A 44,303-nucleotide genomic window follows, 5' to 3' on the forward strand; every position below is an offset into this window, starting at 1 on the left:
CTCCTCCGAAACCGGCATCCTGTCCATGCTCCCCGGGGGTGCCTCGCTCATGCCCGCGCTTGCCGATGAACTCGGTGCCGACTACCGCTACGTCGCGCTCACCCAATACCTGCGGTTATTGATCGTTTCCGTATCCCTTCCCGCCGTCGTGACCTTCCTCGATACGCCTGCAGGAAGGGGCGGTGACTTAAGGCTGGAGGCGGAAACCACCTGGTGGATCATCGCACTAGTGCTCGTTATCGCGCTGGTCGGCGAAAGCCTTGGCAAATTCCTGCACCTGCCCGCCGCTGCGGTCCTCGGCCCGCTGATCTTGACGGTGCTGGCCTCGTTCTTCCTGCCGGAGGGCCATACGTTAGAGCCGATCTATGCCTTTAAGGTCATCGCCTTTTTATCCATCGGTTGGGTCTGCGGCGGCGGGCTGTCTCTCCCATCGCTCAAGGCCTTTGCTAAGCAGCTTCCCGCGACGATTCTTTTTATCGCCGCGGTCCTCGGCCTGTGTGCGGCCACGGCGTGGCCGCTGATGCACTGGCTCAATATCAGCTACTTCGAGGCCTACCTAGCTACTAGCCCCGGCGCGCTAGAGACCGTGCTCGCGCTCTCCGCGGAAGGCGGGGCTGGCCCCGTGGTTATCGCGGTGCAGCTTACCCGCCTCATCGCGGTGCTGGTCATTGCGGGGTACCTGCCGCAGCTCATTAGGGCCGTCGGCAAGTTTGCTAAAAGGCGCTAGCCGGCGCGTTTAGTTATTTAGCACGGCCTCGCGCAGCACCGACATGGGCACCGAGCCAAGAGCCAAGGCCTCGGAGTGGAATTCGCGGGCGCTCATGTCCTGCTCCTCGGCGGCGGCGCGGGTTTCTTGCCACAGGCGCTGGCCCAAGGCATAGGACGGGGCCTGGCCCGGCCAACCCAGGTAGCGGTTGACCTCAAAGTTGAGGTTCGCATCATCCATGGCGGTGTTTTCGCGCATGTAGGTCTTCACGTGGGCCTTATCCCACGCGCCGGATACGGTGCAGTCCGGTAGCTTCTTGCCCAGGTGCAATCCGATGTCCACCACGACGCGGGCCGCGCGCAGGCGCTGGGCATCGAGCAGCCCCATCCGCACGCCAGGATCGTCCATGTAACCCAGCTCGGCCATGAGCTGCTCGGCGTATAGGGCCCAGCCCTCGCCGTGGCCGGAGTTCCAGGTCACCGCGCGGCGCCACAGGTTCAGATCCTCTTGTACCAGGGCAGAACCCAGCTGCAGGTGGTGGCCCGGTACGCCCTCATGGTGCACGGTGGTCAGCTCCTGCCAGGTGTGGAAGGTGTCTTGGCCCTCCGGCACGGACCACCACATGCGGCCCGGGCGCGAGAAGTCATCGCTCGGCGGGGTGTAGAAGATGCCACCGGTACCCGCTGGGTCGATGCGGCACTCGATCTCTTCGACTTCTTCCGGAATGTCGAATTCCTTGCCGTTGAGCTCGGCGATGACCGCATCGGCCTTGCTCTGTATCCACTCCACCAAGGCATCAGTACCGCGCAGGGTATAGCGCTCCTCGTGGTTCAGCTTGCGCATGGCAGAGCGCACCGAGCACTCCGGGCCATAAAGCTCGTGCGCGATCTTTTCCTGTTCCCCGCGCAGGTAGCGCACCTGGTCAAGGCCCCATTCATAGGCCTCGTCCAAGTCCACGGAATCGCCAACGAAAAGCTTGGAAAAGCGCTCGTAGCGCTCGCGGCCCACCGCGTCCTTATTAGAGGACTGCGGCTGCAGATCATTAGACAGCCAATCCGAGAACTCGCCAAAGGCCTCCTTGGCATTCTTCACCTCGGCGGAGTCGGGGGCGAGGCCGAGGCCCTCGAGCATGGAATCGGCATCGGCAAGCCGCTCGCACTGCACAATGACCTCAGAGATCTGGCGGTGCGGTGCCACCATGCCGTGGGAGGCCGCTTCCTTCAGGGACTCGCGGTAGCCATCGAGGGAGCCCTTGACCTTGGACAGACGGGAGCGAATGGCCTCGCGGTCCTCCTGGGTCTCCTGCGGCATAAGCAGCAGGGAATCCCGGATGGTCTGCACGGGCGAGGCAATATTATTAAGGCTGCGAATATCCTCGCCGTGGTGGTGCAAATCCAGATCTAAGCAGAGACGATCCCGCAAGACGGCGGCGGTGACATAATCCACGTCATCAAAGTCATCCTCATCATCGGATTCATCGGTGGTGTCATCCAAGGCATCCAGATCCGCAACCATATCGCGGGTGCGATCAGCGACAGCCTCAAAATAATCGGGGGAAAAATCCTGCAATTCGCCTTCAAAACCGTCAATGCCCCACGCGGTTGCATCTGTTGGGGATAGTTCGGCTAGGTCGTGAACGAAGTTATCGCACGAAGCGTCCAGTAGAGAGGGCTGGCGCTTAGCGGTCTGCTCAGAACTCATAAGAGGGAAGTCTAACCCTTTATCTTGTTGATAGGCCACCCAGCCCCACCCAAATGTTGCAAACTTGTTAGCTAATCGTTGTTCCACTTCGTGCCTGGGTAGTGCCACTGGGCAAAACCATCCAGCACGGCCGCGGGATTTTCCTCTATGAACAGCGCTTTTACAAAGCGGGGCAGGATGAAGCCCGCCTCGGCCATGGCGGCATACATGTCATAAAAGGGCTGCCAAAAGCCCTCCACGTCAACCAAGCCAACGGGCCCGCGAATGCTGCCCAGCTGTTGTTGGGTCAGTACCTCTGTTACTTCCTCCAACGTGCCCACGCCGCCGGGCAAACAGATAAAGGCGTCCGCCAGCTGCTCCATCCGGGTTTTCCGCTCGGCCATAGAATCCACTACCTCGAGGCGGGTCAAACCTGGATGGGAAATCTCTAAATCCACCAAGGATTGCGGCATGACGCCAGTGACGGTGCCGCCAGCCTGCAGGCAGGAATTGGCCACCTCGCGCATGAGGCCGATATTTCCGCCGCCATAGACCAAGTTCAGCCCGCGACGGGCAAGCTCGCCGCCCAAGTGTTGTGCCGCTGCGCTATAGGCGGGCGAATTGCCCACGGCAGAGCCGCAATAAACCGCTACTGATCTCATGCGCCCCAGCATAGGGAATTTTTGGCCTACCTCCACCTTTAGACCATTCGGTACATACACCTATGAATAGATTAGACAAAGCAGTCTGTGACACATATACTTTCTTTCATGATCAAACCTGGCCCCGTGTTCACCCGCCCCCGTACACCGGCTGCTAAGTGCCTTCACCTGGTGCGCCTGAACCCGATCATTACCCGTAGTGAGCTGGTAGAAGCCACCGGACTCTCCCAGCCCACCATTACCCGCGCTACCACCGCGCTCCTCAACGCAGGACTCATCCAAGAGCGCACCGACCTCACCCAATCCCAGGGCCGAGGCCGCCCTACGGTCCCCCTCGAGGCCGCGGATAATAACTGGGTGCTCGGCGGCATCGCCGTCGGCACCTCCGAGACCTATATCGGCCTCTATGACATCAAGGGCCGCACCATTTCGGAGGAAGAGATTGCCACTCCTGTCGCCCGCCTGACGGAGGAAGACTTTCTTGAACACATCATGGCCGGCATCAACCGCATGATGACGGGCCTGGATCGCCGCCTCGTGGCCTTGGGGATTACCACCTCGGGCACTGTGGACGAAGAGGGCCTGGTCACGGCGGATAATCTGGGATGGCACGGCGTGGATATCGCGGAGCGCTTGCGCTTCCAATTTAGCGTTCCCGTGGTGGTTACCTCCGCCATTTCCGCCATTTTGGGCTCGGAGACGCAGGCCGCCGAGATTGGTACGAACGAGCGCGTGCTCCTGCTCTTCGCGGATGATTCTTTAGGATCGGCGCTATCCGCCGATGACGAGGTAAATTCCATCATCCCACTGCCACAAACCCGCTCTGACCTACTGGGGCACGGCGCTTCCGAACACCTCTTGGCCACCCAGTCCATCCTGGAGGCCGTGCGCCGGCACGGCATCGAGGTCAACACCCTGCCCGAGGTCGCGACCATCGCCGAATCCAATTCAGCCGTGCGCGCCATTTTGGATGAGCGCGCCCGCCAGCTGGGCCAGATTACGGCGGAGATGGTCCGCGAATACTCGCCGAAAACCGTGGTCATTGCCGGCGGGGCCTTTACCGGCGATTCCCGCGCGCCCCAGCTTTTTGCCTCCACCGTCCGCGATTCCACCTCGGATGAACTGGAACTGCGCATGATCCCAAGCCACAAAGAAATCGTGCGCGCCGTCGCCCGTACCGTGGCTACCGATCAGCTATTGCGCGAACCATTGGAGCTGGGCCGCTCACTCCAGACCGCGTAAAACCTCGCGCGCGGAGTCGATCCCGGTAAACAGGTGGGCTTGCAACCCGCAATAAGTGGCGCCCTCGATGTAGTCGATGCGGTCATCGAAAAAATGCGTGTCCTTGGGCTGCGCCGCTAGCGCGTCTACCGCCACTCGGTAGGCCTCTGGGTGCGGCTTGGCCACCCCGATATCGCAGCTCAACGTTACCGCCGCGCACTCTGCCAACCACGGGTGCTGCGCGCGCACCTGTTTCGCCAAGGTCGTGGGGATATTGGATAAAATCCCCACGCTAAAGCCCTCCCCGATGAGCCCTCTGACCAGCGCTACCACCTCTGGGTCCGCCTCAAGCAGGTACTGGTTCTCGCAGGCCACGGCCCCAGCGCAGTCAATGGGCCCCATTCCCGCGCGGGCGGCTATCTCATTCCAGTAGTGACTATCACTAAAAATTCCGGCATCGTAATCCGGCCGGAAATAGTTATAGGCCTCCCAGAAGGCCTCCGGGTTCGCAGGCTCGAGGAAGCGCTCTAGTTCAGCGTGCGCTTCCGGCGTGGCGGGGCGCAGCAGCACGCCGTATAGATCAAACAGCAACTTCGGCATAATGCGTCCAGTTTATGCGCGCCTAGTAGCTTGGGTCTGCACGGCCACAATCCCTACCGCGGTGCCGGCGATAAAAATCACCAGCGCCAGCGTCGCCTGCGCCATCGGCAAAACGATGAGCACGGCCAGCGAAGCCAAAATCAGCATTCCACTCAGGGAATATAGGGAGCGGTTGACCAGCCCGCGCTTACCGATGACCCCACACGCCAGCATCACCACCCCCGCAAACGGGCTCAGCATAAGCGCTGCGGTGGTCAAAAAGATGCCGAGGGTGACGTGGCTTGAGATGACCGCAGCCCCAATGATGAGGCTTAATGCCAATACCGCCAGGGTGGCGGAGAGGGTTGTTTTGAGGTGTCCAGACATACGTCAATCCTCCCACAGCAGCGCAGTGCCATGGGAGGATTGATTTAAATCTTGATGTGTTTGTTATTCACAACTTAGGAGTTGCGGTTAGCCAAACGGGAATCGATGCGCAGCAGGCCAGCGCCATCGTTGCCCACCAGCTTGATCTGGTCGATGATCTCAGAAACGGTGTCCTCTTCCTCGATCTGCTCAGCCAAGAACCAGTCAATGAGCTGACGGGAGTCCAGGTCCTGGATGTCAAGGGCAACGCGGGCGATCTCGCGGATCTGCTCGGAGACCTTCTGCTCGTGTGCCAAGGAAGCCTCGAACGCATCCAGCGGGGTGGCAGCCTTGATGGAGCCAACCGGGATATCGTTGAGCTCTACGCGGTAGCCGCGTGCCAAGAGGTGATCCGCAAGCTTCTGTGCGTGAACGCGCTCTTCGCCAGCCTGAGCCATGAACCAATCGCGCATGCCCGGGAAGGACAGGTTGTCCATCTCGTAGGCCAGCTGGGTGTAGACCATAGCGGCGCCGTGCTCGTTAATGACCTGATTGTTTAGCAGGGTTTGCAGCTTCTCATCCATTGCTAAATCCTTTCTGTAGGAATCAATTAATTGGTTGTAGGCACTACAATACCCAAATAAAATCTCCCGTCTAGCAAGGCATGCTTAATCAAACCCGCACCTCAGGGGCATTTTTCAGATTGGATCACCTAAGTTAGTTAAGACAAAGCTGCTCCACGGCCCGAAGTTAATATCGCCTAATAGTTCGAGGTCATCGCCCTAAACGGCCAACCTCGCCGCGCTAGCCCACTCCATCCGACCCCCTGCAGCCAGTACGCCCCCGCATATCAGATTTGCAATGTGATATTAATCACCCAGTTGCCCACTCAGGCGTTCTAGGCGCTGCGCGCTCGCCCCATCGAGGCCCCGAAACTCCACCTCAATGCCGCGATCCGCGTACTTTTTCTGCACCGCATCCAGCGTCGCCACCGTCGAGGCATCCCAGACCTCGGCATCGGAAAGGTCCACCACCACGAAGTCCGTATCGAGCGTGTAATCGAAGGCGTAGACCAAATCATTCGAGGAGGCGAAGAAGAGCTGGCCATGCACCACGTAGGTATATCCATCTACCAACTCAACCTCCACGAGGTGTGCCACCCGGCGGGCAAAGCCAACCGATGCCGCCACCACGCCTAATACCACACCCACCGCGAGGTTATGCGTAGCCAGCGTGCCCGCGACCGTCAGCAGCATGACGAGGATTTCAGAAAGCGGCATCAACTTCAGCGTGCGCGGGCGGATGGAATGCCAATTCACCGTCGTCGCCGCCACGAGGATCATCACCGCGACCAGCGCGGCCATCGGAATGCGGCCTACGGCCTCGCCAAAAAGCAGGCACAGCACGAGGAGGAAGGCGCCGGCGAGGAACGTCGACAAGCGCGTGCGCGCCTGGGATACCTTGACGCCGATCATCGTCTGGCCAATCATCGCGCACACGCCCATACCGCCAATGGCTGCGGCCAATATATTGCCAATGCCCTGGCCAAAGGACTCGCGGGTCTTATCGGAATGGGTATCCGTGATGTCATCGACAAGCTTTGCCGTTAGCAGCGATTCCATCAGGCCCACCAGCGCCATCCCAAAGGCGTAGGGCGCAATTACCTGCAGGGTCTCCAGGTTCCACGGAATATCCGGAATGAAAAGGCCCGGCAGCGTCGTGGGCAGCTCGCCCTGGTCCGCCACATCCGGCACCTTCCACCCCGCCGCGACGGCGATGAGGCTTACCACCACGATGGTCACTAGCGGCGCCGGAATTACCTGGGTAAACCGCGGCAAAACGATCATGATGGCTAGGCCTATAGCCACCAGCACGTAGACCATCCAGGGGACATCGATAAGGTGCGGCAGCTGCGCGGTAAACATCATAATTCCCAGCGCATTGACGAATCCGGTCATCACCGAACGCGGGATAAAGCGCATGAGCTTGGCGATGCCCACCCACGCCAACAGCACCTGGATGATACCGGCCGCAAGCACCGCCGCCACCACGTAATCATGCCCATATTCGTGCGCGAGCGGGGCCACCACCAGGGCTACCGCGCCCGCCGCCGCGGAAATCATGGCGGGCCGCCCGCCGGTAAAGGCGATGGCCATCGCCATAATCACCGAAGAATACAGCCCCACCCGCGGGTCGAGGCCGGCGAGAATGGAAAAGCTTAAAACTTCCGGGATCAAAGCAAGCGCCACCGCCAGTCCGCCAAGGACCTCCTTGCGCAAACGCGCAGGTGAGGAAAATGCAAAGCGGAAACTGGCGATGACGCCGGTGGGTGCAGGCTGCTCGTTAATCACGCCTGCACATATTAGTAGCTACTACGAGCCTTCCTGAAAGGAGCCATCCGCCGTGATCACCGGCAGCACCGACCAGGCAAAGTTGATCCACTTATCCGTCTTCTTCCACGAATAATCCGGCTCAAAGATGGTCTTCGGCTTGGTATAGACCACAGCGGAACGCACCTCATCGGCGGTTTCTTCCAAAAAGTTCACCACTAGATCCAGGGTCTTGCCGGAATCGGCCACGTCATCAACGACGAGCACCTTCTTACCCTTAAGGGAATCCGTATCCAACTGCGGGGACAAGATGATCGGCTCATCCAAGGTCTGGCCAATATCGGTGTAGAACTCCACGTTGATAGCGCCCATGGCCTTGACCCCGATGGCATAACCAATGGCACCGGCTGGGATCAGTCCGCCGCGGGCAACACCCACGATCAAGTCAGGAAACCAACCGGATTCCACGATTTGCTCCGAAAGATTCCGGCTCGCTTCGCCGAAGACTTCCCAGGTGAGGTTCTCCCGGTCCGGGTGGATCCAATTCTCAGTCACGATTGCGCGGCTCCTTTTGCGTCATGGGCTTTCTTTGTAGTTTAACTAGCGATACCTACCAAGGGAAAGCAGCTACCGGAAAGGAACCTCTCCCAACGTGCGCCGCAGCTTGCGCGTGCGCAGGCGCTCCGGGTTTTCTGCCAACTGTTCCACCGCGCGCACCGCGCACATGACGTGGGCTTCCTTGGAGTTGGAATAAAACGCCTGGGCCTGCGCCGGCAGCTTCGGCACGGCGTGCAGTGGCAGATCCGATACGGATAGCAGCGTGCCATAGGGCACGCGGTAGCGGTACCCATTTGCCGCCAAGGCGCACGATTCCATGTCCACCGCCACCGCGGTAGAAGTGCGCAACCACTCCCACAGATCCCGGCTGGTGCGCCACTCCCAATCGCGGTCATCGGTCGATAGCACCGTGCCGGTGCGCATGAGCGAATTATCGCTGCCGTAGACCTCATCCACGGCCGCCTCCAGCATGCGCTGAACCTCTGGAATAGCCGGAATTGGCGTGGAAGAAACCACCTGCCGGTCCAAAATGTGGTCGTGGCGCTCGTAGGCATTGCCCAAGATCAGGTCACCGATGCGCATGCGCCCATCCATGCCGGCGCAGTGACCAATCATGATCCAGGCCTCCGGCCGCAGCACGGCCAAGCAGTCTGTAATGGTCTTCGCATTCGAAGGCCCCACCCCGATATTGATCATCGTGATTCCATCGCCACCTGCGGTAATGAGATCGAACCGGGGCATCTGAAAGCGCGAGGTCAGCGTCAGCCCATCCAGGTCGAGGTCCACCGCATCATTGGGGTGAATGGTCTCCCCATTGGGCAATACGAGCGCCGTATATCGCGAATCTTCCTTGGTCAGCTCGCGCAGGCCAAATTTCACGAATTCCGTGGTGTGCATCGCGTAATTGGTAAACAGGATGTATTTCTGCACCGTATCGACCTCGATGCCGGTGTAGTGCTCAATGCGCGCACAGGCAATATCGAAACGCTGCGCCCCGAAGTGAAAGAGCGGCTTTTCCCCGCCGTGAAAGGCGTCCCACTCGCCATCAATAATCGCATCGTTGACCTCATCCAAGGTCGGGCGCGGGATGGGACCGCGCTCCTGCGGCGCCGCCGGGGCATCCTTGATGTATTCCGGCGGGATGCGCTCATCCGATTGGCCGACGAAGATATCGCACGGATAGTTATTAGTCAGCCGCGTCAGCTGCTCGTGCAAGTACTCCCGGATGATGTGCGGCTTGGAGACGACCGCAGAATACTTGCCAGCCTCGTCCACATAGCCAAAGGGCTCGGAGCGGTCAATCGGCTGCCATTTACGAATCTCCACTGTCACCTTGGGATAGACCACGTGGCGATAATCATCGAGGGTGCCGGAGGCAAGGGCCTCGCGCCCCAACACACACGAGGTTTCATAATGTTCAATTAAGCGAGTCACCGCTTCATCTACGGAGTGGACATGCTGCAGATCGGTCATACCGGCGAGTTTAGCGGGGACCGAGCAGCACGGCAGCGGAGTCTTTTCTACCCTGAATCCTAAACGCCCACTTGGTATCGTTAGCTCTATGCCTGCCACTAATATTGGGGTGGAGCTTTTTGCCGCCACCCGTGAATTTCCCGTTGATCTTCCCATTCCCCCGCATGAGGATGAAGCACCCGCCGCCTGCTTCGACGACTAACCCTCCCGAGGCATAAACGAAGGCCCGCCGACTGCGCATCGGCGGGCCCTCTCCCCATGACTAATCTCTGGCACTTAGCGGCAAGGAGTGGAGCGCCCTACGCCGTAAGCACCGCCCGTGATTAGGCAAGCCTAAGTTTACAAAGATTGTGGCGTGAGGTCAAGGGCTTGCCCATAAATTTCTTCAACTTTTCCAAAGAGGCCATTTACCTGCATTAACGCGTATGATTGGAAGGCATGGCTGTCGAATCTCTTGCAGAGTTGAAAAGCATTATTTCTGAACAACTCCTCAAGTTCGGGCGCGTGAACGAGGAAGATACACCCGAAGAAAAAGATTCGCCTCGCCTTGGCATCGCCTCCCCGGCCGCGGCCAGTGCTTTGCAGGATGACGTTGCCGATGAGATCGTTGACCGCCTCAAGGCCGAAAAGGATAAGTCCAGTCCCGGCGATTCCGCCCTCGACGCCGATGCCGCTAGGACGCTCCCTCTCGGCGCACGCACGAAGCCGCGCGGCGTTTTCGAAGACGATTGGGGCGCCCGCCCGAGCGACGAGCGCCCCTGGCCGGTCATCCTGGTCCACGGCACCTGCGATACCAAGGGCGTCTGGCAGATTATGGGCAATATCTTGCGCCAAGACGGTTGGGCGGTCTTTGCCCCTGACTACGGTCACCGCGCCACGCAGACCATCCCGGAATCATCCCAGCAGCTTGGCGCGTATATCGATACCGTGCTCGCCGTCACCGGGGCAGAAAAGGTCATCTTAGTAGGCCACTCCCAGGGCGGACTGCTCGCGCGGTACTGGATGCGCATGGACGGCGGCGCCGAAAAGGTCATCCACCTCATGAGCATCAGCGCGCCTAATCATGGGACGACCCACGGGGGCATCGCCAGTCGCCTCATTCGCACCCAACGCCAAGAGGCGGTGATCCGCTCCATTATCGATGGCTGGTTTGGCCCCGCCGGCATGGACCAGGTGGTAGGCAGCGAGGTGCTTCGCGATGTCAACCGCGACGGCGACCTCGAATCCGGCGTGAGCTACACCTGCATCGCCACGCGTTCCGATGCCGTCGTCGTCCCGCCCGAGACCTGCTTCCTCGACCCCGAGGGCGCGCCCGAAGGTGCGGTGCGCAATATCTATATCCAAGATTTTGACCGCCACGCCGTGGTCATGCACGAAGATATGCCCATGGATAAGCGCGTGCACGCCATCGTGCGCACGCTGCTCAGGATGGTCGAGCACACGCCGCGATAATTAAATCTCCAGCTCATCGAGCAGGGCATCAAAGGCCGGGCCCACCTGCGTGCGCCACAGCGTATCCACCTTCTTGTCCCCGCGGCCAGGCCCACCGTTAATAACGGCCACGCGCTTGCCCTGCTTCTTTGCCTCAAGCACAAAGCGATATCCACTCATCACCGCCAGCGAAGAACCGGCCACCAGCAGCGAATTAGCCTCGTTCAAGAGCGCAAAGGCCGCATCCCGCCGCGTGGCTGGCACGGGCTCGCCAAAATACACCACGTCAGGCTTGAGCAACTCCGATCCGCAACGCTCGCAGCCAGCCATTCGAAACGCCGCGACGTCTTTCTCATCCAGCGTCACGTCACCATCCGGGTTAACTTGGTCCCTTTCCACCACTAGGCGCTCCAGGTAGCCCGGGTTCGCGGCAGCCAATCGCGCATCGAAGTGCCCGCGATCCTCATAGTGACCACACAACAGGCAGACCACGGTTTCCATATCGCCGTGCAGCGTGACCAGCCTGTCCGTACCCGCCCGTTTATGCAGACCATCCACGTTCTGGGTCACCACACCATTGACCAGCCCGGCGCGCTCCAACTCCACGAGCGCATAATGCGTGCGATTGGGTGCCGCGGAATCCATCACGCGCCAGCCCACGAAACTGCGCGCCCAATACCTATGGCTAGCGGCCGGGTCGTGGCGAAATTCCTGATACGTCATCGGCCGGTGCCTGCTCAGCGAGCCCCGCGGTCCGCGATAATCCGGCACCCCCGATTCCGTCGATACCCCCGCCCCGGTCAGTACCATCACCGGCCCTTCTCGCAGCTGCTTGGCGATGTCCCCCAAAGCCTGCCCCGCCTCCGTATGCGGAGCTGTCTCCTCCACGACGCGCGCAATCGATCGCAGCGCAGACTGATGTGCGTGGGCTACGGCGGGATCCATACCCACCAATCTAATCAAGCGATTGCGAGTTTTTACCAAATTTCGCAAGTAGGACGTACCAAATCTCTAAAGTAGAGCGCACAAAATTTCGCAAGTAGATTTACCTATCCCCAGCTCACGGGTATTTTTTAATAGGAAAAGGAGCCGCCTGCCTTGCGGCAGCGGCTCCTTATCTTGGTAGTGCTAGCTCTCTGGTAGCTGCTCTACGTATAACCACTCAGAATCTAGCTCCCCGTGGCGCGAGCACTTGGTATGCCAGCCATCGGGGCGCACCTGGGCCACCATGCGGCGGCCGCAGATCTGGCAGTAGCGCGGCACGTCGAGGCCGGCAGCTGCAGCAGGGTGCAGCGTGAAGACCTCTTCGATCGGCTTGCCGGTATTGGGGTGGAAAATTGGCTCGTCCCCGGCCAGGACGGCGGTTGCCAACTCAGAGTTCGGCTCGGACACTACAGAGCCTTGATCGGGAGATCGATGCGGCCCAGCATGTCCACATCCTTTTCGATTTCCTGACCCAGGGTGGTCAAGTAATTGCCGGCAATGATGGCGTTGATGCCGCCGAGCAGACCGCGCTCGGTGCCGTCATCGCCAAGCGAAAGCTCGCGGCCGCCAGCGAAGCGGAGGGTGGTGGAGGGCATCGCCAAGCGGAATGCAGCAACGGCGCGCAGGCCCTCACCCAGCGGAACCAGCGGGCGATCAGCGAATGGGGTGCCCGGGCGAGGGTCGAGGAAGTTCATCGGAACCTCGCACGGATCGATCTCTGCCAGCTGGGCTGCGAACTCGGCGCGCTGCTCCAGGGACTCGCCCATGCCGATGATGCCGCCACAGCAGACTTCCATGCCTACCTCGCGCACGTAGTCCAGGGTCTTCTTGCGCTCTTCCCAGGTGTGGGTGGTGACCACGTTGGGGAAGTAGGAGCGGGAGGTCTCCAGGTTGTGGTTGTAGCGCTGTGCGCCCATGTCCTTCAGGCGCTGTGCCTGCTCGCGGGTCAGGGTGCCCAGGGAGCAGGAAATCTCGATGTCAACGGCATCATTAATGGCGGCGATGGCCTCGCCCACCTGGTCCAGCAGGCGGTCATCCGGGGACTTCACCGCAGCGACGATGCAGAACTCGGTAGCGCCGGTCTTGGCGGTCTTCTGCGCCGCCTCCACCAGCTCAGGGATGTTCAGGCGCACTGCGCGCACTGGGGACTCGAAGAGGCCGGACTGGGAGCAGAAGTGGCAATCTTCTGGGCAACCACCAGTCTTGATGGAGATAATGCCTTCCACCGATACGTCCGGGCCGCACCACTTCAGGCGGGTCTGGTGGGCGATATCAGCAATTTCTTCCAGCTGGGAATCTGGAACCTGCAGTACTTGTAGTAGTTCTTCCTGGTTAAGGCCTTTGCCTTGCTCCAGAGCTTTCTCACGGGCGATGTCGATGATGCTCATGCAGTGAACCATACTTGAACGCCGTTCAACTTTGGCCAAAATCACAAAATTTTTTTCGCGGGATTACCCTAAGGGGCATGACGCTTTACAATGACACCCTCGAACTCCTCCAAGAACTCATCCGCAATGCTTGCGTGAACGACCTCACCCCGGATTCCGGCTTTGAGGTGCGCAATGCCGATACGCTAGAGAACTTTTTTGCCGGCGAAGACGTCTCCATCGAGCGCTTTGAATCCCACCCGGGCCGCGTCTCCATCGTGGTGACCGTCCCCGGCGATCCCGCCAAGGAACCACTCACTCTTATGGGGCATACCGATGTCGTGCCCGTCGACGAACCCAAGTGGACCAAGCCGCCCTTCGAGGCACTCATTGAAGACGGCAAGCTATACGGCCGCGGTTCCGTAGATATGCTCTTTATTACCGCCACCATGGCCGCCGTCACCCGCGAGGTAGCGCGCGCCGGCAACCCCGGCGGAACGCTTGCCTTCGTGGGCATGGCCGATGAAGAGGCCCGCGGTGGCCTGGGCGTGCGGTGGATGGCAGAAAACCACCCCGATGCCTTCTCCTGGAAGAACTGCCTCTCCGAGACCGGCGGTAGCCACCTGCCCGGCGCGGTGGGCTTCAACGTGGGAGAAAAGGGCGCTGGCCAGCGCCGCCTCCACGTCACTGGCGATGCCGGACACGGCTCGACGCCCTACGGCAAGGACTTTGCCATCATAAAGATTGGCGAGGTCGCCCGCCGCATCGCCGAGGCCGAGCCACCCACAGCCTCCAACGAGATCTGGGAGGGCTTCGTCCGCACCTTCAAGTTCGATCCTGAGACCGAAAAAGAGCTTATCGATGGCACCGGTGACTACACCAAGTTCGGCAACCTCGATGCCTACGCCCACGCCTTTAGCCACACCACCATCGCCGAGACCGTCCTGCGTGCCGGCGGGGCCATCAATGTGCTGCCTTCCCACGCCTACCTTGAGATGGATATCCGCCCCTTCCCTGGGCAAACCCAGGAAGACTTGGACGATTTCCTCCGCAGCGCACTGGGCGATCTTGCCGATGAGGTAGAAATCGAACACCTCATTACCGAAAACGCCACCCAGTCCTCCACCGATACCGAGCTCTGGCGCACCATTGAGGCCACCGCCAAAGAGTTCTTCCCCAATAAAGACGTCGTCCCCGTCCACGCCACCGGTGGTTCCGACCTCCGCTTCGCCCGCCGCAAGGGCGGCAATGCCTATGGCTTTGCGATGCACGCCGAGGGCCGCGATATGGCCAGCGCCAACTCGCAATTACACAGCCACGATGAGCACCTCTACCTCGAGGACCTAGATCTCACCGTGCGCGCCTACCACAGCTTGGTCAACCGCTTTTTGGGTCTGAACCAGTAGCACTCTCCCCTCGCTTTTACGCGGTGACCTGAAAATAGATCCCGGCATGCGCACTGCAGCCGGGATTAAACATATGCCCACACTTCGGGCATGCCTCGACAGAGGAATACAGCCGGTAATCCATCTCGAGGCCACAGGAACCGCAGAGGGCAGCGGGGGCATCGACAAGCATGGGCCCAAACTCATGATCCGTCAGCTCCGCATGGCACAGCGCGCACGCGAAGTACTCGCCGCAGGTCGCGCACTTATTGGCCACCACGTCGAGCGGGGAATGCCAATGCTTGCACCGGCCCTCCGCATCAATCGCGCCGCGAATCTTCATGGTTCTGCCACTCCTTCTTCTTCGCCTCCGACTTCTTTGCATTGCGCACCGCCATCACCCCAAAGGCAATGGCAATAACTATAGGCATCCACACCCTGCTGTAATCCATAAGGAAAACCACCCATTCCGGAGGTACAAAGTGCACCGCAAACTGCGGCGCGGGCAAGGTAATCTGCGGTGGCTCCGGCAGGTTCGGCAAATTTGGCAGCGGAAGGTAAATCTCTGGGAAATCTACATCTGGCAGCTCCCAATCCGGCAGCAAGCGCGAGAGGATGCGGCTAATAATAGGAGCCAAAACAATCATCGCGATGGCCCACCCGGACTTCCCCAGCCCACCGAGCAGTGGATACAGCACGCGCTTGAAGGGGCTTTCTTCCATTGCCCGGCGCCGCTTTTCACCCAAGGAGCCCGGCGGCGGATCAAAGGCCACGGCCTCCTCCCCATCGCGGTAGTAGACATCCTGTATCTCCCCGAAGGGCGTGGCTTGGATATCTACATAAGGCTTAGTCAGCGGCGCACTATTCTCACTGAATGAGAGATCGTTTTCCAGATTCTTCTGCAATGAATAACGGCCGCCACGCGGCTTGTCGTGCCGGCTGCGAACCTCGCCATTGACCACGATCTGCATGCGGGGTGCAGGATTCTTGCGCCAGAGCTGGATGCGGTGGATAAAGGGGGCATCGCCAAGCACCGGCGTAAATTCCTTCGGCTCCTTGGGCCATTCGCCCTGCTCAGCGAACTCGGCATCGTAGCCGCGCTCAACCTCGAGCAGGCCAGCCTCAGGGTGGTCCAACCGCCAGATTTCCATCAGCGCTTCCTCAACTTGGCGCCCAATTTGCTAGCACCCAACGCCAAAAGGACCACTACCGGCAGGTAAATCCATGTCCCCTCGTTGAAGTACATCTCCATGGCCGCGAAATAGGCGATGCCCGCAACCCAGAAGATGGTCCATGAGTAGCGGAATGTGGCGGCATCGATAAGAGCAATAAGCACGGTAAGCCCACCCATGATGCCGAGCAGCGTCGTTCCGGAAACCGCCTGGTAAATCGCCGGCGGGAGCACCAGGAAGTTAGCGATCATCGCCAAAGGCGCCCACCACTGCCACCACGCGCGGCCGGGTTCTTCCTGCGTTTCCTGCTCCTGGCTCATACCCTCCTCAAGCTAGCACATAATTTTGTTTTTTGAGCCGGTTATCCTGACGGAAGAATATGCATTCCTACCTGCGAAAACGCGTTAAAACAGGCGAATGTCCGGCGGGTGTTCTATAGTGTTTTTCGTACACACGTTCACAACACAAATTTAGGTTTTAAGCGCCATGGAAGATCCATACTTTTCCACGACCAACACCAAAGACCCCACTACACGCTTAGCTTTTGAGATGCGAAAATCTGAATACGAGTTCTGGACTGAACAGATCCCCGATCTCGATTCTGATTTCGAATTAGTCACCCAATCCCTTTACCGCACCACCGGAGTTAATCAGGGGCGAATCGGCCATATTCTGATGGCCCTGTATCGCCTAGAAGAGCTCCCGCAGCTGAAAGAGCTGCAGCACCAGCTTTACCACTTAGATTTAGACCGCCTCATTGCCATCAATAAATCCCTTAACCGCCTGGGCAACCCGGCCCCGGAGGTAGTCGCGCGCATCGATGAGCAGCTCACCGCCTACCTCACCCCCACCCGCGCCAACCAGGCCATGCGGACGCAAGCGCAGATTAAAAGGAAGATCAACGAGCTCATCAACCTCGAAGATGACACCCTTGCGGTCAAGAAGGGGCCGACCCAGCCGCGCTACACCATGGAGAATTGGGGAAACAATACCGCAGCAATGACGCTGAGCGCGGATCCCTCGGTGATGGCGTGCGTAGATAAGTGCATCAAGGAGACCGCGCTCAAGCTGGATTGCTCGCTTGCCGATGCCGCCATTTCCCTCCTCACCGGCAATACCGAAGCACCCCAGGTCATCCTGAATGCCTACAAGGCAACCGATGTCCCCAACTCCCCCGCATTCATTGAATCCGTTGGGTGGCTCGACCCGGCGCGCTCCAACGCCCTGCCCTACTCCAAGATCCGGGAACTGAACCCGGATAAAGAGGTAAAGGGATATGTCACCCCGCCGGATATGGCAGCCTACCTCGAAGGATTCGACGGCACCTGCCGCTACCCTGGCTGCAACCGCCCTGCCACGGTGTGCCAGAAGGATCACCGCATCAACCACGCGGATGGCGGGCCGACGACTCCCGCAAACCTTGCGTGCCTGTGCCAACACCACCACAACATAAAGACCGATGGCCGGGCCTTTTACGTCATGGATCCGCACACCCGGGACATTATTTGGTTCTTCGAGGACGGCACCTGGACCGTCACCGAGCCCTCCGGCCCGCTGGCGGAAAAGAATAAGAATTGGGTGCAGACTTTTGCACAAACCATGACCGCCCACCGCGCACGGGCCTACGAAGAGGCCCACGAAGCACAGGAAAAAGAAAAACAGCAACTAGGTGCGCGCATGGAAATCATTGCAAACGGTGTTTCAGGACTGGCCCTACTGTAAGCACCGAGGTTCCAATTCCGGATACGGCAAGTGCCGCTGCCGGGCCGATGGCACTTACGATAGGCGCCCCGATAATGTATCCGATAAGCATCGCAGAGCTATTTATCGATCCCATCGTAGAAAGGGCTTTGGGCTTCACCCCATCAGGTACGGTTCCCACCACGATGATTCGCAGTGCGGCCACCTGAATGGCATTGCATACTCCGCCAAGGAATGAAGTGCCCCGAGTTTTGTTCCTAGGCATTTGCCTTGATTTCTATTATTGCCTGTGGCGGGTTCTGCTTCCAAAACTCGGTTTCCACCTCGGCTGGGGTTCGGTATCCCAAGCTTTGGTGGAGCCTTACCTCGTTCCACCATGACACCCACTCGAACGTCGCAATTTCTACCTCGATAACATCATTCCACCTGCGAGTATGGATGAGTTCGTTCTTATGAGGGGCCGTTAACGTTTTCAGCCAGTGCATTGTCATATAAGTCACCACACTTCCGGTGGAAGCAGTGATCCCGTGTTGGGCAAGTCGCTGGTTGTAGACCACGCTGACATACTGCGATCCGTGATCCGAATGGTGAATGAGACCTGTTGTTTCCTCAGCACACACGATTGCCTGGTTGAGAGCTTGCAGCGGCAGTGCTTCGGTGCGCATCGAGTCTGATAACGCCCACCCAACGATCCGTCGGGAGTAAACGTCGGTGACAAACGCGGCATACACAAAGCCTTTCTTCGTGCGCACGTAGGTAATGTCGGCCACCCACAGCTTATTCGGGCCCCGGGCTTTAAATTCACGCTCGACCAAATCCGGGCGCAGATCCGGCACGTTGAGGTGTACGCGTTGTGATTGGTGATCCGCCTGTGCCTGTGCCAGAAACACCAGCCAGGCGCATCAGCCGAGCGGTTTGTTCACGACCGATATCGATTCCGTCACGGTGAAGCGCATGCCACATTTTCCGCACGCCGTAAACACCGTCATTATCCCGATGAACAGCACTAATGCGTTCAACCAACGCAGCATCGCGAAGTCGACGAGCACTTAACCCACGGGCCTTGGACTGGCGATACCCACGCGAGGTGATAAACCCACCAGCCCGGTTATTTTTCAACGTCTTACAAATGAACTCGACAGAGAAATAATTCCGGTATTCATCGATGAACCGGATCATAACCGAGGCTTGGGGCCTGGTCATGAGGCGAAAAAGCTGAGGCAGCCTTCAGCAGCTCATTAGTGTCGCGTAGCTGGTGATTTTCACGGCGTAGCCTCGCGTTTTCGGCGGCCACATTTTCAGGCACAGGTTCTGGGATGTTTCCCGCACGGCGGGCAGGCTTAAGTCCATTGACGAGCCGTGTGCCATGAAACCCCCAACTTTGGAGCTACTGCCTGGCACGCGGGGTGCATCGACATATTTTCCGCCACGATGCGATCTTCCACGAGACGGACCACACGATCCTTTGCATCCTGGTCAAATTTTCTCGGCACGTTCCAGATTTTCCCATCTACTCAAACGGAACAAAACCTGGGACACTTCACACCAACGCCGTGTCCACTACTCGGGGGACACCCCCGCCCACCTCGGCACTCAACCCTGCTGTGGGGGTTACTCGTAGCGAAGCGAGCTGAACATCCCGGTTTCCAGGTGATAGGCGTTATGGCAGTGAAATGCCCACTCACCGGGGTTGTCAGCGATCAGGTCGGCGATCATGGTTTCACCGTGGCGGAGAAGGACGGTGTCCTTGCGTAGCCCGCCGCTGCCGGGCAGCGCCCACGTGTGGCCGTGGATGTGCATGGGATGGGGCATCATGGTTCTGTTGCGCATGACCATCCGCAGGCGCTGGCCCTCCTGCACGGTCGCGGAGGAGGATTGGCCGTCGGTGAGAATGCTCCATTCATACGGCATCATCTGCCCGCCCAGGTCGATACTGACTTCTCGGTCTGGTGTGTCCTCGGGCAGGAGTGCACGGTCTGCTGGCTTCAGGGAGGACAGAAGCAGTCCGGTGGACGACAACTCGGGGAAGTCGACATCGGGGTGGGGGCCTGGCCGCCGGCGGTGCGGATGACGGCGAAGGCGCGGTCGTCCTTACCCACCGCCAAAGCCGTGAGCGGGAAGATGCCGTCGCCGAGGATGACCTCGACGTCGACACGCTCGCCCATCGACAGGTAGATCGATTCGGTCTCCCGAGGCTGGACGGGGAAGCCGTCGGTGTGGGTGACGGTCATGCGGTGACCACCGAGGGCCACCTTGAAGATGGTGTCACCGCCGGAGTTGATAAACCGCAGGCGGGCCTTGTCGCCCGGGCGAGCCTCGAAGGTCCGGTGAGCACGGGGGATACGTCCGTTGATGAGGTAGTGCGGATACATCACATCGCCAGCATCCCCGCCCAGTACCCGGTCCGGGGTGCCGTGCATCATCTGGCCGTGACCTCCCATTCCCTTCTTCCCGTTATGGTCGCCTGAACCCATTCCGGTGAGCTTGTCGAGCTCATCGTCGGGAGTGCCCTGAATGCCATCGACCCAGTCGTCGAGCACGATGGTCCACTCGACGTCCTGGTCCTCAGCGTCTTGCGGGTCACGGACGATCAGTGGGGCGTGGAGGCCGCGATCAAGCTGCAGGCCGGAGTGGGAATGGTAGAAGTAGGTGCCACTGTGGGGGACTTCAAAAACATAGGAGAAAGACTCGCCAGGTTCAATGGGGTCCTGGGTCATGCCGGGCACACCGTCGGCTGCGTTGTGGAGTGCGATACCATGCCAGTGGATGGAGGTGCTCTCAGGAAGTTCATTGGTGATATCGACCTGGAGGACGTCGCCGGCGGTGGCCTCAATGGCCGCATCCCCGGTGTCAGAGACGTACCCCCACGTCTTGGCTTCGATGCCGCCGATATCCAGAGAGAGGGGCCGGGCGGTCAGTGTCCGGCGCACCGTCGGCTCACCGAGCGCAGTGGGGGTGGGAGTGGGGCGAAGAGAGGAACCTGGTGCCGAGGCAGCGGGTCCAGGGTCGCTGGTGCAGGCGGCCACGGCCCCGGTGCCGGCGAGGACGAGCCCGCCGAGCAGAAACTGTCGTCGGGAAAATCCGTTCATCATGATTTAACCTTCCTTGGTGTTAGATTTCAGTGACACGGGAGACAGGCGCAGGTGAGGACCCTGCTGAGCCATCACGTCAGGTGCAGGTCTGTGACACAGGTGGCACCGTCGTCGGCGGTGGAAAACTCCGCGGTGCCGGTACGCCCCTGGTAGCTGACCTCAATCAGGCCGGTGGCATCATCGGGAAGCCAGAAGCCAATAAACCCGTTGTCGAAGGTGGTTGTCGCCTCGTCCACCAGCACCTCACCGGTCGCCTCATCGGTGATCGTGACCTGGATATCCTCATTGTCGAGTTCCCCCAGGCAGGTCGTGAGGCTGTGGTAGAAGCAGTCGTGGGTGGAGGTGAGATAGGGCGCGATCGAGACATACGTCTGATTGTCGGGAAGATCGACCACGACTTCCTGGTCATCGCTCGAGAGCAGCAGTTCATCGGCACGCACTGAAGCGATCAGATCCGTGGGACGCTCAGTGACCTTCTGCCGGTCGAGGTGATCAATGATCTCCACCGCGTCCATGGCGGCCAGGCCATGGGTAGTCAGGAATGTATCCCGGGACACCGTCCCGTCGGCGGTGGGTTCCGGGTCGGCGGCCGAACACCCCGTGAGGGCGAGGGCAAGGGCGGCGGCTGCGATCGCTGCTCGTTTCACGTCAATCTCCTTGGATCGTGGTAAGACCGTGAGAAGACACCGCCTCAAGGTCGATGTCATACCTTTATCTAGCACGGGTGCCTGACGGACTAGAAATCAAAAGCCCTGCTCACAGCCTTATAACAGGGCGAAAAGGGGGTGGATTCGGTGGGCTGGGTCACCACCGGGACACCACCCCACAGCCGTGGGCGATGTCCTTCTACCCGCCCCGGGTATGCGGTGCAGGCAGTGAAATCCCTGGTGGCGCCTGCTGAACCGACCAGGGGAGGCGATGCCGCCGGCCCGGGGTGGGGCACAAGGGTGACGGCAGTCGAAGGGTGATGTTTGAAGATTTGATGAAGATTGCCCCGCCGGGCACTGAGCGAGGGTGGTATTCCCCCCTGACCGGAGCAATACTGGGGCCTATGGCTGACCGCACACCGACCACCGCCACGCCCCCGGGGCGGGTGCTGGTCGTCGATGATGAACAACCCCTGGCTCAGATGGTGGCCTCCTACCTCATCAGGGCCGGCTTCGATACCCGCCAGGCTCACACCGGCACCCAGGCCGTGGACGAGGCTCGTCGCTTTTCCCCTGATGTTGTGGTGCTGGATCTGGGGCTGCCCGAACTCGACGGCCTGGAGGTGTGCCGACGGATCCGCACCTTCTCGGACTGCTACATCCTCATGCTCACCGCGCGTGGCAGCGAGGACGACAAGATCAGCGGTTTGACCTTGGGGGCGGATGACTACATCACCAAACCTTTTAGCATCCGGGAACTGGTGACCCGGGTGCATGCGGTGCTGCGCCGCCCGCGCACCAGCACCACCCCACCGCAGGTGACCACCCCCTTGATCGTTGGTGACCTCATCCTTGACCCCGTCGCCCATCAGGTGCGGGTGGGGGGAGACGACCGTGGAGCTCACCCGCACGGAGTTCGAGCTGCTGGTTGCCCTGGCCCTGCGCCCCAGCCAGGTGCTGACCCGCCACGACCTGGTCACCGAGGTCTGGGACACCACCTGGGTCGGTGATGAACGCATCGTCGATGTCCACATCGGCAACTTGCGTCGCAAGCTCGGCACCGACACCCGGGGCCGGGGGTTTATCGACACCGTGCGTGGCGTGGGCTACCGGGTGGGGCAACCATGAATCACGGACCCGGCCTGACCTTCCGCTTCCTGGCCGCCCAGGTGTTGGTCGTGGTTATTAGCCTGCTGGTGGCCGCGGCCGTGGCCACGACGGTGGGTCCGACCCTGTTCCATGATCATATGTTGATGACCGGCCAGGAGGACCCCTCGCTGGAGCTGTTCCATGCCGAGCAGGCCTACCGGGGCGCCAACCTGATCACCCTGGCCGTCGCCCTGCCCACCGCCTTGATCAGCGCCCTGCTGGCCAGCCTGTGGTTATCGCGTCGTCTGCGCACCCCCCTGCAGGATCTCACCCGCGCCGCTACCAGCCTGACGGCCGGCAACTCCCGTATCCGCGTGCCCGCCGGAAAAGCAGGCCCCGAGGTCACCACCCTGGCGCATGCCTTCAACACCATGGCCGATCGGCTGGAACACACCGAACAGGTCCGCCGCCAGATGCTCTCTGATCTGGCCCACGAAATGGGCACCCCCTTATCGGTGCTCACGGTCTACCTCGATGGTCTCCAGGACGGGGTCGTGGACTGGAATAATGCCACCCACACGATCATGGCTGACCAACTCACCCGCCTGACCCGGTTGATGGAAGACATCGACGATGTCTCCCGGGCCCAGGAACACCGGATCGATTTGGACCTGGCGGAGGAAGGGCTCGGGGATCTGCTCCATACCGCCGCTGCTGCCGCGGGGGAAGCTTATGCTGACAAAGGCGTCGATTTACAGATCGAGACCATTACACACACCGCCCGGGCGCTCGTGGACCGGCAACGCTTCGGCCAGGTGATGAGCAATCTCCTGTCGAACGCGCTACGACACACCCCGGCCGGCGGGCAGGTCCGGATCAGCGTCCACCGACAGGGGGCGTCCACCGCACTCATCCACGTCGCCGATGACGGCGAGGGCATCCCGCCTGACCAGCTCAGATACATCTTCGAACGCTTCTACCGGGGGGATGCCGCCCGCAGCCGGGACGACGGCGGGGCCGGTATCGGTCTGACCATCTCCAAGGCATTGATCGAGGCCCACGGCGGCACTCTCACCGCCACCTCCCCCGGACCCGGTCGCGGAGCGGTGTTTGCCCTCCGCCTCCCGCTGTCCCCTCCCGACAGTGAGGAGGCTGCTCGGTGACCACACCCTGCCCCGCATGAGAGCCGCGCCCTCCACCCATTGAAAATATACCCCTGGGGGGTATATGCTAGAGAGTGGCATCGCCGCATCCCACCGACTCGTAGGAGCTTTCCCATGATCACCTCCCCGCCCCGCCTCTTGCCGATGGCCTCCCACGGCTGCAGCTGTTGCGGACCTGCCTCACGTGCCGACACCGCCTCCACCCCTGCCACCAGCGACTCGTCAGCAGGAGGGTCCTCCCCTAGCTACCAGGTCACCGGCCTGACCTGCGGGCACTGCGCGAAAAGCGTGACCCAGGCCCTTCAGGCCCTCCCCCAGGTCGACGACGTCCAGATTGATCTCGCTGCTGGTGGAGTTTCCACCATCACGGTCACCGGTGCCGTACCTCCGGAGATGGTTCGCCGGGCCATCGAGGAGGTCGGCTACACCGTCTTATCCTGATCAGTTTTACCCATCATCTCGACCCCGACCGGGTTGAGCGAAAGGAACGTCATGAGCACTCCCCACCATTCGGGTGATCACCCCGCTCCGGAAACAGACCACACCCACCACCCGGATCATGCCAGCCACGAACACCACGCAGATGCCGACACCCACGGCCAGGCAATGCCCCACGATCACCCGCATTCCGCCCCGGACGAAGACCACCACGTTCATGGTCACAGCGAACACGCCGGACACAGCACCGCAATGTTTCGGGACCGCTTCTGGTGGTCGCTGATTTTGTCCATTCCCGTCGTTATTTTCAGCCCCATGGTCGCCCACCTGCTTGGCTACCACCTCCCGGCATTCCCCGGATCCACCTGGATCCCCCCGGTGCTGGGCACGATCATCTTCGTCTACGGCGGAACGCCTTTCCTCAAGGGCGCATGGAAAGAACTGAAATCTCGCCAACCCGGGATGATGCTCCTGATCGCCATGGCCATCACCGTGGCGTTTGTCGCCTCCTGGGTCACCACTCTGGAGCTGGGTGGTTTTGACCTGGACTTCTGGTGGGAGCTGGCCCTGCTGGTGACCATCATGCTGCTGGGCCACTGGCTGGAGATGCGCGCTCTCGGGGCCGCGTCCTCCGCGCTTGACGCGCTGGCTGCCCTGCTGCCGGATGAGGCCGAGAAAGTCATCGACGGGACCACCCGCACCGTGGCCATCTCCGAGCTGGTCGTCGACGACGTCGTTCTGGTGAGGGCCGGTGCCCGGGTGCCGGCCGACGGAACCATCCTCGACGGAGCCGCCGAATTCGATGAGGCGATGATCACCGGCGAATCCCGTCCCGTCTTCCGCGACACCGGTGACAAGGTGGTCGCCGGTACTGTGGCCACCGACAACACCGTCCGCATCCGGGTGGAGGCTACCGGCGGGGACACCGCCCTGGCTGGGATCCAACGCATGGTTGCCGACGCCCAGGAGTCCTCCTCCCGGGCCCAGGCCCTGGCGGATCGGGCGGCGGCGTTGTTGTTCTGGTTCGCGCTGATCTCCGCTCTGATCACCGCGGTGGTGTGGACCATCATCGGCAGCCCGGACGATGCCGTGGTGCGCACGGTTACGGTGCTGGTCATCGCTTGCCCGCATGCCCTGGGCCTAGCGATTCCGCTGGTCATTGCGATCTCCAGCGAGCGGGCCGCGAAATCCGGGGTGCTCATCAAGGACCGGATGGCGCTCGAGCGGATGCGCACCATCGACGTGGTGCTCTTCGACAAAACCGGCACCCTGACCGAGGGTGCGCACGCGGTCACCGGTGTCGCGGCAGCTGTCGGCGTCACCGAGGACGAGCTACTGGCCCTCGCCGCCGCTGCGGAGGCCGACAGCGAGCACCCCGTGGCCCGCGCCATCGTGGCGGCCGCGGCCGCCCATCCCGAGGCCTCCCGTCGGCAAATCCGTGCAACTGGTTTCAGCGCCGCCTCCGGCCGGGGAGTCCGGGCCACTGTCGATGGCGCTGAGATCCTCGTGGGCGGGCCGAACATGCTGCGCGAGTTCAACCTCACCACCCCGGCCGAGCTCACCGACACCACCAGTGCCTGGACCGGGCGTGGGGCCGGTGTGCTCCATATTGTCCGCGACGGTCAGATCATCGGTGCGGTGGCCGTCGAGGACAAGATCCGCCCCGAATCCCGCGCCGCTGTGAAAGCCCTGCAGGAACGCGGGGTGAAGGTCGCGATGATCACCGGCGACGCGCAACAGGTGGCCCAGGCGGTTGGTCAGGACCTAGGCATTGATGAGGTCTTCGCCGAGGTCCTGCCCCAGGACAAAGACACCAAGGTCACGCAGCTGCAGGACCGGGGTGTGAGCGTGGCCATGGTCGGTGACGGTGTCAATGACGCCCCCGCTCTGACCCGCGCGGACGTCGGTATCGCCATTGGTGCCGGCACGGATGTGGCCATGGAATCTGCCGGGGTGGTCCTAGTCAGTGATGACCCGCGGGCAGTGCTGTCGATGATTGAGCTGTCCCAGACCAGCTACCGCAAGATGATCCAGAACCTGATCTGGGCCTCTGGCTACAACATCCTCGCCGTGCCGCTGGCTGCCGGAGTGCTCGCCTCGATCGGGTTCGTGCTGTCCCCGGCCGTGGGCGCGATCTTGATGTCTGCCTCGACCATCGTGGTGGCCCTGAACGCCCAGCTGTTGCGCCGCATTGATCTGGAGCCGGCTCACCTGGCTCCGACCGACGGGAAGGAGGAACACAGTAGGTCGATATCCCCCGTAACCGTTACTGACTGACCTTGTCTCTCGACCCCTAACTCACACCACCTTTGAAAGGAACGCTCATGAAACGCAGCATTACCCTCGCCGCCTTGGTACTGACCTCCACCCTGGCGCTGACCGCCTGCAGCGACGCCACCGACAACTCCGACGATGCCGACACCACCAGCACCACGACGGCAACCGCAGAGACCAACGAGACCCACCAGGAAGACACCACCACTGCCGACGAAGAGCACGGCGGGCACGACCACCCTGCCGACGGCGGGGCACCGCCGGCAGGCATTGAAGAGGCCGAGGATCCCACGTACCCGGTGGGCACCGAGGTCATCCTCACCGCTGACCACATGCCCGGCATGGACGGGGCCACCGCCACCATTTCCGGGGCGTTTGACACCACGACCTATTCGGTCAGCTACACCCCCGCCGAGGGTGGGGCCCCGGTTACCGACCACCGCTGGGTCGTCCATGAGGAGCTCGTCGATCCGGGTCAGGCCCCCCTGCCCGACGGGGCGAGCGTTGTCCTGGATGCCGAGCACATGTCCGGCATGAAGGGTGCTGAGGCCACCATCGATTACTCCACCGAGGAGACGGTCTACATGGTTGATCTCACCGTCGACGGGATGACGATGACCAACCACAAGTGGGTCACCGAGAGCGAGATCCAACCCGCCGAATAGTCCACCCACCCTGAACCGCGAGACCAGACAAGGCACCCGCTCCAGAGTCGGTCATCAATCGCTGCCGACCATGCCGCAGCACACCAGCCACACACGGAACCTGCACGCCCACAGGGCCCACGCTGAGGTAGACCTTCTGTGTCACTGCTTCTCTTAGTCAGGGAAATATGCCCTGGAATGACCCTGGTGACAGGAGTTCATTCCAGGGCTTTGGGTGCTGTTGCAAAGTTGGGGCAGTAGGAAGGGCGACGTGAACTAATCACAGCCATGGGTATTTTCTCGGGTCGTCATTTCCCCCGTGACATTATTCTGTGGGCAGTGCGGTGGTACTGCCGCTACGGGGTGAGCTACCGCGATCTGGAGGAAATGATGACCGAGCGGGGCGTGCCGGTTGATCACACCAGGATCTACCGCTGGGTCCAGAAATACGCCCCTGAGCTGGACAAGCAAACACGGTGGTACCGGCAGGTACCTGACTGGCAGGCCAGTTCCTGGCGGGTGGATGAGACCTATATCCGGATCGGCGGCAGGTGGTGCTACCTCTATCGGGCGATCACCGCCGGTGGCCAGACCCTGGACTTTTACCTCTCTCCGAAGCAGAACGTGGCCGCAGCGAAACGTTTTCTGGCCAAGGCCGTCAGATCCAATGCGTCAGCCGGGTATCCCAGAGTGATCAACACCGATAAAGCATCCTCCCTAGCCAGGGCAATCGCCGAGTTGAAGTCAGGGGGAACCTGCCCGCCAACAGTGGAACACCGACAGGTGAAATACCTCAACAACATCCTAGAAGGCGACCATGGTCGACTGAAGCGGATCCTCGGGCCGAAAGGTACGTTTAAGAACCGGACATCTGCATATCGGACGTTGAAAGGGATGGAGGCGATGCACTCATTGCGGAAAGGGCAAGGCACGATGTTTGCCTACGGGCAACCGAACCCGGACGCGGTGATCGTCAACCAGGTCTTCGAGACGGCCTAACAACGCCCACACGCAGCGGCCGTCAGGGAATGAGAAACTGAGTCTTCGCTGCTCTCCGCCCAACTTTGCAACAGCACCAATCAAAAGGAGTCCAAATTGTGCAGCCACCCGACGATGACGTCTTCGGCCGCACCTTCGTAGTTGCCGACCCTGATGGAAACCTGTTCCGCGTCAGCCCAGTCGTTTAATTCTTAAATTGGGGTTCAACAACTAGGAAATCCTCCAACAGCCCAAGGAAAACATCTCAGTTGGAGGATTCCAATTGCCCCGAAGCGGGAGCTAAAGCCAGAACGTCAGATCAAAATAACAAGCAAAATGACTTGTTGACACCATCGAAAACAAGAGTTCAACAGAAGAGAGCGGGAGTTAGGATGTAAATTCCCACACTTGCAATCCTCAACCGCCAAAGTTCAGAAAAACAAAGAAACCGAAGGTCACGAACCCTTTCGAGTTTGTTACCTCCGGTCTCGCAGTTTGTTCAACTGCTCATTGTGCCCGGGGCGGGACTTGAACCCGCACGTCCTTATCGAACACTGGCACCTGAAGCCAGCGCGTCTGCCAATTCCGCCACCCGGGCAGGGTGTGGTTGTCAGTGCGACTAGATAAAGATAGCACAGGAAGCACGTGCAATTACAAATCAGCAGGAAAAGCGGATTATTTTGCGCATTTAATGGCGAAAAACTAGGAACTTTCGCGCCGCCGTCTACGTTTGAAAGGGGTATACAAACTATAATGGCTACTACTGATCACTACTGATCGCTGTATAGCGGAAAGGAGCAAAATTCGTGGCGTTTTTAGAAAGGCTGGCGAAGCTCGATTCCGCTATGCAACGCGGCCTTGATAACGGCATGGCTTTTGTCTTCGGCGGCAAGGTCGTTCCTGCAGAGATTGATGAGCTTTTGAAGCAAGAAGCCCAGGACAATCTCGGCCACGGGGACGATGACAAACTCTATAGTCCCAATGTCATGACTGTAGGTGTCTCCTCCAAGGATTTGGAGAACTTGTCGCAAGACCCCGATTTGCCTGCCGATTGCGCAGACCAATTATCTCGCTTTATCCGCAATAACGGATGGTCCCTCGCTGGTCCCGTCATTGTGCGGATAGCGGAGGAATCGGGCCTGCGCACGGGCCAGCTTCGTGTGTCCTCGTTTATAGATCACGAGCCCACAGAAGAGACCGGTTTCGAGGCGATTTTCCACGACTTTGATGGTCAGGAGGACCAGATGACCAACCCGCACGAAAATAATGCGGATGACGCAGCTACTACCGCTTTCATTGCGCAAGATGACCAACCCGCGCCGCAAACGCAGGGCCCCGCAGTCAATTTGATGTTGCAGGATGGCTCTTCCCGCGTCTACCACGTGCAGGAAGGGTCAAATATTATTGGCCGCAGCAATGATGCGGATTTGCGCCTGCCGGATACGGGCGTGTCCCGCCAGCACGCGGAAATCACGTGGAACGGTGAAGATGCCGTATTGGTGGATTTGCAGTCCACCAATGGCACCACGGTCAATGACACTCCTATTGATAACTGGCTGCTTGCCGATGGCGACGTGATCACCATGGGCCATTCCCACGTCGAGGTCCGCATTACGGGCCTTGATTCGCATAGTTACTAATTCACACTGAGGAAGGGAGGCCGCCATGGATGCAGTCATCATGCTGGCGCTTCGCATCGGCTTATTGGCTCTTTTGTGGGTATTTGTCCTGGTGGCCTTGAATGCCATGCGGCGGGATACCAATAAATCCGCAGGTGCTATGCCACAGTCGTCAAAAATGGGTGCGTCCCCGCGCAGTCACGCTGCGGTAAAGCAGCTTTCTATTGTGGAGGGCCCCTTGCAGGGATCCCACATGGATTTGGGCACGCTCGAGGAATGTACCTTGGGACGTGCCGCCGACTGTGATTTTGTCACTGGGGATGATTACTCCTCCGGCCATCATGCACGCCTATTTCGCCGCGGCAGCGAGTGGGTAGTGGAGGATTTGGAATCTCGCAACGGAACCCTCGTCAATGGTGTGCGCATCGACCAACCTGAGGTAGTCGGCGCGAACTCCGAAATTAAGCTAGGCCGCACTACCGTGAGGTTGAACGCATGACACTGAAGCTAAACTTTTTTGCCAAGTCGGACCGCGGGCTTATCCGCGGAAATAATGAGGACTCCGGATACGCCGGATCCCACCTGCTGATTTTGGCCGATGGCATGGGCGGACATGCCGCAGGTGAGGTCGCCTCCCAACTCATGGTCAACCACCTCGAAATCCTAGATCAGGATCCGGGTAAGGAGGACACGGAGGCACTCCTTGCAGCTGCTGCCGATGACGCCAATGAAGCCATCAGCGAGCACGTCACCGCCCACCCTGAGACCGAAGGTATGGGCACGACGCTGTCCACGATGCTGTTCAATGGCACCACCTTTGGTGTTTGCCATGTGGGCGATTCGCGCGCTTATTTGCTGCGCGATGGCAAGCTCGAGCAAATCACCAAGGACGATACCTATGTGCAGTCCTTGGTGGATAAGGGCGAGCTGGCTGCAGAAGATGTTTCTTCCCACCCACAAAAGTCCCTCATCTTGAAGGCCTATACCGGCCGTGCGGTGGAGCCGACGCTCTTCACGTTCGAAGCCAAGGCGGGAGACCGCATCCTGCTGTGCTCGGATGGGCTTTCGGACCCGGTTACGGCTTCCACGATTGAGACTGCCCTTGGCCAGGGAAGCATCGAACAAGCGGGCTCCACCCTCGTGGATCTCGCCATACGTTCGGGCGGACCGGACAATGTCACGGTCGTCATCGGTGAGGTTACGGAAGAAAAACCCGCCACCCACGAACCATTCCGCGTCGGTGCGTTGGCAGGTTCGGTAGAAGAACCCACGCACCCGGATTCTTCTGCATCACGCGCCGCCAAACTCACCCGTAAACCCCAGGTGATTCCGCCGGCCGTCATGGCCGATGAAGACAATGCGGCTAAGGACTCCGATGAAGAAGAGGCAGAGGACGAGCCTTCTCGACGAAAAGTCGGGTGGAAGGTCCTCATCGCGCTCATCATCATCTTGGCGCTCGTTATCGGCGCGGGGCTGTGGGTCAAGAACTTCTTGTCCAATAATTACTACGCCGAGACCAACGATGCCCAGGAAATCACCATCCTGAAGGGCGCGGATTATTCCGTATTTGGCAAGGATTTAAGCTCCACGCACCAATACGTGTGCATTAATGACAAGAACTCCTTGCTGTTTTCTGCACAGAAGTGCAAGGGAGACTTCACCCCGCTGAAGGTCTCTGACCTGCCCGAGTCTGAGCGCGGCGCGGTCAACCACATTTCCGCCGGTGATCTGAGCGAGGTTCAGGATCAGATTAATGACCTGGGTGAAAAGGCACTCAAGCCATGTATCACTGCGCCGAGCCAAAAAGATAATAAAGACACCAAGGAAAACAAACCTGGGGTCACTTGTAGGGAGGTGTAGCTGATGCAGAAGTTTTTTAGCCGAAGAATCGAACTCGGCCTCCTTATTCTCGCCGCGGCTGTCTTTGCCATTACCTTGGTCAGTTTGGAGCTGTCGCAAGATAATGCGCTCACGACGGACCTGATCTACCTCATCGGTGGATTCATTGGTGTCTTTACCATTGCCCACTTGGCAATGTGCTTCTTGGCGCCCTACGCGGACCAGATCATGTTGCCTATCGTTGCCATCCTTAATGGCATTGGGCTTATCGTTTTGGCCCGCCTGGATTTGGTCAATGATCGGGGTCTCGCGGTCCGCCAGGTCATGTGGACCGTCGTTGGCCTCGTGCTCTTTGTGCTGGTCCTGGCGGTTGTCAAGGACCATCGGTCACTCACCCGCTATTCCTATATCTTGGGCGCGGCTGGCCTCGTACTGTTGGCGCTGCCGTTGGTGTGGCCACAACCTGATGACGTTGAAGCTCGCATTTGGCTGAATTTCGGGCCCTTTTCCATCCAGCCGGGTGAGTTCTCCAAGATCATGCTGATCTTATTCTTTGCCATGCTGCTGACGCAGAAGCGGTCCCTCTTTACTGTGGCTGGGTATCGCTTCCTAGGGATTTCCCTGCCCCGCTTGCGCGACCTCGCCCCCATTCTCATCGTGTGGGCCATCGCCATCATCATCATGGGAATTTCCAATGACTTTGGTCCGGCGCTGCTGCTCTTCAGCACGGTGCTGGGCATGCTATTTATGGCTACCGGCCGGGTCAGTTGGCTATTTATCGGCCTCATCCTCGTCGGTATCGGCGGCTTTGGCATTTACCAAGTTTCTGAAAAGATCCAGCAGCGTTTCTCCAACTTCTTGGATCCGCTAGCAAATTATGATGTCACTGGCTTCCAACTGTCCCAGTCCCTCTTTGGCTTATCATCCGGCGGCATTTCCGGCAGCGGCTTGGGCCAAGGACACCCCGAATTGGTGCCGGTGGCACACTCAGATTTCATCCTCGCCGCCATCGGTGAGGAATTGGGGTTGATTGGTCTAGCTGCCGTTTTGATCCTCTTTGGCATGTTGGTGACCCGCGGATTCAATACCGCGTTGCGTACCCGCGATACGTACGGCAAACTGGTCGCTTCAGGCCTTTCTCTTACTTTGGCGGTACAGGTCTTCGTCGTCACCGGTGGCATTTCCGCCCTGCTGCCGATGACCGGCTTGACCACTCCTTTCATGTCCGCCGGTGGTTCCTCTCTCATGGCTAATTATGTACTGTTGGCGATTTTGCTGCGGATCTCTAACGCAGCTCGCCGACCCATGCAGGAGAACTCGAGCAATGCTCCGAGTGACACCTCCATGTTCCCGTCGGTTCAGGAGGCTTACCGATGAACAAATCCATCCGCCTAGTATCCCTATTTGCCATCATCTTGACCGCGGTTCTGTTGGTGAACCTGACGGTCATTCAGGCATTTTCGGACGATAAATACGCGCATAATGCTAAGAACTCGCGCGGGTTTATTGAGCTGCAGAACACCCCGCGCGGCCAGATCTATTCCGGGAATACGGTGCTGGCGCAATCCACGGAAAATCCTGATGAGACCTACTCCCGGTCTTATCCCATCGATTCGCCCGCTTTTGGCAATATCACTGGCTACTTGTCCAGCCAATTTGGTGCTTCGGAATTGGAATCTTCGCAAAATGAAATTCTCAATGGCACGGATGATTCCCTGTTCAAGCAGCATTGGCTCGATACCATCGCGAATAAGCCCACCAAGGGAGCCAATGTAGAAGTCACCATCGATCCGGCATTGCAGCAGGCCGCGTATGACCAGTTGGCGGGTCCCGGATACGAAGGTTCGGCTGTGGCCATCCAGCCGTCGACGGGCAAGATCTTGGCCATGGCCTCCAACCCAGGCTTTAACCCTAATTCACTGGTGGGCGAGTCCGCTGATGAGGCCTGGACAGGTTTGCAGGAACAGGCCGGTCAGCCACTGGTCAATCACGCAGCGGCGGATACCTTGCCACCGGGATCTATTTTCAAGATCATTACGACTGCAGCCGGATTGAATAATGGATACAACCCTTCGTCGAGCCTCACCGGTTCCAACGTGATTACCTTGCCGGATACCGTCACGGAGCTGACGAACTACGGCAATGAAAAGTGCAACGGTCAGGATTCCGTGACTCTGCAGACCGCCTTCGCACTCTCGTGTAATACCGCATTTGTGCAGATGTCTGAGCAGATCGGCGCGGATGAGCTGCGCAAGTACGCGGAGGCTTTCGGCATCGGCAAGAAGTACGACTTGGGTGTCTCTTCTTCCGCGGGTACCTTGGGTGACCTTCCGGATGGTGCGGCGACGGCGCAATCGGCCATCGGCCAGCGCGATGTCACCATGAGCGCGTTGCAGGCGGCAGTCATGGCCGGCACCGTGGCCAATAAGGGCACGCGCATGGAGCCTTACCTAGTCAATCGCATTACCGATGCCCAGATGAAGGAAATCCGCACTACGAAGCCCAAGAAGGCCGACGAGGCCGTCACGGAAGAGACTGCATCGACCATTAAGGACTTGATGTTTGCCTCCGAGCGTTCTTCGTGGGGCTACGACGGCAATGGCTTCGCATCCAAGACCGGTACCGCCGAGCACGGCGAAGGCTTGGCTCCGCACGTGTGGTACGTGGCCTTTGATCCGGACCGCGATATTGCCGTCGGGGTCGTCGTCAAGAACGGCGGTAACTTGGGCGAATCCGCAACGGGCGGCAGAGTCTCTGGCCCAATTGGTCGTGCCATCCTGAGCGCATACCAGGGGGAACAGTAATGAAGAATACCGAGAACAAAGACCATCTCCAGGAACTCATCGGCAGCGACTACGAACTGCAGTGGATCATTGGCCACGGTGGCATGTCCACGGTGTGGCTTGCCGATGACACTCGTAATGACCGCGAAGTAGCCATCAAGGTTTTGCGGCCGGAGTTTTCTGATAACCAGGAATTCCTCTCCCGCTTCCGCAATGAAGCGGAATCCGCTGAATCTATCCAGTCCGATAACGTGGTGGCCACGTATGACTACCGCGAGCTGGAAGATAATGGCCGCAAGTTCTGCTTCATGGCCTTGGAATACGTGCGGGGCGAATCCCTCGCGGATCTGCTCGCGCGCGAGAACACCTTGCAAGAAGAACTCGCGCTGGACGTGCTTGAGCAGGCGGGCCATGGCCTATCCATTATCCACCGGATGGGCTTGGTGCACCGCGATATTAAGCCCGGCAACCTGATGATTACCCAGAATGGGCAGGTAAAGATCACGGACTTTGGCATCGCCAAGGCGGCTGCCTCGGTACCGCTCACGCGCACCGGCATGGTGGTAGGTACCGCCCAGTACGTTTCGCCTGAGCAAGCGCAGGGCAAGGAGGTCACCCCTGCCTCGGATATCTATTCGCTCGGCGTCGTAGGCTACGAGATGCTCGGCGGCAAGCGCCCCTTTTCGGGCGATTCCTCCGTGTCCATTGCTCTTGCCCACATCAACCAAGAGCCTGAACCGCTGTCGACCACGATCAGTGCCCCGGCGCGCGAGCTCATCCGCATCGCTCTGCGCAAGGATCCCAATACCCGCTATGCCGATGGCAATGAGTTCACGGTCGCGGTATCCGATGTGCGCCTGGGCAAGCGCCCGCCGCAGCCCAAGTCCATTCCGCCCCACCAGCAGGCCCCAGAGCCTTCGCCTTCGGCGTCGACCGAGATGCTTGCCGATGTCGCCCAGCCCACCACCATTCATCCGGCGGCGGGGACGGCGGCGAGTGCTTCCGCGCCGCAACGCAAGGCAGCACCAGCTCCGGTCAATGATTCGAAGGGCGGGAAGTCTTTCCTCAAGGGTCTGGGTATCGTCGCGGCCATCGCCCTGCTTGCCGCGGCCGGCTACGCCATCATGAACCTCATGAGTAGCGAGGGTGGCGACAGCGAGCCTTCGTCTACCCAGGAAACTTCCGTGGTCACCGAATACCGGGATCCCACAACCACGCAGGTAGAAACCCTGGAAGAGGACGAAGGTACGAACGAGACGCCGCAAGAAGTGACGGTAACGGAGACAGAACCCACGGATCAGGAAGGCAATCAGGCGCCGCGTGATAATCGCCGGCAGCAGCAGACCCCGAACCAGCAGGCTCCGACGCGAAACCAGCAGCGTCCGAATGCTCCGACGCAGCAGCGTCAGCCCCAGCAGCGCCAGCCGCAGGAGACGCACGTCGAAAATACACCTGAGCAGAAAAACACAGTAAACTCACAGCCCGATGAACTTCCTGGGGATTTATCTGATTTATTAAGACAGGATGGTGACTAAGCCATGGTCAATGACCGGTACCGGCTCGGTGAGATCATCGGCTCCGGCGGCATGTCCGAGGTATTTGCCGCAGAAGACACCACTTTAGGCCGGCAAGTAGCGGTAAAAATGCTGCGCACGGAGATGGCTCGCGATATCAACTTCCGCGAGCGCTTCTACCGCGAGGCACAGAACTCAGGCAAATTAAACCATCCCAATATCGTGGCGGTGTATGACACCGGTGAGACCGAGATGGATGGCATGACCATCCCATATATCGTCATGGAAAGGGTCAACGGGGCCACGCTGCGCGATATTATTCGCGAAGATGGCCCGCTGCCCGCCCAAGAGGCGGCGGAAATCCTCAAGCCGGTTGCTGAGGCTCTGCAGGCATCCCATGAGGCGGGAATCATTCACCGCGATATCAAACCGGCGAATATCATGCTCACCAACACCGGCCAGGTGAAGGTGATGGACTTTGGCATCGCTCGTGCATTGGACGATTCAACTTCAGCGATGACCCAGACTTCTGCCGTTATCGGTACCGCTCAGTACCTCTCCCCGGAGCAGGCGCGCGGCAAACACGCCGATGCGCGTTCCGATGTCTATGCGCTGGGCTGCGTCATGTACGAGGTGCTCACCGGCCGCACCCCATTCGAAGGCGAAACCCCCTTTGCCGTGGCCTACCAGCACGTGCAGGAGGAACCGACCCCGCCTTCGGAGCTTATCGATGATCCCTCGTTGACCCCCACCCAGCGGGTCAATATCGATGCGGTGGTACTGACCGCGATGGCCAAGCACCCCGCGGACCGCTACCAGTCCGCCTGGGAGATGGCCGGCGATTTGGACCGCCTGCGGGGTGGCCAGGTCACCAATGCTGCTCGCATGCACGTAAACGAAGATGATGCCACGACGGCGATGCCCGCACCGGCCACTTCTACTGCCCCTGCGGCTGCGTCCCACCGGGCACCGATCGAATCGACGCGTCCTACCGAAGAGGACGAAAGCGGCGGCTGGATGAAGTGGCTCGCGCTGCTTCTCGTCGCGCTGTTGATCGCCATCTTGGGCTATTTTGCCTGGGATTTCTGGAGTAGCGACGATGACGATAACCGGAACGGTCGAAACCAAACCGAGGTGGCGGAGCACAATAGCGTCATCGTGCCGGAGGTAGAAAACCGCCCGCGCAATGAAGTGGTCAAGGAGCTCGAGGACTTGGGACTTCTCGTCACCGTGAACGAGGAAGCTAACCCCGATATCGATCGCAATAATGCGATTCGCATTAATCCGGCCCCTGGTTCGGAATTGCAGAAGAATGCCTCGGTGACCTTGACCGTTTCTTCCGGCAAGGAAATCATCGATGTCCCAGATATCACCGGCATGAACTTGGATCAGGCCGCGCAGGTTTTGGGAGAGGCAGGCTTGGAGCTGAACTCGGATATTTCTGAGCGCAATGATGAGGCCCCCGCCGGCGAGGTAATTCAGCAGAACCCCGCGGGTGGTACCCAATTGTCCAAGGGATCAAAGGTCCGGGTGACGGTGTCTAAGGGCATCGAAAAGAAGCGCGTTCCTGATGTCGCTGGCTTGAACGAGGAGGATGCGCGCAGCCGCCTCGAAGCCAATGACTTCGACGTCAATGTCCGGGAAGTCGATTCCTTAGAGCCGGAAGGCACCGTGCTTAACGTCTCCAACCAGGGCGCTCAGCTGGAAAAGGGCCAGACTGTCACCATTGAGGTATCCAATGGGATGCTCATGAAGGCACCAGAGATCATGCACAAGAACCAAGGACAAGCCGAGAATGCCCTGCGTCAGGCGGGCTGGGATGGCGAGCTGCGCGTGGGCGAGCCAATTCCCACCGGCGCGTTGGTCGATAGCAATAAGATCGGTTGGGCGTCCACTAATCCCGGCGATACCATCCGCAAGGATCAGGACGTGGAGGTTCGCATCTGGAAATTCGAAGCCTCGGCGCTCCTGCCGCAGCCATAGCTGCTGGTATCGTAATTCATCAGTAAGCACTGAGATAAGAACTGAAATCTAGAGAAGGTCTCTTATGCCAAAGTCAAAGATCACCCAGAGCTCTGCCACCCAGGTATCGAGCTCTTCTGGGGCAAACCGCACCCCGGTCAAAATCAACTCTGAAGGCACCCCGAAATGGTACGTGGCCATCATGCTTGGCCTGATGGTCATTGGCCTGCTGTGGCTCGTGGTCAATTACCTCGCCGGTGAATCCATCCCCTTCATGGCGGAGCTCAGCGGTTGGAACTACGGGATTGGCTTCGGCCTCGCCCTCATTGGCCTGCTCATGACCATGGGCTGGCGCTAGGCCGCTGGTCAAGTCTGTTTGAGTGGTGTTTCTGCCTTTCGTTGAAACAAGCAGTGTTATGGGCTCAGGGGGTCAGCACGTACCCGGTGCTCTAACTGGTTCACGCGACTTCCTTGGAGGTGTCAGCGTCAATGACGTTGACGGTGATCAACGCTTTGGTCTGTTCCAGGCTCGTTAGCGACATGTAGCGGTTTTGCTGAATCCAGTCATCATGTTGTTCAGCCAAGACCGCACAGACAAGGCGCACCACAGCGTCAAGATTGGGGAAGATGCCGACGACATCTGTACGTCACCAGATTTCACGATTGAGCCGTTCAGCGGGATTATTCGGCCAGTCTTTCTTCCACACTGATGCCAGCGCGTTTGTAAACGCCAATAGTTCGTCGAGGGCTTCTTCCAGGTAGTTAGCAACGTGTGGAACTTCTGCTGGCAAAACGCCACGACCTCTGTGGCTTGGGACCACACCGATTCCGAATCTTGCTGCTGGAGTACCGTATGAAACATCGCCGATAGGGTTGGCCACTGCGTCTTGGGCACCATCGACGATAGGTTTTTGGCGAAATGGGTTCGACATCGTTGCCAGGACGCATTCAGTAACACGTCACTAATCGCGTGCTGGATACCTAAATGGGCATCACTGGTAGTGAGGTAGACATCATCAAGTCCGCGGGTGGGCCAGGCTGGTTTTTAAGACCGGGCGGTTTGAGTGCCTTCCTGGGTTTGGTGCCATTGGTTGGCGTACTCAGTCGGCGGGATAAACCCTAGGCTCGAATGAGGATAATAGGTATTATAGCGCTTCGACCACAGTCGCAGGCAACGCGACGCATGGGCGGGGTCGTCGAACATCTCGTCCTCTCACAGCTCGTCGCGTAGCCGGTTGTGGAAGGACTCCACAAACCCGTTATGCCATGGCATCCCCAGTGGGATGAACGCCTCGACAGTGTCTTGCTTAGCAGCCCAACTAGCCAGCTCACGGCTGATGAACTCCGGGCCGTTATCCATACGTAACACCCGAGGCCTGCCACGCACAGCAGCTCACGTTCTACACAAAGCCTTTCTTCGTGCGCACGTAGGTAATGTCGGCCACCCACAGCTTATTCGGTCCTTGAGCTTTAAATTCACGCTCGACCAAATCTGGGCGCAAATCAGGCACGTTAGCTTTTCGGATTGTGATTGGTGATCCGCCTTTGCCTTTGCCAGAAACGCCAGCCAGGCGCATCAGTCGGGTAGCGTGTTCACGGCCGATATCGATTCCGTCACGGCGGAGAGCATGCCACATTTTCCGCACGCCGTAGACACCGTAATTATCTCTATGAACAGCACTAATGCGTTCAACCAACATAGTATCGCGAAGGCGACGAGCGCTTAATCCACGGGCCTTGAACTGGCGATAACCACGCGAGGTGATAAACCCACCAGCCCGGTTATTCTTCAACGTCTTACAAATGAACTCGACAGAGAAACTGCTCCGGTAGTCATCGATGAACCGGATCATTTCTTAACGTTTCGGGTCGAGTCATGAGGCGAAAAAGCTGACGCGGCCTTCAGCAGCTCATTAGTGTCGCGTAGCTGGTGATTTTCACGGCGCAGCCTCGCGTTTTCGGCGGCCACATTTTCAGGCACAGGTTCTGGGATGTTTCCCGCACGGCGGGCAGGCTTAAGTCCATTGACGAGCCGTGTGCCATGAAACCCCCAGCTTTGGGGCTACTGCCTGGCACGCGGGGTGCATCGACATATTTTCCGCCACGATGCGGTCCTCTACAAGACGGACCACTCGGTCCTTTGCATCCTGGTCAAATTTTCTCGGCATGTTCCAGATTTTCCCATCTACTCAAACGGAACAAAACCTGGGACACTTCAAACAGCGTGCCAGAAACTGCGCACTCTTCCCTATCCGGTGACACATGCTGGGACGCACTCGCTAAATTCATAGCATGCTTTCTAAAAATAACCTTCCAGTTGCTAACCCCGCTCTGACACGCGCACTCTGCAAGGCACTCGTGGCAGGAGGGGAGGGAATCTCAGCTACGGAGATGCATAATGTCTTCGCCGCGGCCGGTATCACGGTGCTCGAGGGTTTTTCCTCCAAGACTGATATCGCCTACCACGCCTTGATGAACGAGCAACAATCCGCTGAGTCGAGCGGGCCACTGGCACGTTTTGTTTCAGAGGCTCTAGCTCCAGCCCGGTTCTTGAAGGGGCCACAGAAGCGTCAACGGATCATCTCCGACGTCGACACAATCCTTCGCACCTATCGGTTCAGCGTCACCGCGGAGGGGCACATCGTCCCTACAGGTGAAGGCGTCATCGGCGCCGACGCCCTGACCAGGCGGATAAAAGAGAAGCTTGTCTTGCGCGGCACTCATCCCGAGGCGCTGAGATTTTGTGAAGAAGAACTGATTAATCAGTCGATGTTCCATGCTGTAACCGAAGCGACAAAGTCACTGATGGAACGTATCCGGCCCGCAGACTGCGCGCTTGACGGAGAGAAGCTCACTCAGTACGTGTTCGGTACACGCAATAACCCTGGGCCACGATTCATAAACGATTTCTCCAGCCCAGCAGATGAGGCCGAGCATTTCGGATTCATCCATCTACTCAACGGAATCTACGGACACCTTCGTAACGATCGCGCCCATCGCGCACGTCTGGGATCGGAAGAAAAGGGACAAGATTTTCTCGACGCCATGGCGATGATCTCCTATGCACACCGGGTCATCGACAGGAGTTGGCTGAAGGGCCAAGCCTAAGCTGCGGATGGTCGAATTACCGCCACCCCTAAGGCAATATGTCAGGGGTGGGAGGCGGTGGCGTCCCTGACAGCCGGCCAGTTACGCTTTCTTCTTGACGCTCGTGGGGGCAGCCCCGCGGATTGCTCCTTGTCCTTGTCCGGAACAGAGGCCTCGGCCGCCTGAGTGACCCTTGCGGCAGCCTGCTGTTCATAGACGAACGAATTCGACACAGACAGTACCGAAGGATGCTGGTGTCCCACACATCACCGTCGGGCCGACGTTCGCCCCTCGTTGCAACAGTTCAGCAGACGCTGTATAGTCCAGTACATGCTGACTATTGCTTCGCGCTTGGACGTGATGAACCGATTGGGTCGGGCGATGGCCGATCCCACCCGATCCCGTATTCTCCTGACCCTGCTGGGCGGCCCGGCCTACCCGGCCGCTCTCGCCCGGGAACTGGAACTGACGCGGTCAAATGTGTCGAACCACCTCACTTGCCTACGGGACTGCGGAATTGTGGTCGCAGAACCGCAGGGGAGGAAGACCCGCTACGAGATCGTCGACGCCCATCTTGTCCAAGCGTTGAACTCACTGCTAGATACCACTCTGGCTGCCGACGAAAATGCCCCGTGTATTGACTCGGCATGTGACGTGCCCGGGTGTGCCACCGGAGAGGGGAACAGGTAAGTGGTAACTGGTCTCCTGGGGGCGGTTGGTCTGTTTATCGCCACCAATATCGACGACATCATCGTGCTCTCGCTGTTCTTCGCCCGTGGGGCCGGCCAAGCAGGGACCACACTTCGGATCCTGGCCGGGCAGTATCTTGGTTTCGCGGGCATCCTCGCAGCCACGATTCTGGTCACCCTAGGGGCGGATGCCTTCCTGCCCACCGAGGCGATCCCCTACTTCGGGCTAATCCCCCTGGCCCTGGGGCTGTGGGCGGCCTGGCAAGCCTGGCGGGGAGACGATGACGACGATGACGCGAAAGTCAGCGGAAAGAACGTAAGCGTCTTGACCGTCGCCGGGGTGACCTTTGCCAACGGTGGCGACAATATCGGCGTCTATGTCCCGGTTTTTCTCAACGTGGATACCGCCACCGTTATCATCTACTGCGTTGTCTTTCTGATTCTGGTGGCGGGCCTGGTCCTGTTGGCGAAGTTCGTGGCCACCCGTCCGCCCATCGCGGAGATTCTCGAACGCTGGGAGCATGTGCTGTTCCCTATCGTCTTGATCGGCCTGGGTACCTTCATCCTCGTCAGCGGCGGCGCCTTCGGCCTTTAATAAACTCATCCCCCGTGCTGCTAGGGCCTCTCTAGGTTTCCGAGCGTGTCAAGTTGTTTGTGTGTGGGGCTAGGTTTATAGGTATTTGTCGAAGCGGTCGGGAAAAGCCACGGCCATCTGGTTGATGGCTTGTTTCCAGCCAGAAACTCGGGCTCCTTCCATGAGTCTGCCGGCTGTTCTTGAGACTCGTTTGCCCTGCTTGGCTCTCTTTACAGCTCGTTTGTCTTCAATATTGCAGATCATCAACCACAGCGTCTTGAGCGCGGATTCATCGTTGGTGAACTGCACCCTGTTGCGAGTAGCTTTACGCAATTGGTTGTTAAACGACTCAATGGAATTCGTCGTATAGATGACCTTCCTGGCTGCTGGTGGGAACTGCAGAAACGGTACGAAACGCGCCCACGCATCACGCCAGACCTTGACTGAGCGGGGATATTTCTCACCCAGCTCGGAGGCTTCAAATTCGTCTAAAGCAACCTGTGCTGTGGGCTCGTCCGTGGCAGTGTAAATCTTTTTCAACGCGGCTGATACGCCCCGGCGATCCCCGTAGGCTACCCACCGGTTAGCGGCGCGAATCAGGTGCACGATACAGGTTTGCACCATAGAGTTCGGCCAGGTTGCCTCAACTGCCTCTGGCAGGCCTTTCAGCCCGTCACAGCAGACGATAAAGACGTCCTTGACCCCACGGTTAGAAAAGTTGGCGCATACCTGCGCCCAGAATGAAGCGCCTTCTTCCTTGGCAATCCACAATCCTAAAATGTGCTTAATACCGTCGAGATCCACGCCGATTGCCATGTACGCAGATTTGTTGACTACTCGGCCGTCGTCGCGGACTTTAATGCGCAACGCGTCCAGGAAAACCACGGGGTAGAACTCGTCTAGCTGGCGGTTTTGCCAGACCATAACCTCATCGAGCACGGCGTCAGTAACCGCAGAAATCGTCTCATGGAAAATATCGACACGCATCGCCGTTGCCATATGATGCTGGATATCCCTAATTGTCATCCCACCGGCATACAAGCTGACGATCATGTCATCAAGATCAGTCAAGCGCCTAGAACCTTTAGGGACCATAGTCGGAAAGAATGTTCCAGCCCGATCCCGAGGGACATCAACGGTGACTGGCCCGCAGTTAGAATCCACGGTCTTTGGATACGACCCGTTGCGGTAATTGTCTGTTCTAGCTGCAGCTTTAGCGCTCCTGTCGCCAGACTCGTAGCCCAGGTGGGCATCCATTTCAGCGTTGAGTCCCCTGGTAATCGAGGCTTGTAACATGCCGCGAACTAGGTCGTTGGCATCCGTTGTGGACGTGCCTAGGTCATCAATCAGTTTCGCGATGTCAGGATTAGCAAGCAGCTTCTTTTCAATCGCATCAATCTTGGCCTTATCAGCCGGATCTCGTCTCGCCACAGTAGTCATTCTGGTCCATCTCCTCATGCAGGTTAGGTACCCACACACAAACCATCAGACACTCTCTGGTGTGCTTTCCGGGTGAGTAAAAACAGACCACGATGCCCGGTATGTGCTGGGCAAATGAAGAAAAACGGAACCACATCCAAAGGCACAACCAGGTGGCGGTGCAAAGACCCGAACTGCGGCAGCTCCACGACACGAACCCGCACCGATCTCACTCAGGCCTGCGACTTTAAAGCCTTCATCTCCTATGTCACCTCCACAGTGACGTTGTCTGAACTCGCCGGGCCACAAAGGGTGAGTCGTTGGACACTTGATCGCCGATTGAACCGTTTTGGCTCATCGACGTCCCCAACGACGGTGCCCCGCAGCGCGTCTACGAGCAGATCTTCATCGACGCCACCACGTCATTGCTTGGCACTGGACCAAACACGAAACTGTCCACGCATACACGCAGCTTCTTCGCAAAATCGCCGAGCCGCTCTGCGTCGTCATCGACGTCGGACAAGGCGCACTCACCGCGATTAAAGCCTGCTGGCCAAACGCGATGATTCAGCGTTGTCTCGTCCATGCGCAACGCGTCATCCGCCGCTACACCACCTCACGGCCGCGCACCGACGCCGGCAAAACCATCTACGCACTGGCGCTGAAACTAACCCGTGTCACCACACTCGAACAGGCACGGGAGTGGACGCTACGTCTGCACGACTTCGGTCAGGTATTCAAAACATTCCTCAACGAGAAAACACCCGTGCCAAAGGAACGCCGAACACTCAATAACCAGTTGGGGTTGCCCGCAAATCGTGGACACGTAGTGGAGCTACCTAGTGGTTAGGCAGCGATTTCTTTTCTGCTGGTGGTT

General features: G+C 59.2%; 43 protein-coding genes, 1 tRNA gene and 6 pseudogenes (1 of these 50 cut by a window edge). 24 read left to right on the forward strand and 26 right to left on the reverse strand.

Translation table 11 applies throughout. From position 1 onward, the window contains the following. Positions 1-727, forward strand: the 3' portion of a protein-coding gene (locus QP970_RS08015; protein ID WP_239269673.1) for an AbrB family transcriptional regulator. The gene continues 380 nt to the left of window position 1, outside the view; only the last 727 of its 1,107 coding nucleotides appear in the window; its start codon lies off the left edge, out of view; the stop codon is at positions 725-727. A gap of 9 nt (positions 728-736) precedes the next feature. Here QP970_RS08015 and QP970_RS08020 read toward each other — a convergent pair whose 3' ends face one another. Then, entirely contained in the window at positions 737-2,407 is a 1,671-nt protein-coding gene (locus tag QP970_RS08020; protein WP_239269674.1) for a DUF885 domain-containing protein, read from the reverse strand. A 71-nt stretch (positions 2,408-2,478) separates the two neighbouring features. Beyond that, positions 2,479-3,048: an LOG family protein gene (locus QP970_RS08025; protein ID WP_239269675.1), complete on the reverse strand. Its 570-nt coding sequence runs from the start codon at positions 3,046-3,048 to the stop codon at positions 2,479-2,481. A gap of 108 nt (positions 3,049-3,156) precedes the next feature. Between QP970_RS08025 and QP970_RS08030 the strand changes: the two genes are divergently transcribed. Further along, positions 3,157-4,290 (forward strand): ROK family transcriptional regulator, encoded by a 1,134-nt coding sequence (locus QP970_RS08030; RefSeq protein WP_239269676.1) that lies wholly within the window; start codon positions 3,157-3,159, stop codon positions 4,288-4,290. Here the strand turns inward: QP970_RS08030 and QP970_RS08035 are convergent. The 6 genes from QP970_RS08035 to amn form a co-directional block, all read right to left on the reverse strand. Further along, positions 4,273-4,869, reverse strand: coding sequence for an HAD-IA family hydrolase (locus tag QP970_RS08035; RefSeq protein WP_239269677.1), 597 nt, complete (start codon positions 4,867-4,869; stop codon positions 4,273-4,275). The two genes, QP970_RS08030 and QP970_RS08035, sit on opposite strands and share 18 nt — an antisense overlap. A 12-nt stretch (positions 4,870-4,881) precedes the next feature. Further along, positions 4,882-5,235 carry a hypothetical protein gene (locus QP970_RS08040; RefSeq protein ID WP_239269678.1) on the reverse strand — a complete coding sequence of 118 codons (354 nt, stop codon included), beginning with the start codon at positions 5,233-5,235 and terminating at the stop codon, positions 4,882-4,884. A 74-nt stretch (positions 5,236-5,309) separates the two neighbouring features. Next, positions 5,310-5,798, reverse strand: a complete 489-nt coding sequence (locus QP970_RS08045; protein ID WP_023016464.1) for a ferritin — start codon at positions 5,796-5,798, stop codon at positions 5,310-5,312. A 285-nt stretch (positions 5,799-6,083) separates the two neighbouring features. Further along, a complete protein-coding gene (locus QP970_RS08050) occupies positions 6,084-7,565 on the reverse strand; it encodes a SulP family inorganic anion transporter (protein WP_239275735.1) in 1,482 nt (493 codons plus the stop codon). A gap of 21 nt (positions 7,566-7,586) precedes the next feature. Continuing rightward, on the reverse strand, positions 7,587-8,099 hold the full coding sequence (locus QP970_RS08055) for a phosphoribosyltransferase (protein ID WP_005276176.1): 513 nt from the start codon (positions 8,097-8,099) through the stop codon (positions 7,587-7,589). 72 nt (positions 8,100-8,171) lie between these two features. Then, on the reverse strand, positions 8,172-9,575 hold the full coding sequence (gene amn / locus QP970_RS08060; protein WP_239269680.1) for an AMP nucleosidase: 1,404 nt from the start codon (positions 9,573-9,575) through the stop codon (positions 8,172-8,174). Between the two features lie 438 nt (positions 9,576-10,013). On the opposite strand from amn, the gene QP970_RS08065 reads away from it, so the two are divergent. Next, positions 10,014-11,027: an esterase/lipase family protein gene (locus tag QP970_RS08065; RefSeq protein WP_239269681.1), complete on the forward strand. Its 1,014-nt coding sequence runs from the start codon at positions 10,014-10,016 to the stop codon at positions 11,025-11,027. On the opposite strand, the gene QP970_RS08070 is transcribed toward QP970_RS08065, so the two are convergent. The 3 genes from QP970_RS08070 to bioB all read right to left on the reverse strand — a co-directional run bounded on the left by QP970_RS08070 (position 11,028) and on the right by bioB (position 13,378). Continuing rightward, a complete protein-coding gene (locus QP970_RS08070) occupies positions 11,028-11,951 on the reverse strand; it encodes a Sir2 family NAD-dependent protein deacetylase (RefSeq protein ID WP_239275733.1) in 924 nt (307 codons plus the stop codon). 183 nt (positions 11,952-12,134) lie between these two features. Continuing rightward, positions 12,135-12,398, reverse strand: a complete 264-nt coding sequence (bsaP, locus tag QP970_RS08075; protein WP_023024778.1) for a biotin synthase auxiliary protein BsaP — start codon at positions 12,396-12,398, stop codon at positions 12,135-12,137. Next, complete coding sequence (gene bioB, locus QP970_RS08080) at positions 12,398-13,378, reverse strand: biotin synthase BioB (protein ID WP_005276160.1); 981 nt, start codon at positions 13,376-13,378, stop codon at positions 12,398-12,400. Before bioB ends, bsaP begins: the two co-directional genes overlap by 1 nt. 77 nt (positions 13,379-13,455) lie before the next feature. Between bioB and QP970_RS08085 the strand changes: the two genes are divergently transcribed. Then, positions 13,456-14,763 carry a M20/M25/M40 family metallo-hydrolase gene (locus QP970_RS08085; RefSeq protein WP_284869846.1) on the forward strand — a complete coding sequence of 436 codons (1,308 nt, stop codon included), beginning with the start codon at positions 13,456-13,458 and terminating at the stop codon, positions 14,761-14,763. Positions 14,764-14,779: 16 nt separating this feature from the next. Here the strand turns inward: QP970_RS08085 and QP970_RS08090 are convergent, their stop codons facing one another. Genes QP970_RS08090 through QP970_RS08100 form a run of 3 tightly spaced genes read right to left on the reverse strand, consistent with a single transcriptional unit; the run spans position 14,780 to position 16,234 of the window. Next, complete coding sequence (locus tag QP970_RS08090; protein ID WP_239269684.1) at positions 14,780-15,085, reverse strand: CHY zinc finger protein; 306 nt, start codon at positions 15,083-15,085, stop codon at positions 14,780-14,782. Next, positions 15,063-15,893: a hypothetical protein gene (locus tag QP970_RS08095; protein WP_239269685.1), complete on the reverse strand. Its 831-nt coding sequence runs from the start codon at positions 15,891-15,893 to the stop codon at positions 15,063-15,065. Before QP970_RS08095 ends, QP970_RS08090 begins: the two co-directional genes overlap by 23 nt. After that, positions 15,893-16,234 (reverse strand): heme transporter, encoded by a 342-nt coding sequence (locus QP970_RS08100; RefSeq protein ID WP_239269686.1) that lies wholly within the window; start codon positions 16,232-16,234, stop codon positions 15,893-15,895. Before QP970_RS08100 ends, QP970_RS08095 begins: the two co-directional genes overlap by 1 nt. A 229-nt stretch (positions 16,235-16,463) precedes the next feature. Between QP970_RS08100 and QP970_RS08105 the strand changes: the two genes are divergently transcribed. After that, positions 16,464-17,636: an HNH endonuclease signature motif containing protein gene (locus tag QP970_RS08105; protein WP_284869847.1), complete on the forward strand. Its 1,173-nt coding sequence runs from the start codon at positions 16,464-16,466 to the stop codon at positions 17,634-17,636. Positions 17,637-17,872: 236 nt separating this feature from the next. Here the strand turns inward: QP970_RS08105 and QP970_RS08110 are convergent, their stop codons facing one another. The 5 genes and pseudogenes from QP970_RS08110 to QP970_RS08130 form a co-directional block, all read right to left on the reverse strand. Then, positions 17,873-18,505: an IS3 family transposase gene (locus QP970_RS08110; protein ID WP_239275731.1), complete on the reverse strand. Its 633-nt coding sequence runs from the start codon at positions 18,503-18,505 to the stop codon at positions 17,873-17,875. Continuing rightward, positions 18,417-18,818 carry an IS3 family transposase gene (locus QP970_RS08115; protein ID WP_349819853.1) on the reverse strand — a complete coding sequence of 134 codons (402 nt, stop codon included), beginning with the start codon at positions 18,816-18,818 and terminating at the stop codon, positions 18,417-18,419. The genes QP970_RS08110 and QP970_RS08115 overlap by 89 nt, the downstream gene beginning before the upstream one ends. A gap of 137 nt (positions 18,819-18,955) precedes the next feature. Further along, positions 18,956-19,154, reverse strand: a pseudogene (locus QP970_RS08120) (hypothetical protein). A 72-nt stretch (positions 19,155-19,226) separates the two neighbouring features. After that, positions 19,227-20,707, reverse strand: a pseudogene (locus tag QP970_RS08125) (multicopper oxidase domain-containing protein). Positions 20,708-20,778: 71 nt separating this feature from the next. Continuing rightward, positions 20,779-21,354: a CueP family metal-binding protein gene (locus tag QP970_RS08130; RefSeq protein ID WP_023024759.1), complete on the reverse strand. Its 576-nt coding sequence runs from the start codon at positions 21,352-21,354 to the stop codon at positions 20,779-20,781. A gap of 404 nt (positions 21,355-21,758) precedes the next feature. Here QP970_RS08130 and copR point away from each other — a divergent pair. The 7 genes and pseudogenes from copR to QP970_RS08165 all read left to right on the forward strand — a co-directional run bounded on the left by copR (position 21,759) and on the right by QP970_RS08165 (position 28,149). Beyond that, positions 21,759-22,482 (forward strand): annotated as a pseudogene (copR, locus tag QP970_RS08135) (two-component system response regulator CopR). After that, positions 22,479-23,606 (forward strand): two-component system sensor histidine kinase CopS, encoded by a 1,128-nt coding sequence (gene copS, locus QP970_RS08140; protein WP_239269692.1) that lies wholly within the window; start codon positions 22,479-22,481, stop codon positions 23,604-23,606. Before copR ends, copS begins: the two are co-directional and overlap by 4 nt. A gap of 114 nt (positions 23,607-23,720) precedes the next feature. Next, positions 23,721-24,047, forward strand: a complete 327-nt coding sequence (locus tag QP970_RS08145; RefSeq protein WP_239269693.1) for a heavy-metal-associated domain-containing protein — start codon at positions 23,721-23,723, stop codon at positions 24,045-24,047. Between the two features lie 51 nt (positions 24,048-24,098). Then, entirely contained in the window at positions 24,099-26,321 is a 2,223-nt protein-coding gene (locus tag QP970_RS08150; RefSeq protein WP_284869848.1) for a copper-translocating P-type ATPase, read from the forward strand. A 47-nt stretch (positions 26,322-26,368) separates the two neighbouring features. Next, positions 26,369-26,983, forward strand: a complete 615-nt coding sequence (locus QP970_RS08155) for a YdhK family protein (protein ID WP_005276111.1) — start codon at positions 26,369-26,371, stop codon at positions 26,981-26,983. Positions 26,984-27,250: 267 nt separating this feature from the next. Next, entirely contained in the window at positions 27,251-27,961 is a 711-nt protein-coding gene (locus QP970_RS08160) for an IS6 family transposase (RefSeq protein ID WP_284869849.1), read from the forward strand. 65 nt (positions 27,962-28,026) lie between these two features. Further along, positions 28,027-28,149, forward strand: a complete 123-nt coding sequence (locus tag QP970_RS08165) for a VOC family protein (RefSeq protein ID WP_005276107.1) — start codon at positions 28,027-28,029, stop codon at positions 28,147-28,149. 304 nt (positions 28,150-28,453) lie between these two features. On the opposite strand, the gene QP970_RS08170 is transcribed toward QP970_RS08165, so the two are convergent. After that, positions 28,454-28,538, reverse strand: a tRNA-Leu gene (locus QP970_RS08170). A 208-nt stretch (positions 28,539-28,746) separates the two neighbouring features. Here QP970_RS08170 and QP970_RS08175 point away from each other — a divergent pair. The 8 genes from QP970_RS08175 (at position 28,747) to crgA (ending at position 38,015) form a co-directional block, all read left to right on the forward strand. Then, positions 28,747-29,580, forward strand: a complete 834-nt coding sequence (locus QP970_RS08175) for an FHA domain-containing protein (RefSeq protein WP_005276103.1) — start codon at positions 28,747-28,749, stop codon at positions 29,578-29,580. A gap of 25 nt (positions 29,581-29,605) precedes the next feature. Further along, positions 29,606-30,058, forward strand: a complete 453-nt coding sequence (locus QP970_RS08180; protein WP_239269696.1) for an FHA domain-containing protein FhaB/FipA — start codon at positions 29,606-29,608, stop codon at positions 30,056-30,058. Further along, positions 30,055-31,419 (forward strand): PP2C family protein-serine/threonine phosphatase, encoded by a 1,365-nt coding sequence (locus QP970_RS08185; RefSeq protein ID WP_237801249.1) that lies wholly within the window; start codon positions 30,055-30,057, stop codon positions 31,417-31,419. The genes QP970_RS08180 and QP970_RS08185 overlap by 4 nt, the downstream gene beginning before the upstream one ends. Before the next feature lie 3 nt (positions 31,420-31,422). After that, a complete protein-coding gene (locus QP970_RS08190) occupies positions 31,423-32,775 on the forward strand; it encodes an FtsW/RodA/SpoVE family cell cycle protein (protein WP_239269698.1) in 1,353 nt (450 codons plus the stop codon). Continuing rightward, on the forward strand, positions 32,772-34,202 hold the full coding sequence (locus QP970_RS08195) for a peptidoglycan D,D-transpeptidase FtsI family protein (protein WP_239269699.1): 1,431 nt from the start codon (positions 32,772-32,774) through the stop codon (positions 34,200-34,202). The genes QP970_RS08190 and QP970_RS08195 overlap by 4 nt, the downstream gene beginning before the upstream one ends. After that, positions 34,202-35,716, forward strand: a complete 1,515-nt coding sequence (locus QP970_RS08200) for a serine/threonine-protein kinase (RefSeq protein ID WP_239269700.1) — start codon at positions 34,202-34,204, stop codon at positions 35,714-35,716. Before QP970_RS08195 ends, QP970_RS08200 begins: the two co-directional genes overlap by 1 nt. 3 nt (positions 35,717-35,719) lie before the next feature. Then, entirely contained in the window at positions 35,720-37,678 is a 1,959-nt protein-coding gene (pknB, locus tag QP970_RS08205) for a Stk1 family PASTA domain-containing Ser/Thr kinase (protein ID WP_023024718.1), read from the forward strand. Positions 37,679-37,742: 64 nt separating this feature from the next. Then, complete coding sequence (crgA, locus tag QP970_RS08210) at positions 37,743-38,015, forward strand: cell division protein CrgA (RefSeq protein WP_023024716.1); 273 nt, start codon at positions 37,743-37,745, stop codon at positions 38,013-38,015. Positions 38,016-38,115: 100 nt separating this feature from the next. Here the strand turns inward: crgA and QP970_RS11760 are convergent, their stop codons facing one another. From QP970_RS11760 to QP970_RS08230, 5 genes and pseudogenes are all read right to left on the reverse strand, one after another. Next, positions 38,116-38,241, reverse strand: a complete 126-nt coding sequence (locus tag QP970_RS11760) for a hypothetical protein (RefSeq protein WP_441303173.1) — start codon at positions 38,239-38,241, stop codon at positions 38,116-38,118. A 188-nt stretch (positions 38,242-38,429) separates the two neighbouring features. Next, positions 38,430-38,636: pseudogene (locus tag QP970_RS11765) on the reverse strand (transposase); the annotation flags it as partial. 234 nt (positions 38,637-38,870) lie between these two features. Then, the gene (locus QP970_RS08220; protein ID WP_239269702.1) at positions 38,871-39,017 is read right to left on the reverse strand and encodes an integrase core domain-containing protein; all 147 of its coding nucleotides are present in this window, start codon (positions 39,015-39,017) and stop codon (positions 38,871-38,873) included. A gap of 40 nt (positions 39,018-39,057) precedes the next feature. Further along, a complete protein-coding gene (locus tag QP970_RS08225; protein ID WP_239269703.1) occupies positions 39,058-39,510 on the reverse strand; it encodes an IS3 family transposase in 453 nt (150 codons plus the stop codon). 162 nt (positions 39,511-39,672) lie between these two features. After that, positions 39,673-39,871 (reverse strand): annotated as a pseudogene (locus QP970_RS08230) (hypothetical protein). 78 nt (positions 39,872-39,949) lie between these two features. On the opposite strand from QP970_RS08230, the gene QP970_RS08235 reads away from it, so the two are divergent. The 3 genes from QP970_RS08235 (at position 39,950) to QP970_RS08245 (ending at position 42,028) form a co-directional block, all read left to right on the forward strand. Then, positions 39,950-40,765 carry a TIGR02391 family protein gene (locus QP970_RS08235; RefSeq protein WP_239269704.1) on the forward strand — a complete coding sequence of 272 codons (816 nt, stop codon included), beginning with the start codon at positions 39,950-39,952 and terminating at the stop codon, positions 40,763-40,765. Positions 40,766-41,074: 309 nt separating this feature from the next. Beyond that, a complete protein-coding gene (gene cmtR / locus QP970_RS08240) occupies positions 41,075-41,434 on the forward strand; it encodes a Cd(II)/Pb(II)-sensing metalloregulatory transcriptional regulator CmtR (RefSeq protein ID WP_023024707.1) in 360 nt (119 codons plus the stop codon). Continuing rightward, a complete protein-coding gene (locus tag QP970_RS08245) occupies positions 41,435-42,028 on the forward strand; it encodes a cadmium resistance transporter (protein ID WP_239269705.1) in 594 nt (197 codons plus the stop codon). Between the two features lie 75 nt (positions 42,029-42,103). Here the strand turns inward: QP970_RS08245 and QP970_RS08250 are convergent, their stop codons facing one another. Further along, positions 42,104-43,447, reverse strand: a complete 1,344-nt coding sequence (locus tag QP970_RS08250) for an IS256 family transposase (RefSeq protein ID WP_023024702.1) — start codon at positions 43,445-43,447, stop codon at positions 42,104-42,106. 72 nt (positions 43,448-43,519) lie between these two features. Between QP970_RS08250 and QP970_RS08255 the strand changes: the two are divergent. Next, positions 43,520-44,225: pseudogene (locus tag QP970_RS08255) on the forward strand (transposase-like zinc-binding domain-containing protein); the annotation flags it as partial. Positions 44,226-44,303: the final 78 nt, after the last annotated feature.

The sequence above is a fragment of the Corynebacterium sp. MSK073 genome (assembly GCF_030232085.1).
In the GTDB taxonomy this organism is placed as follows: Bacteria; Actinomycetota; Actinomycetes; order Mycobacteriales; family Mycobacteriaceae; genus Corynebacterium.

Excerpts from the sequence above, each read along its gene's own strand:
- QP970_RS08235 (WP_239269704.1), top strand. The coding sequence starts at position 39,950 with ATGCTTTCTAAAAATAACCTTCCAGTTGCTAACCCCGCTCTGACACGC.
- QP970_RS08145 (WP_239269693.1), top strand. The coding sequence starts at position 23,721 with ATGATCACCTCCCCGCCCCGCCTCTTGCCGATGGCCTCCCACGGCTGC.
- QP970_RS08220 (WP_239269702.1), bottom strand. The coding sequence starts at position 39,017 with ATGGATAACGGCCCGGAGTTCATCAGCCGTGAGCTGGCTAGTTGGGCT.
- QP970_RS08250 (WP_023024702.1), bottom strand. The coding sequence starts at position 43,447 with ATGACTACTGTGGCGAGACGAGATCCGGCTGATAAGGCCAAGATTGAT.
- QP970_RS08115 (WP_349819853.1), bottom strand. The coding sequence starts at position 18,818 with ATGACCAGGCCCCAAGCCTCGGTTATGATCCGGTTCATCGATGAATAC.
- QP970_RS08020 (WP_239269674.1), bottom strand. The coding sequence starts at position 2,407 with ATGAGTTCTGAGCAGACCGCTAAGCGCCAGCCCTCTCTACTGGACGCT.
- QP970_RS08150 (WP_284869848.1), top strand. The coding sequence starts at position 24,099 with ATGAGCACTCCCCACCATTCGGGTGATCACCCCGCTCCGGAAACAGAC.
- QP970_RS08195 (WP_239269699.1), top strand. The coding sequence starts at position 32,772 with ATGAACAAATCCATCCGCCTAGTATCCCTATTTGCCATCATCTTGACC.
- bioB (WP_005276160.1), bottom strand. The coding sequence starts at position 13,378 with ATGAGCATCATCGACATCGCCCGTGAGAAAGCTCTGGAGCAAGGCAAA.
- QP970_RS08065 (WP_239269681.1), top strand. The coding sequence starts at position 10,014 with ATGGCTGTCGAATCTCTTGCAGAGTTGAAAAGCATTATTTCTGAACAA.
- copS (WP_239269692.1), top strand. The coding sequence starts at position 22,479 with ATGAATCACGGACCCGGCCTGACCTTCCGCTTCCTGGCCGCCCAGGTG.
- QP970_RS08090 (WP_239269684.1), bottom strand. The coding sequence starts at position 15,085 with ATGAAGATTCGCGGCGCGATTGATGCGGAGGGCCGGTGCAAGCATTGG.
- QP970_RS08045 (WP_023016464.1), bottom strand. The coding sequence starts at position 5,798 with ATGGATGAGAAGCTGCAAACCCTGCTAAACAATCAGGTCATTAACGAG.
- QP970_RS08040 (WP_239269678.1), bottom strand. The coding sequence starts at position 5,235 with ATGTCTGGACACCTCAAAACAACCCTCTCCGCCACCCTGGCGGTATTG.
- cmtR (WP_023024707.1), top strand. The coding sequence starts at position 41,075 with ATGCTGACTATTGCTTCGCGCTTGGACGTGATGAACCGATTGGGTCGG.
- QP970_RS08225 (WP_239269703.1), bottom strand. The coding sequence starts at position 39,510 with ATGATCCGGTTCATCGATGACTACCGGAGCAGTTTCTCTGTCGAGTTC.
- QP970_RS08035 (WP_239269677.1), bottom strand. The coding sequence starts at position 4,869 with ATGCCGAAGTTGCTGTTTGATCTATACGGCGTGCTGCTGCGCCCCGCC.
- QP970_RS08025 (WP_239269675.1), bottom strand. The coding sequence starts at position 3,048 with ATGAGATCAGTAGCGGTTTATTGCGGCTCTGCCGTGGGCAATTCGCCC.
- pknB (WP_023024718.1), top strand. The coding sequence starts at position 35,720 with ATGGTCAATGACCGGTACCGGCTCGGTGAGATCATCGGCTCCGGCGGC.
- QP970_RS08030 (WP_239269676.1), top strand. The coding sequence starts at position 3,157 with ATGATCAAACCTGGCCCCGTGTTCACCCGCCCCCGTACACCGGCTGCT.
- amn (WP_239269680.1), bottom strand. The coding sequence starts at position 9,575 with ATGACCGATCTGCAGCATGTCCACTCCGTAGATGAAGCGGTGACTCGC.
- QP970_RS08105 (WP_284869847.1), top strand. The coding sequence starts at position 16,464 with ATGCGAAAATCTGAATACGAGTTCTGGACTGAACAGATCCCCGATCTC.
- QP970_RS08160 (WP_284869849.1), top strand. The coding sequence starts at position 27,251 with ATGGGTATTTTCTCGGGTCGTCATTTCCCCCGTGACATTATTCTGTGG.
- QP970_RS08070 (WP_239275733.1), bottom strand. The coding sequence starts at position 11,951 with ATGGATCCCGCCGTAGCCCACGCACATCAGTCTGCGCTGCGATCGATT.
- QP970_RS08180 (WP_239269696.1), top strand. The coding sequence starts at position 29,606 with ATGGATGCAGTCATCATGCTGGCGCTTCGCATCGGCTTATTGGCTCTT.
- crgA (WP_023024716.1), top strand. The coding sequence starts at position 37,743 with ATGCCAAAGTCAAAGATCACCCAGAGCTCTGCCACCCAGGTATCGAGC.
- QP970_RS08095 (WP_239269685.1), bottom strand. The coding sequence starts at position 15,893 with ATGGAAATCTGGCGGTTGGACCACCCTGAGGCTGGCCTGCTCGAGGTT.
- QP970_RS08100 (WP_239269686.1), bottom strand. The coding sequence starts at position 16,234 with ATGAGCCAGGAGCAGGAAACGCAGGAAGAACCCGGCCGCGCGTGGTGG.
- QP970_RS08200 (WP_239269700.1), top strand. The coding sequence starts at position 34,202 with ATGAAGAATACCGAGAACAAAGACCATCTCCAGGAACTCATCGGCAGC.
- QP970_RS08155 (WP_005276111.1), top strand. The coding sequence starts at position 26,369 with ATGAAACGCAGCATTACCCTCGCCGCCTTGGTACTGACCTCCACCCTG.
- QP970_RS08085 (WP_284869846.1), top strand. The coding sequence starts at position 13,456 with ATGACGCTTTACAATGACACCCTCGAACTCCTCCAAGAACTCATCCGC.
- QP970_RS08190 (WP_239269698.1), top strand. The coding sequence starts at position 31,423 with ATGCAGAAGTTTTTTAGCCGAAGAATCGAACTCGGCCTCCTTATTCTC.
- QP970_RS08185 (WP_237801249.1), top strand. The coding sequence starts at position 30,055 with ATGACACTGAAGCTAAACTTTTTTGCCAAGTCGGACCGCGGGCTTATC.